Origin of the sequence: Pediococcus pentosaceus (assembly GCF_001437285.1) — a bacterium.
In the GTDB taxonomy this organism is placed as follows: domain Bacteria; phylum Bacillota; class Bacilli; order Lactobacillales; family Lactobacillaceae; genus Pediococcus; species Pediococcus pentosaceus.
This window is the reverse complement of sequence record NZ_JQBF01000002.1, coordinates 1-57671: the sequence shown is the minus strand read 5'-3', so window position 1 is coordinate 57671 and position 57671 is coordinate 1. Positions and strand designations below refer to the sequence as shown.

Genomic DNA, 57671 nt, shown 5'->3' with positions numbered 1-57671 from the left:
GCACTAATAATGGCGCGTTCTTCTGTAGTAAGTTTAGCTAGCGCATTATTCGGAATTGACTCGTTTTTAGGCTGAGAATTCCCATCATCTTTAACCGGCGTCTGCCCATTATAAGCGTTCAAAACTCGTGACTTTAATTCTTTAGGATCAATTTTGTTATCTTCATAACTCGTAGAGGCTTTGATTAACTGAGCCATTTCGCTTTCATTAATCCCATAAATAGTCTGTTCAACCATAATTAAATGTTCATTTTCTAGCAAGCTCTGATGATCTACAAAACTAGAACTTAGCATTTGCGCAAGTAATTTAAAATCAAAATCTTGGTTAATAACTTCTGTATCAACTTCATGCTCGGTTTCCGATAAACTTTTCTGAACCTGATTAATTGCATCTGGTTTATTTATTACGCTACTTCCCAATTGAAAATAGTCGCCCAGCTTTTTGGAAACATCATAAAATTCGTCCTGACGCACGTGCTGCTTAATCAGTCGATGACTCAGCCGATCGAATTCACTTTCGCCAATCACGCCCAGCAATAAAGCACTCAAAGTGTCATCTTTAAAGAATTTAACGGGATCGGCTGGAGCTTGGAGTGCATACAAAAATAAACTTCGACGATCAATTTTTCTCTGATACGTTTTTAGTAGACCTAGTGCTTCTAAACGTCCTCGTGCCTCAACTATCGCTGGTAGATCGATTCCAAGCCAGTTTAAAAGGATTGTATGTGTGTACTGTTCTGAGATCGATTTGGTTTCCTGACTCATTTCCCACAAAACCATCATCAAACTATATGCATCTGAGGTCAACAATGGACGATATAGTGTCGTCAATGAACGTTGCTCAAAATCAGTAATTTGACGTTGGCTATCAATTATAAATGAATCATGGGGTGCTAATTCACTCATCTCAGTTGCCATCTACTCTTTTTCCTTTTCTTCGTCTTTTTTCATCATATCTTGCAGCTCATCTAAAAAGACATGCATATCTTTAAATTGACGGTAAACACTAGCAAAACGAATATAAGCAATCTCATCTAAATCTACTAAAATATTCATCACATATTCGCCAATAATTTGACTTGAAATTTCGCTCTCACCTAAAGAACGAACCTTATTTTCAACCTTATCGACCATATCCGTCATCTGTTCCATGTTTAAGGGCCGTTTTTCAGCTGCTCGTACAATCCCTTTTAAAATTTTATCTCGATCAAACTCTTCTCTTGATCCATTTTTCTTAATAACTAGTAATGGTGTTGCTTCAACACGTTCAAACGTGGTAAATCTAAAGCCACATTTTTCACATTCTCTTCTTCGTCGAATAACCCGACCTTCATCGGTTGGTCGACTATCAACAACTCTTGATCCATTATTTCCACAGTGTGGACATTTCATTTCGTTTCACCTCGCCGAATGCTTCGGAAGCTTAGAATAAATTCTTGTCAACAAGCCATTTTACCACTTGACTTCGTGTCTCTTCAATTGTTCCACTGGTATCAATCACAATATCAGCTTTTTTTACCTTTTCTTCGATAGGCATCTGAGCTTGAATTCTTTTTTGAGCGTCAATTTCATTTAAACTATCACGTTGCATTAAACGTTCTACTTGAATTTGAGCACTAGTTTTAATGACCATTAAATAATCAACCATTTTTTCATATCCTTGCTCAAAGAGCACCGGAGCATCTAAAACTACTACCTTACTTGCGCTAAAAGTGTCCAATTGTCTTACTATTTCGGTTCGAATATAAGGTTGCACAATTATATTTAGCTTTTCCAATTGTCTTTGATCATTGAATACAATTGGTCCTAGTTTTCGACGATCAATATTTTGATTTTTATCTAGAATACTTTCACCAAAAGTATCCATCAATTTCACTTTAACTTCATCAACTGTTAAGATTTCGTGTGCAATTTGATCAGCATCAACTACCGGAATTGCTTTAGATTTCAAAAATTGGCTAATCGTCGTTTTACCCATTGCAATCCCGCCAGTTAGACCAACTATCACTGTCATATCACTACCTCAAAACTTGGCAATGGGGGCAAAAATGGGTCCCACGTTGTGCCACTTTAATCCGTTCAATGGGTGTCCCGCATCGCTGACACGGCAAACCTTGGCGATGGTATACATGCAACTGGTTTTGAAAACTTCCCGCATGACCATCCGCATTCAAATAAGAAAAAACCGTCGTTCCTTTAGCTTCAATCGCCAATTGCAACTCTTCAAAAATTGATTCACGCAAAATTGCAATTTCTTCATCAGTTAAAGTATTAGAAATCTGCTGAGGATGAATTTTGCTTAGCCACAATACTTCATCAGCGTAGATATTGCCTAAACCAGCAATCATGGACTGATCCAATAGAAAACTTTTCATTCCACGTTTTCGATTCCGTAGCTGATGGGTTAAATATTCTAAGGTAAGGGTCTCAGGCGTTGGTTCTGGTCCAATCGTTTTTAAACCGCCCACTTGTAATTCCTCACCCGTGGGTACCAAATTCATCCTACCGAATTTTCTAGTGTCGTTGTACCGAAGATCTTTTCCATCATCAAGCTCGAAAATAACGTGATCATGCTTGCCATACTCTTCACGACGATCAACTACAGAGTATTTACCCTCCATGCGAAGATGAGAAACCATCGTGTAATCTCCACTAAAATCAATTAATAGATATTTACCGCGTCGTCGAACATTAAGAATTTTTTTACCCTCTAGTTCTTCTGCAAAAATTTCCGCTTTTGGTGAGACCATTTTTGAATAACGTACTACAACATTAGTAACTATTTTTCCTTCAACTAAGGCTGCTAGGCCTCTACGAACTGTTTCAACTTCTGGTAATTCAGGCATACTTCTCCCCCGTTATTTAGCGTCGTACCACGTATTTCCCCAAGCTGCTCCAACTTTAAGTGGAACATCCAATTTAACTGCTGAGTCCATAACCTTCGGTACTAATTCTTTCATTAACGTCATTTCTCCATCCGGAACTTCAAAAATCAATTCATCGTGCACTTGGAGTAACATTCTACTCTTCAAGTTACGCTTTTCTAATTCATTTTCCATATCGATCATCGCAATCTTAATAATATCAGCAGCACTACCTTGAATAGGCGTATTCATAGCGGTTCTTTCCGCAAATGAACGTAAATTAAAGCTAGACGAATTAATGTCTGGTAAGTAACGTCGACGGTGCGCAATTGTTTCTACGTAGCCTTGTTCTTTAGCTAACTGAACTGATTCATCAATATATTTTTTTACACCAGGAAATTCCTTAAAGTATGTTTCGATAAATTTCTTGGCATCTTTCCTAGAAATTCCAATGTTTTGGGACAAACCATAGTCACTGATACCATACACAATTCCAAAATTAACTGCTTTAGCTTGACGTCGGATATTAGGAGTTACCTCGCTAGCATCCTTTAATCCAAATATTTTAACTGCAGTTGTAGCATGAATATCTTCGCCATTTTTAAATGCTTCCTGTAAATTCTGATCACCTGTAATATGTGCTAATACGCGTAATTCAATTTGTGAGTAATCCGATGATAAAATATGCCACCCTTCACGAGCTGGAACAAAGGCTTGGCGAATCTTCCTACCCTCTTCAATGCGCACCGGAATATTTTGTAAATTAGGGTCAATGGAAGATAGTCGGCCCGTTTGGGTCAAAGTTTGTACATAGGTTGTATGCACTTTTTCATCAGTCGTATGAATTACTTTTAAAAGCCCATCAACATAAGTTGATTTAATTTTTGAAAGCGTACGGTAGTTCAAAATATTATCAATAATTGGTGACTCGCCTTGTAATTTCTCTAAGACGTCTACCGCAGTTGAATACCCTGTTTTAGTTTTCTTAATGATTGGTAATTTTAACTTTTCAAACAGCACTACTCCGAGTTGCTTGGGCGAATTAAGATTAAATTCCTCTCCCGCTTCGTTGTAGATATTGGTTTCAATTTCACTTAAGCGTTCAGTAAACTCGCTTTGCATTTGATTTAAGCGGTTGCGGTCAACTTTAATACCGCTAATTTCCATCTTGGCTAATACAATTGCGAGTGGTAATTCAATATCCCAATATAAATTATTTTGTTCATTTTTTACTAATTCTTGGTCCAATTGTTTACCTAAAAAGTTAATAGCTGCTAATTTACGTGCAAGGTGGTTAAACAATTCTGTTTGCTCTGGAACCGCACGCTTAGCGCCTTTGCCATAAACATCATCGTCTGTATCAATCGCATCGTAATCATGCTCATGAGCAAGTTGACCTAGGTCATTAGAATTATCATTAGTATCTAACAAATACGATTGAAGCAATATATCAAAGTTAACCGCCGTTAGCTTAATCCCTAGTCGATGTAAGCCAACATACGTCCGCTTACTATCAAATACATTTATCTTAATTTTGGGATCTTCCAAAATAGCTTTGATTTTTGAATTGTTCAACAGTTCTACATCATCACTAACCCAAATGTTATCGGCATTTCCGATCACAAATCCCGTAAAATCAGACAAATGATAGTTTTTGTCCAACATTTCCAAATAAAAATCAATTTCACCTTTTAATGATTGGAGTTGTTCCACGTTGTCCTTATTTAAAACGTTAAAAACAACCTCTTTTTTCACGGCCTCAACTCCATCTTGAGTTGCCGTTTGATCTAATTTACTTAAAAAGGACTTAAAGTTCATTTGGTGGTAAAATTCTCTCAAATATTCTTCGTTAATACCGGCATACTGCACATCATCGAGACTAATTTCTATCGGTGCATCCCGTCTAATAGTTGCTAGATCTTTTGATATGAAAGCATTGTCTCGATCTTCAATCAAATGCTCCTTCATCTTGCTAGGTTTTAATTCATCAAGATGCTCATACAAATTCTCCAATGAATCAAATTGTTTTAACAACTTAATGGCCGTCTTTTCACCAACTTTAGTTACTCCAGGATAATTATCCGATGTGTCTCCAGCTAAGCCTTTAATGTCAATAATTTGTTTAGGTGTTACGCCTAATTTTTCTTCGACATACGCTGGTGTGTACTCTTCTACTTCGCTTACCCCTTTTTTCGTAACGGCGACGATTGTTTTTTCGCTACTCAATTGGGTTAAGTCACGATCTCCCGTAACCACAACTACCGCATAATCTTGGGCTTCAGCTTCTTTAGCAAGTGTTCCAATAATGTCATCAGCTTCATAATTAGGAAGCTCGTAAGATTTTATTCCATATCCTGTAAGTAATTCACGTAAATAAGGCATTTGCTCTGATAGTTCAGGTGGTGTTTTAGACCGACCACCTTTATAATTATCAAATTTTCCATTTCTAAAAGTGGTTTTACCAGCATCGAAGGCCACCAAGGCCGCTGTCGGCTGGTATTGTTCTAAAATACTATCTAACATTTTGTTGAAACCAAAGATTGCATTAGTATGTAATCCATTTTTATTTACAAATTTACTTAAAGAATTATGTAACGCAAAAAAAGACCGAAAAGCAATACTATTTCCATCAATCAATAAAAGTTTATCTTTTGCCATAATTTCCTCCGTTTTCTATCCTCTTTAATGATACCAAAAACCGAAGGTCAACGTGAAAAAGATTGACCTTCGGTTTATTTGTATTTATAAAATTTTTATTTAGTCTCGATTCCATCCAAAAATAGTTAAGAAGTATTGGAAGAGGTTAATAAAGTCTAGATATAGGCTAAATGCCCCTTGGATTGCAAGTCCAGTCTCAGAAACTTGGTCACCATAGTTCAGGTAAAGACGTTTCATAGTTGCAGTATCATACATTGACAAACCCGCAAAAATCACAATTCCAATAATTGAGAAGAAGAAAGTTACGGCTGAACTGTGAAGGAAGAATAAATTAATCACTAAAACTACCACCATCGCAATCAATGCCGCAATTAAATGGTTACCCATCCTTGATAGATCACGCTTTGTGGTTACTCCCATCACACTCATTACAATGAAAACCGATGCTGCTGAGAAAAATGCCCCCGCAATAGTAGCGGTACTATAAAGCATAAAGACACTCGACAACGTAATTCCAAAGAATGCCGAAAAGGCAAATAGCATTAAGAAACTAACCGTTGGATTCTGCAAGGCCGCCTTTTGTCCAAAAATCATAAACAAGAACAAAGCAATAAAAATTACCCAGATACTCATTCTTCCTTGAGAAAGGAAAGTCATTACGGCTGGTCGCCAGATTGTGGTTCCTAGGTAAGCAATCACTCCAGAGAAGGCTACAGCAGCTGCCATCCATCCGTACATCTTTGTTAGAAATCGATTTAATCCTATTTCTGTATTAATAACATTTGGTCTTTGATCCAATCTAATTCCCCCATTCGATTATTTACCACATTGTAACAAGAAGCTACCCAAATGGCTAATGTTATAGGTCAAAATTAGTCAAACAAATCAAAACTTAATAATTATTTAAATAATGCCTTATAAGCATTTTCGTACTTAGTAATATCTCCGGCCCCCATAAAAACCAATACCGCATCGTGTAAATCACTAATAGCCGATAAATCATCTTGATGAATCAATTTGGTATTATTACCAATCTTATCTGCTAAGTCTTGTGATGAAACAGCCCCGGCATCTTCACGTGCAGAACCAAAAATTTCAGTTAAAACAACTTGATCAGCTAAACTTAAACTCTTGGCAAAGCCATCCATCAAAGCGGCAGTTCTTGAGTAAGTATGTGGTTGGAAAACAGCAACAATTTTTTTATCAGGAAATTCTTGGCGAGCTGCATCTAATGTCGCCTTAATTTCAGATGGATGATGTGCATAATCATCAATTAAAATATTATCAGCAACTGCTTCCTTAGAGAAACGACGTTTAACACCTTGATAAGTTAAAAGTTCTTTTTGAACTAGGTCCAAATCAACTTTTTCAAAGTATGCTACTGCGATTACAGCCAAGGAATTTAGCACATTGTGTTCACCAAAAAGGTTAATTGTAAATCGACCTAACTTTTCACCCTTATGGATTACATCAAATTCAGAACCCGTGGTTGTTCGACTAATATTGGTAGCTTGGAAGTCATCATTTTCCTTAGTTCCATAATAGTAAACTGGAACAGATGTATTGATTTTACGAAGGCTTTCATCTTCACCCCAAGCAAAGATTCCCTTATGAACTTGATCGGCAACCTGCTGGAAGGCACTTTCAACATCGGCGAGATCCTTATAATAATCTGGATGATCAAAATCGACGTTAGTCATAATCATATAGTCTGGATGGTATGCAATAAAATGACGACGATATTCGTCAGCTTCAAAAACAAAGAATCGTGCATCTGGAATACCCTTACCGGTTCCATCACCAATTAAATAACTAGTCTTGTCTAAACCACTTAAAACGTGAGCAAGCAATCCTGTTGTACTAGTCTTACCATGCGTTCCTGCAACACCAATACTAGTATATTTGTCTAGCATTTGTCCCAGAAGTTCATGGTAACGAATTACTTTTAGACCCATTGCTCTAGCTTTTTTAATTTCAGGATGTTCATCAGTAAATGCATTTCCAGCAATCACCGTCAAGCCTTCACGTAGGTTGGCTGGATCAAAAGGTAATATCTTAATCCCAGCAGCTTCTAAGCCCTTTTGTGTAAAGGTATATTGCTCAATATCTGATCCTTCTACTTTGTATCCCTCGTCATGCAAAATAAGTGCTAGGGAACTCATCCCTGACCCCTTAATACCGATAAAATAATAAGTTGAATCTTTATCCACCTTTACCACTCCTATAATTAAATTGTTTTTAGTTTACCACACTACACTTCGTTATTGTTTCCATCATAAAAAACTTCCCGTGGTTTTGAACCACGAGCTTCCGAAATATATCCTGAAGCCTCAAGTTGATCCATAATGGTTGCTGCTCGGTTGTATCCAATTGAAAACATTCTCTGTAATTTAGATGTTGAGATAGTTTCCTCATCCGCTAAGAATTCAAGTACATTATCCATTAATTCGTCTTCGCTATCCAACTCTTCACTTTGGACTTTCAACTCATTAGGATTGAAAGTATATTGTGGCGCAGCCTGTGCTCGGACAAAATCAGTAATGTCATCGATTTCTTCATCAATAAAGGCCCCTTGTAGACGAACCGGATTACTCTTTCCATTTCCAAGGAACAGCATATCTCCTCTTCCTAAGAGTCGCTCTGCCCCTGAATGATCCAAGATTGTTCTTGAATCGACTTGACTGGATACCATAAACGCTACCCTTGTTGGAATATTATTTTTAATCAATCCGGTTACTACGTCCACGCTAGGTCGCTGGGTTGCAATCAATAGATGAATCCCAGCTGCCCGTGCTTTTTGCGTAATTCGTACAATGTAATCCTGTACTTCTGAAGAAGAAACCATCATTAAATCAGCTAATTCATCGATAATAACTACAATGTACGGCATTTTATTGGCGTAATCTTGGGCTTTTTCGGCCTTTTTATTATATTGCTCAATGTTGCGAGCACCTGCAGCCGCCAGTCTTTCATAACGCTCATCCATCTCTTTGGTAACCCATTTTAAAGAAGCCGCTGCGGCCTTAGGATCTGAAATAACTGGAGCAAGCAAATGTGGCAGTCCATTGTATGGCGCTAACTCAACCGTCTTGGGATCAATTAATAGTAGTTTCAACTCTTGAGGAGTCGCTTTGTATAACAACGACACCAAAACACTGTTAATAAAAACACTTTTACCAGAACCAGTGGCACCAGCAATCAGACCATGCGGCATCTTGCGAAGATCATAAGTTTGAGGTTGACCAAACAAATCAACTCCCAAAGCCACGGTTAATGGTGACTCACTTGCTTTAAACTTATCTGAACTAATAATTTCACTTAAAGGCACTGGTCGAGGATGCAAGTTAGGTACTTCAATCCCCACGGTATTTTTACCAGGAATTGGAGCCTCAATTCGAATATCCTTAGCTGCTAACTGCAGCTTTAAATCATCCGTTAAATTCGTGATTTTATTGACTTTAACTCCTCGACCGAGTTCAATTTCAAATTGAGTTACCGTTGGACCCACAGTCCAATTTACAACCTCAGCATCAACATCAAACGCTAATAAGGCATCATTCAATCTTTGAATTTGATCATTAACCCACTCGTCCGTATTATCAGTGTCAATTACTGGATTAGGTAATAAATTCAAACTTGGAAATTGATACCCGAATTCATTAGTTTCACTTCGTTCAAATGACTGCCTTGGATTTTCTTCCAGCGGTTGCTCTTCAAAGTGATTATTATTTTCAATTGGGACAGCTTTTTCAACCATCGTTTTCGGTACGTTTTTTTCTATCACCGGTGTAATATTTTCATCAAGTTCATGATGACTTTTCTCAAGCTGGTGTCGATGCTTAATTTCATGCATAACCTTTGCTGGACGTTTCGGTGCCTCATATTTTGTACGGGGCATTCTAAAACGAGGCTGTCGATGCTCAGTTTTCTCTACCACTTGTTTAGTTGGTTCAGGTGTATCTTTAGCCAACGTTGGTTGGATGGGATCTATCGCCTGCGATAATTTTGCTTGGGAAATGGTCTCTGGAACCTGTTTACGCCGTTTAATAGCAGGGGTAAAATCCTCATTTTTTAACTTCGAAGTTTGGTCTTCTTGAATATTTAAACTTGGATTATTAAAATCTACGCCTTTTTTTCGAAAAAAAGCAGGCCCATCATATTTAACCATCTAAATCCCTTCTTTAATCAAAGATATGATTACCTTTTTCAAAATCAAATGCTTCACCTACAACGAAATCATCAGGTAAAATTAATGCTCCCTTCTTCTGAGGTGCATTATTTAAATGCAATTCTCTTCCAGAGGAAATCATTCCATTACTTTCAACGCCACGAAGTTCGCCTGGCCAAATAATCATTCCATCTGGCATGATTGCTCCCACCTTAGCTACTACTACCTTGATATTGTCGGTCATATTAGGTGAACCACTAACAATTTGCAAAGTTTCACCATTATCCACCTCAGTTTCAGTAATTAACAAATGATCTGAATCTGGATGTGGTTTAGTTGATTTCACGTAACCCACGACAAATTTTGGACGTTCATCTGCTACTAATTCAGCTTCAAAACCATTAGCAGATAATGTGGCATTAAGTTGCTTTACTTGTTCTTGAGTCAAAGTAATGGGACCCTTACCATTGATTTCAAAAATTTCGCTAACATTTAAGAAATTAAAACCGGTGGTTTCATTTGTTTTAGCATCGGCAATTCGAACTACGGAGCCTTTTTGTTCAATTTTTGCTTCCTCAGCATCTGGACGAATCATCGTAATTAGGATATCTCCCATGGTTTCTTTATTATAACTAGCAATTAACATTATTTTCTCCTTAAAATATATACTTTTTAATTCTCAAAACCTTCTTACTAATGTTAGAATTAGTAGAAAAGGAAGTGGTTTCATGTCATCTAAATCATCTGCATTACTCGGTTTAACGCTTACCGCAATCGGAACTTTTGCGCTGGGTTCATTAGTTACATATCAAATCAAGGAACACCGCAAAATAAGACCACAATCTGCCTTAGCTCGGGTACGACGTTCTTTTGAAGACGATGGCCCCATTGAGGGCGCTTGGATTGAATCAAAGCCGTCTCCTCTTAATCGCTATGGCCTTAAAGCTTCAGTTTATTATGGTGGAATCACCAAGTACGAAAACAATGAACTTATTCAGTACGAATTTATCGCAGATGCCTATACTGGTACCATTATCGATATTTATCGTCGATAATAGCAAACTAATAGAGAGTCTGAGGAAAAATCCTCAGACTCTTTTTATTTTTCACTTTAGAAATGTGCTTTTAATTTGTAAATTGGCTGGCCTTTAGCACTGAATTTATGTTCATATTCAGTTTCAACGTTATCTTCATTTTCTTCACTATTGTGTAAGTCTAACCAAACGCCTTCAAAAGTCATTCCATAGTTATTAAGGCTGTAAAGTGAATATTCGAATAATCCTTGATTATCCGTTTTAAATTCAACTTCCCCATTTTTAACTAAAATTTGTTCATAAACTTTCAAGAAAGTCTTAAAGGTTAACCGGCGTTTTTCATGACGTGTTTTAGGCCATGGGTCTGAAAAGTTAAGGAAAACTTTGGAAACCTCACCATCTTCAAAATAATCCGTAAGTTCAGCGCCATCAGCATATAAGAATTGCAAATTGGGAATTTCTTCCTCCAAAGCATTTTTTAAAGCAATGGCAATTACAGTCTTTTGAATTTCAATTCCAATAAAATTGTATTGAGGATATTTTTTGGCCATATTAATAATGAATTGACCCTTACCCGTTCCTACTTCAATAAAAATTGGTTGTTCTTTTTCAAACCGCTGGTTCCATTGACCCTTGAACGCTTGGCCCTTTTCAACAATCTTTTCTGGATGAGCCTCGATTAACTCCGGTGCCCATGGTTTATTTCTAACTCGCATAATTACCTCTTAAATTTAATTTAATTTTTTTATATAACGTGGTATGAACCACTTGAGTAAAATCACTGCAACAATCCCCTGTGTTACCACCGATGCAACTAAAAAGTTCCATGATAAGTTACTTATCAGTCCAATTAATGTTAAAAATATCGCGCTTATAAGTATGATTCTTTTCATAACAGATAACAAGTCTTTTTCTGCTGCATCTGGGCTAACAGGATAGATCTTAATAAATACATTTTCGTGAACGGGACGATAAATGTCTACCATTTGGATAACCATTAAATAGATTGTTAGTCCACCAACAATTACCTTTAACGGAATCTGCTGACTATAACCTTCAATAACCATCCCTAATAGTAATAGACGTAACATCAAACTCCCTTGATTACCGCTCCGAATCATTATTCTAGGATATAAATAAGTAAACAAGGTTGGTTTCCCAGATAAAATATGAACCAAGCCATCCGCATATTTTCGACGTTTAACTTCTGCACCAACCTGCTTGACGTTGGTAAACAAGCTGAAGAAATGATACAAGCGCTGCATTCGACTATTCTCTAAGTCAATTGCATAATTCCAGTTAAACCGCTTAGTTTTGAAAACCTGATTCAAAAGTACAACTCTAAAAATCAAATTAATCGCCATTAATATTAATCCACCCATCGGACTAAACCAAACACCTAGTCCTACAGCAATCAACATCACTACCAAATGAAACCACATTTGTGAAAGGCTGGTATCAAAGTATAGAGCTTGATATTTTCTCAAGACATTTGCCATACTTCCCAAGAAAATAGTAACCGTAATGGCTACCGCCGCTTCAACATGGTGATATTCCAATGCTAACAATGGAAATAAAATAATATTACCAATCAAAGTTGGCAATACCACTGAGATTAATGATCTTTTGACCGATTTCCCTAAATATTGATGAATATCTTTTTCTTTAGGAACCAAGAAAACTTTATCCGGCAGCTTTAGTAGGAGGACAGGGTTACCTAGTAAAGTTAGCAAAACGCCTCCAATTAAAACTAAAGGTTTGATATACCAGGTTCCTGGATGGATTTCTTTTAACCAATTCGAATATGCTAAACCAATTCCACCACCGAAAAATAGCAACGCTAAAATCAGATGATCATTCAATACATATTTTAAATATCGCATGACCATTTTTTGATATTGCTTAGTTCGACTGTTCCATAACTCATTCATCGCGCTCACCCTTAGCAATTGTTAAATAAATATCATTTAAACTAGAGTTCGGTAAATTAAATTGTTTCTGAAAGTCAGCTAACGTTCCAACCGCTTTTAATTCACCTTCATTTAAGAGAGCAAAGCGATCACAATACTTTTCAGCGGTGTCTAAGACATGCGTAGACATTAGAATGGAAGCTCCTTGTTGCTTTTTTTCATTAATCACCTTTAAAAGGTCATCAATTGCTAGCGGATCCAATCCTAGAAAAGGTTCATCGACTACAAATAATTCTGCGTCAGTAATAAAGGCACAAACAATCATCACCTTTTGACGCATCCCCTTTGAAAAATTAGCTGGGAACCAGTCTAGCTTATTCTCTAATCGAAAGGTTTTTAAAAGTTTATGAGCTTGCTGCCATGCCTTTTCTGAATTCATTTCGTAAGCCTTAATCGTTAGTTCAATATGTTCCTTCAACGTCAATTCATCATATAAAATAGGTAATTCCGGAATATACGCAAGCTTGGTTTTATATTGAGTAGGATTCTGTTCCAAATCAATTTCATCTAAAATAATTTTACCCTTCATAGGACGCATTAATCCAATGACATGATTGATTGTAGTTGATTTTCCTGCTCCATTTAGACCAATCAATCCTAGTAATTCACCATTTTTAACTTCAAAATTAATATCTTTTATGACTGGCGTTTGTGTGTAACCGCCCGTTAAGTGCTCAATTGATAGTGTCAAATTTAAATCCCCAATCGTCTAAAAAAGATTTTGAAAATCTCCATAAATTATAACATATCGGTCTTTAACCATATTGCTATGATGATACATTCCCTCCTTTTTCATGTATAATTAATTATAAATTGGAGGTAGAAATAATGGATGAAAATTGTGTATTTTGTAAAATAATTACTGGCGATATTCCTAGTTATACTGTATATGAAGATGACGTAGTTAAAGCATTTCTTGATATTTCTCAAGTAACACCTGGACATACTTTGGTGGTACCTAAAAAACATGTTCCCGATCTTTTTGCCTATGATTCCCAGCTGGCAGCAGACGTCTTCTCCAGAATTCCTAAGATTGCGACGGCCATCAAGGCTAGCAATCCTGACATTAAAGCCATGAATGTGATTAATAATAACGGCGAATTAGCCTATCAGAGTGTCTTCCACTCTCACTTCCATTTGATTCCACGTTATACCAAGGATGATGGTTTCAGCATGACCTTTACTGATAACACCGATAAATACAGTTCTGAGGAACTTCAAAAAATCCAAAAAAAGATTACTGATCGTTTAGGTGATTAATTATGGCAAAAAAAACTAAGAAGCATTCATGGTTAAAGTGGTCCATCGGAACTTGGGCTGGTTTTAAAGGTGTCGAATATCTTCTTAACCATCCCCATTTCATCCGTGATTTTAAAATATCGATGAAGGAATACTTTACCAATTTAAGTGAATTTGTTGACTCACTTCAAAGTTTAAAGGCTAACTCGGCTCAACTCCAAGTTGAATTAAAAAAAGCTGAGCGAACGGTCAACCAAATTACTAAATCGGTGGATCGCTTTGAATATAAACTCGACCCTCGCATTGAAAAAATTAATGAACTAAAAAAACACATAAATAGCGAAATTGATCATTTACAAGACCAAATCTTGGATAAAAAAAGAAAATGATTAAAACTTTTTCTAAAGATTAAAGTTGTTTTATTATCATCCATTTAGGTATGGTATGATAGGTTTTGTATTTAACAAATTAAATTGTTAGGATGTGTAGATTGTAATGAAAAAAGTTTTAATTGGTTTTGCCAGTATTGCAATGGCATTTACCTTAGCAGCATGTGGAAATAAGACGGTTGCTACAACATCGGGTGGTAAAATCACTCAAGACGAATACTACAGCAGCTTGAAGAACACTACTAGTGGTAAGCAAGTTCTTCAAGAAATGATCGTCAACAAAGTTTTAGAAAAACAATATGGTGATAAAGTTTCTAAAAAGACGGTTACTAAGCAATACAACTCATACAAGGATCAATATGGATCATCATTTAAGAGCATCCTTTCATCTAATGGTATGACAACTTCTTCTTTGAAGACTCAGATTCGTTCTAACCTGCTATTGAAAGAAGCCGTTAAAGCTAACGATAAGATTTCAAATGCAGACCTTAAGAAAGAATGGAAATCTTATGAACCAAAGGTTACAGTGGCTCAGATTTTAGTTTCTAAAAAATCAACTGCTGAAGATGTTATCAAGAAGCTTAACGATGGTGGAGATTTCACTAAACTTGCTAAGCAATATTCAACTGATTCTTCAACTAAGAATAAGGGTGGTAAAATTGCTGCCTTTGATGACACAAACTCAACACTGGACTCTTCTTTCAAAAAAGCTGCATTCAAGCTTGATGAAGGTAAATATACAACTACACCAGTTAAAACTGAATATGGTTACCAAGTGATTAAGATGATTAACAAACCATCTAAGGGTAAGATGTCTGACCATACTAAAGAACTTAAAGAACGTATCTGGAATGCAGATATGAGCGATAGCACAACCTTACGTAGTGTAATCACTAAAGTTCTTAAGAAGGGTAACGTAACTATTAAGGACAAAGACCTTAAGAATGTTCTTGACGATTACCTTGGTAGCTCTGCTAGCTCAAGTACTAAATAATGCTAAATAAAAAAGATGAACGATTTCTCGTTCATCTTTTTTATTTGCTTTCTGGTTTATAAAAATTACGTCCATCCATACCAAAAATTCGTTCACTGAAAGCTCCAGGTTGTGTATTTTTCAAAGCTCCAGATACCATTTGAATTTCAGCATCAAGTTCGTCCAATGCGTGTAAAATAACTGCTTCCAGCATGTGCGGTTCAACTGGTGAACCATATTCTTTCAAACCATGATGAGCAACAATCATATGTCTTAATACCACCATTGATTCAGAGCTCGGATCAATTTTTAAATCCTTAGCTGCTTCCACAATCTCCTCGTCGACAATGACAATGTGCCCTAACAAATTGCCTTCAACCGTATACTGAGTTGCAATGGGCCCTGATAATTCAATCGTTTTACCTAGATCATGTAGGATGGCTCCCGCAATTAATAAAGATTGATCTACTTGTTCATATTGAACAGCAACCGACTTAGCTAAATTAACAATTGAAAGTGTGTGGAAAGCCAAACCACCCTCAAAAGCATGATGGTTAGTTTTAGCTGCTGGAAAACTGAAAAATTCGCGGTCATACTTCTTCAATAAATATCTAACCACTCGATTCCAATCTGGATTGTTGATTTCAAACATCAATTGTGTAAATTCTTCTCGCAATTTTTCAGCTGAAACCGGTCCTTTTTCAGTATAAGCAGTAGGATTGTTTGGTTCCTCATCGGTAGCTAAACGCATCGCCATAATCTTTACTTGTGGAGCATTCTTATAAGTTTCTCTTTTTCCTCTTAGAAGAACTACTCGCCCAGGTTGGAAATTTTTAAAATCTTCTTCCTTAGCATCCCAGTAGTTTCCGTGAATGTCTCCAGATCGATCTTGAAACTTCATCGAAATAAAATCTTTTCCAGCTTTGGTCACCCGCTTTTCCGCAGATTTGATTAAGACAAATAATTCCATTTCTTCATCATTTTGAAATTCGGTTATTTTTTTCGTCAAAATATCTCCCCCTTTTATTTTTCATTTAAATTAATAATTTTTTGGTCATCAATTAAGTCGTAAACTTCTTTCTTGGCAGAAAAATAAATAACTTGAGTTTGTTCTGCAATTTTTTTTAATAAACTAAAGGCTTGTCGTAAACGAACATCATCGAACGCTACAAAAGCATCGTCAATGATAATTGGTAATCTTACCGTATCCGCAAAAGCTTGCATAAAGGCAAACCGAATTGAAATATAAAGTTGTTCCATTGTACCTTTCGACAGCTCACCAATTTCAAATACGTTTCCAGCTTCATCCGTTACATTAATCATATCATCTTTATCAAATTCGATTTTTTGGTAGCGTTGATTAGTTATCTGTCTAAAGTACTCATTTGCCTTATCAAGGATCACCGGTAAACGTCCCTTAGTTGCCACCCCTAGTGTTTGATCGACCCATTCAGCACCTAGCTGTAAAGTTAACCATTCTGAAACCAAATCTTTAATTTCAGTTTCTTGTTCTGATAGTAACTGTTGTTCAGCTAGGATGTCTACCCTACTCTTAAGGCCCGTAAGTTCACCTAGTTGATTAGCACGTTGGTCTAAAATATCTTGCTCAGCTTGTTTAAACTCGGCTAGCTTTTGTTCCTGTTCGTTTTGAAGTTGCTGCAATTTTGTTAAATCTGCATATTGTTGTAGTTGGTCAAAAAACTTAACTTGGTTAGATTCTAATAAAGTATTTAATCTTAAATTTAAATGTTGGGCTGATCTAACTTGCTTAAGCCAATCATCAAAATCAGCATTAATTTCCGGTCCATTAAGCTGTTTAAATTGAATTTGCAATTTATCTAGCTCAGCGCGCCGTTCTGCCACACTCTTATTAAGTAATTGACGCTGTTGGCTGATACTTTGTTGCTTTCGATCTTGCTCAACCATTCCATTTACTTGCTCGAACAAAGTTTGTAGAGTTTCTTTTCGATGTTCATCCACTGGGAGAATTCCATCACTGAATTTCCAAAAGGTGTCAAGCTGTTCTTCGACTTGCGTTAAGTGTCCCTTTAATTCGCTCATTTCATTAACCAAATGCTGGTAATTCAACAAGTTAGATTGTAATGCTACCCAATCTTCCACTGGAAATGCGTTGAAGCTTGTTTTATCACCAATTTGCTTGATTGCGGTTTTAATTTGTTCAGCTTCGGTTTCATCCCGCTTCAAAACATCTTCTAAACTCTCTTCATCAGGCTTAACATTGTCAGCTGATTTAGCATGGGTTAAACCATATCCACCACCAATAATTATTGCTAGCAAAATTAACTTAAATAACCAGTTTAATGGGATTAAAAAATCAATTACGACCAGTACCGCGGCTGCGCCAATTACTACATTGGAATTAGAATTCGTATGCGTTGAACGACTTCCCGTAGTTTCTAACATTTGTGTTTTAAGTTGATTAATATCCGCATTCTTACGTTTCTGCTTTAACAATAAGTCCTTTAATTTAACAAATTGACCTTCTGGCATGGGTTTAAGATTACCAAGGTCAACTTGATACTGCGCTTGAATTTCTTCAAGTTGTTGGTTCAATCGATTGAATCTATGTTTCAAGTCCTCTAACTGACCATAATTCAATTTTACTTCTGGTAGCTTACTTTGTAGTTCGTCTAATTTAGTTATATCAATTACATTGTTTTTCTCATTTGGTAAATCCTCTAGCTGACTTTGTAAATTACGAAGTTCATTCTGATTTTCACGTATCTGGTTGGCTAAAACTTCCAACTGATTCAAATCTAAATTCAAGTATGCTTCGGGGATATCTTGCAGCTTTTGCTTTAAATCCAATGTTTCTGAATATGTAGGCCACGTATTAATCAAATTATTGGTTTCAGTAATTTTAGTATTTAATTTTGCAATCTCCGACCGAACTTGCTGCAACTTTTGTTGACTGGCTTCTTCTAAGTCTTTCGTTACCTGATAATCTGGTAGTTTGGCCTTATCAGCTTGAAGCTGATCAACAGCTTCTTTATATTGCTTGATTTTAAGATCTAGGTCTCGTTTTCGAGAACTGGCAGTATGAAGCTTATCCGCTTCCTTTTTTAAGTCGTTTTCGAGCTTAATCCACTCATCACTTCCGACTGCGCCCATTCGCAGAATATGTCTTCGTAAATCATCCCGGTTGCCTAAATCATTGAAGTCGTCCAAATCACTCTGGTTAAATCCCAGCAACCGTTCGTAAGCATTTTGGTCAATGGGGCCAAGCATCTCTGTTAAAAATTCTGGATTCATTTCGAGTCCATCATCCATATTTTTAACATTTACTTTCCCACCATTTTTACCTTTAATTCGCTCAATTTGGTAAGTTTTTCCTTGATATTCTACTACCAAATTGCCTCCGTACCCTGCTGCACCTTGTGCTTTTTTAGGTACATATTGTAAATACTTATGATTACCACGTCCACCAGCAAAACCAAATAGAATACTATAGATAAATTGTCTTAGCGTTGATTTACCAGCTTCATTCAAACCATAAAAAACTTGCAAATCTTGTTTCAAATCGAAAATAACGTTATTCCATTTTCCAAATCCATAAATCTCAATCTTATTAATTTTCATCGCGTTCGTCTCCAAGAGCATTCCGTTGTTTCAACATTAGTTCAACTTGGTCTTTCAACGGGTTAAGTTCTAAATCATTTCCATAGGTTTCTGCTATAAAATCAAGTTCCATTAACCTGCCGAGCTTTTCTTGAACTTTTTTTTCGTTAAAAACATTGGCGGTCGCTTTTTCCCAGTATGCTTGGTCTAATTCTGAAAAAATCCGAATATTATTATTAACCTTCAAAGAAATTCGATAAACCCAAAATACCTCTTGGTCTAACTGTTTTTGAATTTGAGTTAAAACAATTCCGCTGGTAAGTTCATCTAAAATTTCTGGTGTTAAAACATTACTATTCTGTAGGTTAATATTAACTAATTTAAGTTGTTGCGCTGCTAAAGGTTCGACCGCTTGAATGATCGCTGAAATAATTTGTTGTAAATCCATCCCTTTTTGCGCTTGAACTGCTACATTAGTCCATTCTACAACATCGGTTCTTAAGAATTGGACGTCAGTTTGCTTTTGTTGGTTAATGGTAACTAGACTTATCCCACGGGGTCCAGGTTCATTAATATGACGTCCCTGAGTATTTCCCGCATAGGCAATGACCGGCATATCATTTAAAGTTTGTCGCTTATGAATATGCCCTAATGCCCAATAGTCATAGTTTTTAGCTAACAATTGTGAAATTGTAAAAGGTGCGTAGTGGGCTTCGCTCGATTTTAGACCGTCCATACTTCCATGCAACATTCCAATTTGGAAATCAGCTTGGTTATTTTTGCTAGGATATTCCTCAATCCGAGCATTAATTTCTGCGCGTTTATTATAACTAAAGCCTGTTATATCCACCGTTGATCCATCTACCAACGTTATTTGTTTGGTTTCAACTTTTTCTCCAAAAATACTTACGTTATCCGGAAAAATTACTCCAGGTATTTTAGCATTAAGATAATCATGATTCCCATAACTTAGAAATACTGGGATATTTGCAGCATTTAAAATTTCTAGTTGATCGATGGCAAGGTTTAAAGTTTCCAAATCCGGTTCCGGATTATCAAATAAATCCCCCGCAATGCAGACAAAGTCCACTGTATTTTCAATGGCTGCCTGAACCAAGTTTTTCATGGCCACTCCGGTCGAACTAACCACGCGTTTACGGATGTTAGCCGGAATATTTTTTAATCCTTGAAACGGACTCCCTAAATGGATATCAGCCGCATGAATAAATTTCATATTTTTCCTCTACTTTCCCAGAAACTAAAAAATGGGACTGCGACATTTTTTGTCTTACAGTCCCAATTTTTTATAGCACAGCGTCATAACAAAAAGATTGTCACGTGCAATTAATTAGTTTTTGTATAATTCTTGGATTGGTTTAACGATGATTTGACTAACATCGCTAAATAATTGGTTCATATTACGTTCTTTATCCATTAAATCCTTAATCAAATCTACTTTTTCAATTTGATCTGCAATTTCATGAACATTTTTGATTTCTTCTTCGGTTAGTTCTTCACCGTTCATTTGTTTTTGTTGAAGATTACTCTGAACATCCTGAAATTTGCTATACAACGCACTAGCATGTTCATCTTTTCGTACTTCAGCAAAAGCTTCTTGCAAGCTCTTATACTCACTTGTTTGGCGAATTTCTTGTTCCATTTGGTTTGCAGTATCATAAATGTTTACAGCCATAGTACGCCTCCTCTGAAATTAACATCTTAATTATATCATTTAGGCCTTGTTTTTAATATAAAAATCAATTCCCGGTAATGAACTTTTTAGCTTCGTTGAAGAATTCTCCCGCTTTCTCTTTGACCCCACTAGCTCCTCGAGAAATACTATCTGTGATGGAAGAAGTTCCGTCTTCAATATTGTCCCAAACGTTTGATGTAACATTGTTTCCACTATTAGCTAGAGTAGAAGCTGATTTAACGTCAAATGAAGTACCTTTCGTATTTGGTAAAATGGCACTCATTTCACTCTTGAACATACTATTCATGCCGACTCCCGTAATATTTTCCAGATGATGGGTCTTGTTTGTGTCATCAAACCCTTCCCAAGTAGCAACTACAACATCCTTTGTATATCCTACCATCCATTTGTCACGGGTTGCATCTGATGAACTAGTTCCTGTATCTGCTTCAGTACTACCTGTTTTACCAGCAATTGTATAACCAGAAGGTTCTGCCCCATAACCTGTGCCAGAACTGTCACCATAAACACCTAACATCATACTGGTCATTTCTTTAGCGACCTTTTTTGAAATAACTCGTTTGGATTCCGTGGTGTTATTTACGATCGTATTTCCAGAAGCATCTACAATTTTGCGAATAAATCCAGTCTTCGACAACGTTCCATTATTAGCAAATGCAGTATAAGCAGAAGCTAGTTGAATTGGCGATACACCATTCGTCAATCCACCAAGAGCCATCGCTAGGTTCTTATCATCTTTGCTTGGGTTTAAGCCGAATTTCTTGGTGTAATCGTAACCCTTATCTACACCAATTTTATTTAATAACCATACCGCAGGCGCATTTTTACTTTGTTCAAGTGCTTGGTACATCGCAATCTTTCCTGCATATTCGTTATTGTAATTTTCAGGTTTATATTTATTAGTTCCATATGTTTGAAGTTTATCTTCTAACATAGAACTATAACTATATCCACTCGCTAAAGCTGGGGCGTAAACTGCAATAGGTTTTAAGGTTGAGCCAGGTTGGCGTTTAATCTGGGTAGCTCGGTTATAGCCTCTAAAGACATGATTACCACGACCACCAACTACCGCTTCTACACCACCATTTTTGGCATTTACTGCAACAGATGCAGCCTGTACTTTAGTACCATCTGTAGCATCAACCGGAAAATTAGCGGAGTTGTCAAAAGTATCTTGCATACCTTGCTGACTATCCTGATCCAGATACGTATAAATTTTATACCCGCGATTCATAATATCCGACTCCGTCAATCCATACTTGCTAATGGCTTCATCGATTACTGCATCAAAGTAGTATGGATACTTATAACCGTCCTCACTATTGTAATTATCACTGGTTGAGATAGCTGTTTGAGCATAGGATTTGGCGTCGGCCTTGGATATCTTACCGGTTTCCGCCATCAAACTTAAAACTACATTACGGCGTGAAAAGGCATTTTTTGGATGATCGATCGGATTATAGCCACTCGGATTAGTCAGCATCCCTGCCAAGGTTGCCGCTTGGGGAACCGATAGTTCCGAAGCACTGACCCCGAAATACCTCTCAGCAGCATCCTGTACTCCCCAAACCCCATTTCCAAAATAGGCGTTATTCAAGTACATTGCTAAGATATCTTTTTTTGAATAAACATTTTCAACTTCAATTGATAAAAATAACTCTTTAGCCTTTCTAGTAAAGGTCTGTTGCTGTGATAGAAAGGCATTTTTTACTAATTGTTGGGTTAAAGTACTTCCCCCACCAGATATATAATCTCGACCAAGTAATTTATTGACCCCGTACATCACAAACGCTCTACCGATTCCCTTAATTGAAAAACCATATTCCTTATAAAAGTTTCGGTCTTCCGTCGCAATTACGGCATTTTGAACGTTAGGTGAGATATTATCTAGATTTGTCCAGGTTCCTTTTTGAGAATATAAACTTCCAGCTTTAGCATTATTTTTATCATAAACTAAAGTAGGCTGGGATAAAGCTGCTTTTAAATTTTTTACATTAGCAGTCTTCGCTTGATAAGTTAAAATCGCACTTGAGAAAAATACAACTGCTAAAACTACTACAATAATCCATCGCGTAAGCTGATATCTGTGCCAGTACTTATGGATGAACGGGTGAATTTTATCCCACACGGGTTTTAAAAATGCACCAATCTTTTGTAAGAATGCTTTAATCGCACTCCCTATTTTTTTCATATTCATACATTTACCTCGTTGCTGATTACGATACTTTAATAGTTTATCATATCAATGTTATTCTACCGAGGTTGATTGCCCTTTTTAACTTCGTCTTAATAACCTATTTTATTCTAAAAATGATTTTAACTTCTGATGCAAAGCTTCGGCCGCTTCAGCATCTGCGCTAAATATCACCAGTGTATCATACCCGGCTAATGTTCCCTTAACTCCATCAATTTCTGCGTCATCGATTACCGCTGCTACCCGACTACCGTCATTTGGATCAGTTTGGATAATATTAATAAATTGTACTTGTGTAATACCATTTACACTTTCCTTAAAAATATCGCGAACGGGTCCACTATTATATTCAACTTGTTCTTCTGCATTTAAAACTCGATAAGCGACCTCACCTGTAATATCTGTTTTTTTAACTAGATGTAACTCTTTAATATCTCTAGATAACGTTGCTTGCGTGGTTTTAATACCAATTTCTGCTAGTGCATCAATTAATTCTAGTTGAGTTGCAATATTTTTTTTAGAAATTAAATTTAATATTTTTTTCTGACGTAATTCTTTTTTCATATCTTCACGCTCCGCTCAATATTTATATAAACGAAATTATTTTATTATTATACAGCACTTTCTTTTCTTCTTTCATTGCTTTAATTACCGATCCGGCAGTTTCACTCGTAGTGGCACTCAAAACCGCCAAATCTTTCAAAAATATTTTAAAAGGTACCTTCTTAACAGTACCATGCGTCTGCGCATAGTCTTCATTTAAATAATCTAATACCTGACGCACCCGTTGAGCTGCGCTAGAACACGTTGTTTTTTCTAATAGTTTTTCTGAACGGTGAAGGCGGTGCTCCATCCGTCTCATAAATGCCATCGTAAAAGCGTAATGATGAACAATAATTTTACGCATCTCTTTGATGGGTAAAATGTAAACTTCTGAGGTACACATTGCAACTGCATTATAGCAATATTTTCGGCCTTGCAAGATCCCTCGCAGTGGAAAAACCATCTGCGGAACGATATATGAGACAGAAGTCATGTCCCCTTCTAGATTCATCGAAAACAATTTAACGTGTCCCTCCTTCATCAAAAATACATATTCAAATTCATCCTCCTGATCAAAAATCCACTGTCCTTGGCGAATTTTTTTCTTTCTGATCACCTGACTCAATCGTGTAATTTCCGAACTAGGTAAGTTAGCAAAATCTGATTGTCCTTCTAAGAAACTCTTAACCTCTAACTCCAACTGATTATTTACCATGTTTAAATTCCTCCAAATAAGTTTGATTTTGATGATGTAAACAGTCTAACGGAATCAAAAACAGAATTTAATATGTAATTTTTAGTCCAAATCGTGTAGTTTAGGTCCAAAAAGGTGTAGTTCATTTGTAAAGCGCTATCTTGATTAAAATTATGAGTATTTTATGAGAAAATAAAAAACCGGTCCAAAAAACATCATTTTGAACGCGGTCCTCATTTATAAATTACGAAATATTCACTTTTTTATTTTAAAATTAGTTCAGTTATTACATTTCGTCAGGAGCTTTTACTCCTAATAGGCGTAAGGATTCTTCTAGTACAATACTTACACTCTTAACCAATGCTAAACGAGCTGTTTTTTCTTCATCGTCAGCCAAAATTTTAGAGTTAGCATAATATTTGTTGAAGGCCTTTGCTAAACCTAGGGCATACTTAGCGATTACCGAAGGTTCATATTGAGCAGCTGCTCGCTTCACAATATTAGGGAAATCTTGAAGAGCTTTCAAAGTATCCCAAGCTTTAGGATCCGTAATATTTAATTGAGCGAATTCTTCGACATCGCCAGCTTTTCTCAAAATACTTTCAGCACGAGCTCGACTATATTGAACGTAAGGTCCTGTTTCCCCTTCAAAACGAACAACATCTTCTAGATTGAAATCAAATGAATTAGTTCTTTCATTCTTAAGATCATGGAAGATTACCGCACCGACCCCGACTTCTTTAGCTACAGTATCTGCATTGGCTAAATCCGGGTTCTTATCGTTAATTTGTTTTTTAGCCAAACTAACCGCATCATTTAAAACTTCATCCAGCAATACAACTCGACCTGAACGAGTTGAAAGTTTTTTACCATTCAAGGTAATTAAACCAAATGGAATATGATGTACATCATCCGACCAATCGAAGCCCATTTCCTTTAAAACAGCCTTTAGTTGCTTGAAATGGTTAGTTTGTTCAGCACCAACAACATACAATGATTGGTTAAAATCATAAGTCCGGTAACGATACAAAGCAGCAGCTAAATCACGAGTAATGTAAAGGGTTGCTCCATCCGTCTTCTTAATTAATGCTGGATTTAAATTGTACTTCTCTAAGTCAACTACTTGAGCTCCTTGGCTTTCTTTAAGCAGACCCTTGTCTTCAAGAATTTGGACAATTTCATCCATCTTATCGTTGTAGAAAGCTTCACCCTTATATGAATCAAATGTAATTCCTAGTTTGTCATAAATTTGCTTAAACGATTTTAGCGATTCTTCACGGAACCATTGCCAAAGGTTCATGGCTTCTTCATCACCATCTTCAAGCTTCTTAAACCAGTCTCGAGCAATGTCGTCTAGTTCTGGTTTTTCTTGGTCTTCTTTATGGAAACGAACATAGTATTCAAGTAACTTGTTAATTGGATCTGCTTTAACTTCCTCTTCGCTACCCCAAAGCTTGTAAGCTGTGATCAACTTACCAAATTGAGTTCCCCAGTCTCCAAGATGGTTAATCTTAATTGGATTGTACCCATTTTTACTCATAATTAATGACAATGAGTTACCAATTACTGTTGACCGTAAATGTCCCATTGAGATTGGTTTAGCAATGTTAGGAGATGACATATCAATTGGAACATTTCCTTGATTACCATCGTCATTTTGACCATATTCAGCTTTTTGACTTAAAACTGTACCTAAAACTTCTGCTCCAAAAGCAGTCTTGTCAAGGAAGAAATTAATATATGGTCCAGCAACTTCAACCTTTTCAAATTGATCTTGGTCAATCTTTTCAACCAATTCACTCGCAATCATTTGTGGTGCTTTGCGCAATACCTTAGCTAAGGTAAAGGTTGGAAAGGCGTAATCACCCATCTTACTTTCCTTAGGAATTTCAATTTTTTCGTAAATTTCTGTATCAGTAAGATACTCGTTTAGTGCAGGTGCTAAAGCAGCAGCAACTTTCTTCTTATAATCCATTTTTTCCTCCATTCTGCGAAATAAAAAACGCCCCTTACATTCGTAAAAATGTAAGAGACGAGATTTCCCGCGGTACCACTCTAATTGATTAAATAATCCACTTATTTATTAAATTAGCATCCATAAGGTCACGCCTTCAACTTTACCTTATATCTGACTCACACCAACTCAGACTCGCTTAGATAAGATTAAAGCCTACTACTACCCTACTAATTACCGATTCATTATATCAGACTCTTCTATGAAGTTCCACTACTTAATTATAATTGTTCTAGTGCATTAAATTCAGCATCTGAAAGTGTAATGTAAGCTGCTTGGATATTACTTTCAAAATGTTGAATGTTAGATGTTCCTGGAATTGGCAAAATCACATCTGATTTTTGCAACAGCCACGCTAATGCAATTTGGCTTGGCGTAGCAAGATGATTATTGGCAATTTGAGATAAAATCCCATGTTCTTCTTGAGCTAATCTACCAGTCGCCAGTGGGAACCAAGGAATAAATGCCATGTGGTTTTCTTCTGCATATTGAAGAACATCTTCATCATCACGCTCAATTAAATTGTAGCGATTTTGGACGGATGCAATTTTAGCAACAGCTTGAGCCCGTTTGATTTGTTCTACGGTTACTTGACTTAAGCCGATATGACGAATTTTACCTTCTTTTTGCATATCTGCTAAAACACCAACTTGTTCTTCAATTGGAAAACGAGGATCAACTCGATGCAACTGCATTAAGTCGATACTATCAAGCCCAAGTGTACGTAAATTTAACTCTACTTGTTGTCTTAAATAATCTGGATCACCCACTACAGACCATTGATTAGGGCCTGGACGCGTGAAACCAACTTTACTAGCAATTAGCTTATGCGGTCCTTGATAATCCTTTAGAGCCGCTTTTATATATAAATTAGCGTAAAAAGGCCCGTATGAGTCTGCTGTATCAATAAAATTGACATCGCTATTTAAAACTGCTTTTGCCACCGCGACTGCATTTTCTTCATCCGTACTTGGTCCCCAAACTCCTGTACCAGGTAATTGCATCGCTCCAAAACCTAAACGATTTACTTCTAGTTCGCTATCAAATTCAAATGTTTGCTTAGTCATTTTAGTCCTCCGAAATGTTTACTATCCTCTATTATAACTGGTTTTTTGAAAAAAATTTTGAAAATTTCATTTGTATATAAAAAATTTATTTTCTTTTCGTCAAATCCGAATCTTATTTTTGGAAAATGTTCCTAACATAAAAAACGCCACTATCAACTTTATATCTCTATACTTATACATAGATAAAACTTAGAAAGTAGGACTACTTATGACTCCCAAATTAATTGCTATTGATGTAGATGATACCCTGTTAAATTCAAATATCGTACTATTACCATCCACCAAAGATATCATTGCTAAGTGTCTTCAAAACCACCTTAAAGTCGTGCTCTGTTCAGGGCGTCCCCTCGCTGGTGTAAAGCCTTTCTTAAATGAATTGGGTATTACCGCAGACGACCAATACGTCATCACTTATAACGGTTCTGTAATCGAATCTGTGACTGGTGAAGTAATTGCAAGTCATGAACTTTCCAACTCAGTTTATCGAGCAATGGATGAATTTTCTCGAAAATATCACGTTGCTTATAACGTACTGGATCGTGACAGCAATATCTACACCAGTAACCTTGAAGTCAATCGTTTTACGGTTGTCCAGGCTTGGGAAAATAAAGCTGGCTTATTAATTAAAACTCCTGATCAACTTCCTGCTGATTTTACCATTACTAAGGGCATTTTTGTTGGTGAAACAGCAGAGTTAAATCAAGTAGAAGAAGCTGTTCATGCTGCCTTTGATGATCAATGTTATGTGGTTCGAGCAGCCGATAATTTTCTTGAAGTTATGCATAAAAATGTAAATAAAGGGGCGGCTCTCAAAACTCTCTCCGAAAAATTAGGTATTCACCCTGAAGAAATCATTGCATTTGGTGATGAGCAAAACGATATCCCGATGTTTGATTTTGTTGGTACGGCCGTTGCCATGGAGAATGGTTCCGATTTAGCCAAATCTCATGCTGATATGATTACCAGTTCTAATGACGCTGATGGCATTAAAAACGCCCTCGAAAAATTAATTTTTAAATAAAATTAACACGGTTTATTTTTTCGATAGTGTTATAATGCAGGCGAGCAATTATATTTAACTAGAAAGGATTGATCGCTATGATTACAAGTACTGGTGATTTAAAAAAAAGGATTAACGCAAAGACTCCTAAAATTATTGTCTCAAAAGCCCTACTCTCCAAAAATAAATCTAACGACGCGAATGCGCCTTGGGTTGACGTTGGGTTTGCTGGATTAGCGGGCATCATCAGTACTGCATCCCTTTTCTTGATGTCCTTTCTATCTCAAAAATGGAAAGCAGCTTACGTTCAAAAGAAACTGTATTACCGATATTCTGCTATTTTAGAAGATGAGGATACAGTTACTTTCAACCTTAAAAAATAACTTATAATAAAAACCCTGCTATCTTTAGTTGATAGTAGGGTTTCTTGTTTAAATAAATCTATTTTGTTTTTCAGTGAAGCGAATGACGGGAATCGAACCCGCGACACAAGCTTGGGAAGCTTGAATTTTACCACTAAACTACATTCGCATATGAGTTAATTTTAGTTCAAAAAAATTGAATTGTAAAGTTGAATCATAAAAAAAGAGAAACCCAACTCCGCCACGAGTTGGATTTCCCTTTCTCATTCTCTAATATAAAATTAAAAATTTCAGTCCTAATCTAACTTATTCTGATTTCGCCGTGCAATAACCGGTAAAATCAATCCTAAAATAATTAATGCAAATGGTGTGATAATATTAAGCGCTAATTGGAACCACCAGCTAGTTGGATTAGCTGCAAAATCAGCCTTTGGAATAACTCCTAAAATACATGCAAAAGCTGTGAAAATAAAGCACCATAGTCCAAAGCCAAAACCAATCTTAGTATTTTTAACAAATACGTAATCAGATTTATAATTATTAATTTGTTTCATCAATAACATGTAGGCCACAAATACCCAAAGGTACCGCATTGGCATAACAATTGAGTTTAAATTCATTAACCAATTATACAAATCATTCATTCCGCCAATTCCTAAGGCTGGCACAATAATAATAATTGAAACTAAAATTGCAGTTAATTTGTAACCATTATAAGCAATTCCTTTAGCATTTTTTCTAGTAAGAAATGCTGGCACATAATTACTATCCGCATCATTTAACAAAATTCGTAGTGGTGCATCGATCGAAATCGCTAAAGCTGCCGAATTAGCCAAGATATTAGCAAAGGCGTAAATCCAAGTTAATGTATTACCAACGTGGAATTGATTACCCAAAATTTGGAAAGCCGTATAAGAACCATTGGCCATCAAGTCATTAGGAATATGTTGTGCATCAAAAATCATTCCCATCGCAAAAGAACCTAAAATTGCTGATATAGCCACCATGATTGCCAACAAAATCATTCCCAACGGAAATTCTTTAGCTGGATTTCTGGTTTTGTTAACGTATGGTGAAATTTTTTCTGCACCACCAACCGCAAAAACTAGCATTGAAATCGTTGTAAAGTAATTAAAATTAAATTTTGGCATATATGTACTAAATTGATCCATGTGAGCTGTGGCAATAGCTGAATGCGTGATAAATGGCGCTGAAATTCCTAAAATAATGAATAAAATTGACATGATAAACATCGCAATTCCAGCAATACTCCCAATTCGGTTCAGAGTTGTCACTCCTTTGGAAGCCATCCAAACAAATGCTAAAAAGATTATCAAACTTAATCCTTGAACAACATAAGATGGAGTTTGATTAACGAAACTACCGTTGTTTTTGAACATCCAGCTAAAACCAATCAAAATAGTTTGTGGCTTTTGGGCTAAGTATGGTACATGGACCACCCAGTATGTCCAAGCCGCAAAATAAGCCAGACGGCTATTGGAAAGTTCCTTCATCCATGACGATACACCACCCTCAGCTTCTCTAAAGGTAGAACCTAGTTGACCTACCATCAAGGTATACGGAATAAAATATAATAGCATTATTAATATCCATGAAACAATAACAACTAAACCTTGATTAGCAAAATTATTTACAACGTTGTTAAGACCCCAAACTGCTGTAAATGAAATCAGTGCGATATTAAACCATCTAAAGCTTCGATTATCTTTCGAATTTTCCATTAACGTCTCCCCCTAACGTAAAGTAAGCGATATCATATAGATTTATGTTTTTAGTATATATCTTCCACTCCAATTTAAAAAGTTTAACGTAATAAAAAAACGATTAATCATATCGATTAATCGTTTAATCTTTAATTTGCTCTTACTGTCATACTACGATCCACTCGTGATCGTCCGGTTGCATAATCAAATTGAACCCCTGGTTGTACATTCCAAACAAAAACGTTAAAATTTAACGATCCATCTGTTGCAATAGCTTCCGCATGGTAGCCAGTTGGCATTAATCCATTTCCTTTAAAAACAGTCGAAACGCGGTAAATAACCTTTTTATTCTTAGCTAATGCATCCCGTACCCGTTCCTCAAAAATTTGCATAGTCTGCTGATTACTGTATGCTGTTTGAGTAGCTAGATTTTTGGGATTATCTAATGATCCTAATTCATGAGCATTGAAATTCCCATTTTGATCAAATTTACCAGTAATTGAATATGCTAGTAAATGGCCTCGGTTCTGAATTTCAGTTGTTTTACCGTTAATGGTTAAACGTTTTTGATGCCAACCAGTTGGATTCCAAGTCTGACTGGTTCTGGTATTCGACTTAACTAAGTTTACACGACTTAGATATCCCGTTGCTTGTGTCGTCCGATTCAAACGATCTAAATTACCGTAAATAATTTGGTTTTTCTTCCAATCTGCGGGATTAAGGGTACTTTTATTATTGTTAACGTAAATATAAGCTGTTCCACCGGATTTAAAAGTTTGTTGAGATAATTGAGTATCCTCGACACTTTTAACCGATTTAGTCGTTTGTGGGATCCCCTGACTAGTCAGATTAGAAACAAACTGATGAATATCATTTCCTTTGAAAAAAGTTCCTAAAATGGCAATTACTAAAACAAGCCAAATACTAGTAGACTGCTTATTTTTTCTTCTTCGTTTACTCATCTCTTCCTCCAAGTTAATCATAGTAAAAAGTTGGGACAAACTGGTTTAGTTTAATCCCAACTTTTATTTTTACTTTCTTAGTTTCAAAGCCATTTCGATCGATTTATCTACTAATACCGATTGTGAATCTGCAACCGGAAAACTGTGATCATGAGCCATTTCCTGAGCATACGATAATTCAGTACAACCTAAAATTACCACATCGGCTCCTTGTTCTTCTACCATCATTTTTAGAATATGATAGAAAAGCTCAGCATCGACTAGATTTTGTTCTTTGATATCATCAAAAATTAACTTGCTAGTTAAATCCTGAATTGCTTTAGTTGGTTTAACAACTTCAAAACCTTCAGCTAACAATTCACGGTCATAAATTCCATCACTAGTCGTTCCAGGTGTCCCAATAATCCCGATTTTTTTAGCATTTGGATACTGCTCTTTGATATGTTTTACAGTTTCGCGGGGCATATGCACAATGGGCACATCCGTTGCTTTTTGCAAATCATCATAGAAAAAGTGTGCAGTATTACAGGCAATTACAAAAAAGGCTGGATTCAGCTTGCTTTGTTCTTGAATGTCCTCTAATAAATCTGGGTAAGGGTTTGGTTGCGAATGGTCCATTAAATAGGTTGAACGATCCGGAACTGTAGCATGGTTTACTAAAATGTAATTTAAATAATCTTGATCGCGATGGGTAGGAGTTCTAGCATTTAATAACCTAATGTAACTTTCAGTTGCTGGAGTCCCCATTCCACCAATAATCGTAAAGAATTTTTTCACAGGTCTTACCCCTTATTTTCCTTAAAATACTTCCTAAAGTTCTTAACATAATTATGGTTCATCCACCACATTAATAAGCTACGCTTAAAGTTCATATCCTCATCGTAGATAGCGGTAAATCCATATTGATCATTGTTAATTAGTTCAAGCGCCTTTTGCTTATCATCATTATTTTTAACATACTTTTTGAAGACCTTAACTGGAACGCCCAACCATAACTTCCAGTTGCCTGGAACATCATTAGCGTATACAGTTTCACGATCAGCCAACGCATTGTTAACTCGGTCTTCAACCACCCAACGAGCTAGGTTGTATCCATTTAATGTAACAAAGAAGCTACTACGGCCTTGACGAATATTGATTTCAAATAATTTAAACTTACCATCCCGACTGTCATATTTCATATCAAAGTTGGCATATCCAACGTAATTGATACTTTCAAGAAAGTTTTTAACCGTGTCATAAATTTCTTGGTTAAATTCAGGAATAATTGCTACGTAGTTTCCAATTGCTGATGGAGCTGGATCCTCCAATAATGGATGACCTAAACACATCATTTTTACTTGATGATTTTGATCAACATAAGCATTCAAAACTCGCATGTTGCTATCATCACCTGGAATAAAATCTTGTAAAATCAAATCAGAAGTATAGCCATTGTCATAGATTTTACCAATGACTTCATCAAGTTCTGCTTGAGTTTTAATTCTGAAAGCTTTTTTACGACCTTCAAAATGAATATCGAGCCATTCTACACTGTCAGCTGGCTTCAAAGCAACTGGAAATTCAAAAGGTGAGATGAATTTCTCACCACTTTCATATTGTGCCTTCGTAATAAAATGGGTTGCTGGATATGGTAAATTATATTCATCACAAATTGAATAAAAACGTTCTTTATTATTCAATTGTTTCAATAAATCATAATCGATGTAGGGACAGATGAAAGTTTTTGACAACTCTTCTTTATGCTTTGAAATCAATTCAGCATAGCCATCGCCCATCCCTAGTAAAACAACCTTCTCGTCAGAATTTTCGTATTTTTTAGCAATTTTACGCATTGATTCAATAAAAACAGGGTCTTCTGAAAAACCAGGAATAATATCAACATTCACGATTTTAGTAAAACGTGTGGGTGCTAGCACGGTCCCGGCATACGCTTGAACACGTCTTCCTGTAATTTCGTAAAATGAACGAGCCATCCCATAAGCATTAAAATCACTACCTAATAGAATTGGCGTAAAATTGTTAGTTGGTCTTTCCATTAACTTAATCCCCTCTTCACTTCTTCTGCTACTCCCATATCAGTTGGCCAAGGAGTATCTACCCCTCCAACTTTTTGGTATGGATCTTCACCTTTTCCGGCAAGCACGACCACATCTTTCTCACTACTATTCATAATCGCTTGCTCGATTGCATCGTGTCGGTCAAGTACCTGACGAACTTCAACTGTACCAGGTTTAATATTATCCATAATTTGCTGGATAATTTGTTCTGGATCTTCAAAAGCTGGATCATCCGTTGTCAAATAAGCAATATCTGCTTGTTCACTCAACGCTTGACCGAACCCAGCTCTTCTCGAAATCCCTTTATCACCAGGACTTCCAACCACCACGATAACCTTACCATCGTGATATTGATGCTTTAAGAATTTTAATAGTGCGTGCAAACTAGCATAATTGTGTGCATAATCTACAAAAACCACTCCATGTCCTGGAACATTTAGATGTTCCATACGACCTGGAATCACGATTGATTTTAGTGGTAACACTGCATCCTGATAAGTAACGTCTGCAAGGGCAGCAGCAATAATGGCAGCCGTTGCATTACTTTGATTGTAATCGCCCGCCACATTTAAATCGTAATCACCTGCCACGTGGAATGCTTCTGCTTTTGAACTGCTTTCAACCAAAGTGAATCGATTGGAAGTAAGATCATCTTCTTCATCTTGAATTAAGAAATCTACTCCACCATTTTCAACATCTGCACTAAACAAATAAATTTGTTCCGGATCAGTTGTTGCTTTTGCAGCGCCAAAAACATCATCAAAACGATCTGTATCTGCATCAATAATACAACGTTTAGAGTTAACCATTAATTGTAATTTGCAATGCAAGTAATCTTCAAAATCTTTGTGCTCATTGCGCCCAATGTGATCCGGCGTAATGTTTAAAAAGATTCCACAATCAAATTTTAATCCATAAACCCGGTCTCTTAAATAAGCTTGCGAAGACACTTCCATTACCAGATATTTCATCCCATTATCCACAGCGACTCGCATATCATGGAATAAATTCATTGATTCTGGTGTGGTTAAATCTGATTTAAATTGGTCCTCAGGCTTGGGTCCCACAATTCGATCAATTGTTGAAAATAGAGCCACTTGGTTTGGATACTTTTGATTCAAAATTGAGTGTGCAAAGTAAGCTGAACTGGTCTTACCCTTCGTTCCCGTAATCCCGATAATAAACAAGTCATTTTGCGGAAAATTGTAATAAGTAGCCGAAAGAACCGCCATGGCTCTTGTAACATTCGTTACAATAATCGCAGTCATGCCGGTTCCTTCTGGATATTCATTCTCAGACACATAAGTGGTAGCACCATTTTGGCGGGCTACTGATAAATACTCTGGTTTGAAATTTCCTTTGCAAAAGAACATATAACCTGGCTTTACGGTTCTAGAATCATAAGATATTCCAGTATTTGCAACTGTTTTAGTTGATTTGATTTCTTTTAATAAATCATGTTCTGTAAGGATTGCCTTAACAGTGGCAATTTCAAGGTCCATCTATTTCATCTCCACCTATACTTGAGTTCTCTTAACTAAATCTATTGTATTAGTATTGGTATCTTCTGGGAAGAAAACTCCATACCATAAAATAAATGTGTAAATTGTGAAAATCTTTTGCATACTTGATTTTCCGTTAACATGTTCATCAAGAATATGCATTAAAGCTTCTGGCTTAAAGAATTTCTTAGCAATGTCTGAATTGAAAGCTGCTTCAATTCGTTTACGATACTTATCTTCTTTAATCCAGTTGGCGATTGGAGATGGGAAACCAAGTTTTTCCTTCTTAGCTACTCGTTCTGGTAATTCAGCTTCTGCAGCATGACGAAGAGATACCTTAGTTTCTTCTTTATGAATTCGAGTCTTAATTGGCATGGTTGCAGCAAATTTGGCTACTTCCCGGTCAACCAACGGTGTCCGAACTTCTAGTGAGTTAGCCATACTCATTCGATCAGCTTTGTGCAAGATATCAAATGGAAGCCAAGTATTGATGTCAAAGTATTGCATTTGAGTCATCTCATCTTTGCCCTTCACTTCGTCAAAGATATGTTGTGTATAAGCTCCTGAATCAACATTCAAAGCTGGATTACGTAAAATTTGATCACGTTCTTGTTGATTAAATACGTAATTTACGCGGTAATAGCGTTCACTAAGTGGCTGAGCCCCACGCATCAAGAAACGACGTCCATGGAAACGAGGAAGACCTGAAACTGCCTTAGCCAACCCTTTTCGAATAAAGCTAGGAACCATCTTTTGGTAACGTTCAAATGTGAAAGCTTCTAGATAAGTATTGTATCCACCAAAGAATTCATCGGCACCTTCTCCTGAAAGAGCCACTTTGACATTCTTACGAGTACCTTTGGAAAGATAGAATAATTGCATTGCTGATGGATTTGATAGTGGTTCATCCATGTAGTACATGATGGTTGGCAAAATATCAAAGTAATCATCACCATCCATGTAGAGTGGTGTATTCTTTTGATTGATTTCCTTAGCAAATTCAGTTGAGTAACTTAATTCACTATACTTAGAATTTCTAAATCCAAGTGAGAAAGATTGGATAGGTTTAAGTTTAGCAGCTTCTGCCAAAACATAACTTGAATCAATTCCACTAGATAAGAAACTACCAACTTCAACATCTGCAATCATATGTGCATCTACAGAGTCACTAACAATCTTTCGAATTTTCTTTGAATCTTCTTCGATAGTTTGTGATTCGTCGATATGGTCGTAGTTAAATTTAAAGTAAGTATGGGTTTCTGTTTTACCATTTTTATGAATGAAGTAAGTTCCTGGAAGAAGCTTGTAAACATTCTTAAACATCGTTTCTTTAGAAGGAATAAATTCAAAACTTAAGTGGATTGGTAATAGTTCTTCATTGAATTCCTTCACAAAGTTTGGATGTTCTAGGAATGATTTGATTTCTGAACCCCAAAGGAACGTTTTATCATCATCGTAGTAGTAAAGAGGCTTGATTCCAAAATGATCACGAGCACCAAATACTTCTTGTTTTTCTTTATCATAAATTACAAAGGCAAACATCCCACGAAGTTTTTTAAGTAATTCTGGTCCCCATGCGTCATAACCATGGATTAGGACTTCTGAATCAACATCCGTTCTAAATTCATATCCTAATTCTTTTAGTTCTTCACGAACTTGTTTGTAGTTATAAATTTCACCATTGAAAGTTAATACTTTAGTTTCAGCACTATTCATCATGGGTTGACGTCCGTGTGCCAAATCAATAATTGATAGGCGACGGAATCCCATTGACGCATTTTCATCTTGGAAAAATGCTTCATCGTCTGGTCCTCGGTGTTTAATTCGATCGGCCATTGACTTGATTGTGTCTTTATTTACATTAGCTTGATTAATGTAACCAGCAAATCCGCACATTTTGTAATCCCCTTTTATTTTTCAAATATATACATATCGTTCTATAATTCCAGTAACAGATAACATTTTAGCAAAAATTAGAAACCAATACTACTACCGTTAATTATTCTTAAATATGTTAACTGGAAAATAAAACGTTGCATCAACAATTAATCGTGATTTCGAATTCTTATTGTTTGAACAATTCAACCAATCTCTCTAAAATGAAGCTAACTAGATTAGTGTCGGATAGTAGTACTTTAGCCTTTAAGATACTACTTTTAAAATTCGATGTACAATTTAGCTCTTTCCAACCTTTTTTGGCTGAATAAAAACTTCAAGAAAGTAGTGATTTAGATGGAAAATCGTATTAATAAGTTTGATCCGTTTGCTCTAATTTTAGGTGTTTTGTTTATTGTGATTGCTATTTTTTCAATCAAAAACCCTTTATCAACTTTTAGGATGGTGATTATCATCGCCGCCATTGCGTCCTTATCTACGGGATTTTATAAATTATTTTGGATCCGACCTTTTCTTGGTAAAACTACTTGGTTGACCCTAAATGCCGTACTTGACATCATCGTCGGATTTCTAATGTTATTCAATGATTCGTTTGGTATGGTCTATGTTTCAGTCTTGATTGCTTTAATGTTTTTAGGTGATTCCTTCACCACCCTTTGGCTGGCTAATTATATTAGAAATTTTAGCCACAAATATTTTGTTTTAGATGTATTTATCTCAATCTTAGGTATTATCCTAGGAATTGTTTTACTATTCTCACCCCTTATTACTGCAATCTCCATTTCTATGATGATTGCTCTATTATTTTTGATTTTTGGAATTTCTTTAATTATCCATGCAATATAAAAGCTGGTGTCATCGAAAGTATTCTCAATGATTGTTTAGTCATTGTCTCTGTTACTTTCGTTGACACCAGCTTTTTAGCTTAAATTTCATATTTTTCAATTTTTCGGTGGTTTAATTTTTGCAGTTCTCGATTATTTTGTTCCTTAAATGTCGCCATATAGAGATTAAGTTGATCAATATCAATCATTTGGGCTTGCTCAAATACCACCCACTCTACGCCCTCCGTTAATGGAGGAGTAGTCAATGAACCTATGTAGCGATAAAAATAACCCCTTTTTGGAATCAAATCATCTAAAAGTATGAATTGTTCCACTTTATTATCATCCATAGCCGTTAATATTTTTTCAAAAGTAGCATTTTTAGCCCCCAACTTAAAGGTCACACTGACCACTAAAGGCTGTCTGAGGCAACCATAATGGACGAAGTGGGCCTCTAGTACTCGCGGTGTAGCCTCACCCTTAAAGCAATGTTCTGCTGGATGATGGAAATGAACCTCCTCCAGCTGGAAGCTTCGTTGATCTGCTTCCATTTTCCCATTAGCAGTTAACGATAAACTATTATAATTTTTATGTAATTCTGTTGCAGTATAATTTTTCAACCCATCCACAATCTGATTTTTCTTAGCTTTTAACTTTGCCGTTTCAATTAGAATTGGTGATTGGGTTTCTCGAGCCTCTGATTCCCACTGATCTTGTTGAGTATACTTTAGTTTTCGCATCATCTATTCCTTTCAAAAAAATCAATTACAGCATCAGTATACTTTTTATCTAATTTTACGCCAGTTTTTTGCTCAGGGTAAATCTTCAACGATGTGAATCATTTCACCAACACAAAAAAACTAGAAGTTAAATTTCTCAATTAATTTCTAGTTTCCTTTAATTTATATACGTTAAAATTATATGCCACAGACAAGATTCGAACTTGCACATAGTTGCCTATACAGCGACCTGAACGCTGCGCGTCTGCCAATTCCGCCACTGTGGCTTAACAAACACATTTTACACCTCCCCTTATTAAAAGTGAACAAATATTTTTTCTTTGTCGCAAAATGAGCATATTTTTACTCTTTATCAGTATTATTAGCACTGGAAATGACCACAAATAAGATATAATATCAATAAATAAGATATAATAGACACAAGGAGTTGAGATGACGTGGTAAACACATTCCAAGCTAATCGGATCGTTAAATGTTATAAATCCAACGACCTCTCGAAACCTTTCGTTGGAAAAATTAGCGATGTGATTGATAATGATGCAATTGTAGACATTCTAGACTATGATCCTAGCGACCGTTATGCCGCTTATAAAGTTAATTATACCGTGCGGGTTAAAATTTGTGATATCGTTCCCCTCGAAGTTAAACGCCATACCCAATAAGCGATTATTGTGGCTAATAAGTCCTTTAATATGTTACAGAAAAATCAATTAAGTATCGAAAAAAGAAACAGGATTTACAATCCTGTTTCTTAGTCGTTTCTATTTATCAATTAAGATTACTGTACCATAACCATGGACTACCAAAAACTTGGGTGCTCCATTGACTTCTACTACTTCTGTATTGTACTTTAAGCCGATAATTCCGTCGCCTTCAAGCAAATCAGCTTTCTTTTTCAACTTTTGTTTTGCTTCATCAAATAGTTGATCAAACATATTGTACTTATCGATGTCTTCGGAAGCTAACATCAAGCTACTGGTTGCTTCAACCACGTCCTTAATTGTATAACCGGCATTGATACCTTCGGTTGTGATAAACATTTATTTTTCCCCCTGCTGCTTTTCTTCCTCTTTTTGTTGCTTAGCAAATTCTTGCATTCGTGTTCGAATTTCAATCACCGCAGTTACAATCATTGAAAATAAAAATCCAATGACCCACATAATTACCAATGGTGCCCCGCTCATGTGCGTAAATTCCGTCACGAGTACCAAAATTACCGCCACAATCAAGGGAATCCCAATTTTCAATGTCTTCATTGCTTTCTCCCATTTTTCTTAACATCTGTCAGTCGAGTTGAGAAATATTGAATATACCAAGTCAGAATTATCCCAACAATTATTATAATAATAAATTTATTCGTTTTACTCAACGATGACACCCAAGTCATTATCATAATAATCGTTGATAGGATCAGTAAAATTAGCGAACTTCGGTAATAAGTCTTTTTTTGCATGCTACTATTCCCCTAATACAAATTTATTAATTGCCTCAGCCACACCCGTTTCATAATTTCCTTTAGCAATATATTTAGCATTTGCTTTAGCAGATGCACTAGCATTGGAAACTACCACAGGAAGTCCCACACTCTTGAGCATTGCTACATCATTGTTATTATCGCCCAATGCCATTATTTCATCCGCTTTTATACCTAAATGCCGTCCAAGTTCTAGACTAGCTTGACCCTTATCGACACCTTTTAAATTAAATTCAGTATATCGGTCTGAAGAAAAAGTAGCATTCACATCGAAATTAACTTTATCTAGTACTTCTGCTTTAATCTGTTTTCTCTTATTAAAATCAGGATTCATCGTAATTATTTTAAAAATTGGTTCATCTTTTAATGTATCCAGATTATCATGCTCAAATCTAATGGTACGGACCCCACGACTACGAATATATTCATTATCTTCTTCAACTTCATTAAATACATAAACATCATTTAACGTATAAATATGCGTCGAATTCTCCAAATGCTGCTTGGTTATATCAAAAATCTGAGTGGCTTGCTCAAATGAAAATGCATTAGCTTGGATTACATCAAAATTTTGATTTTCGACGATTACTCCACCATTATATGAAATCACAAATTCATTTGCTTTCCCTTTCAACCCCAAAGTTTCTAATAAAGGTTGTACCGATTCAAATCCACGTCCGGTATTAGGGACAAACTTAACTCCTTTTTGAGTTGCTTTTTTAATAGCTTCAATGTTTTCTTCCGAAACATTTCCATCTGGTCCTACTAAAGTTTCATCTAAATCACTAACGATTAGTTTTATCATAAAATTCTTCCTCACAATCTAACATATCTCTAGCCTATCGAATTTGGTAGCGCTTTTCAAATAATAATTAACTTTTTAAGTAAACCATTTCATTTTTGGGTATTCAAATACTAAGCAGTTTTTTAAATAAAATTCAAGCTTGTTTTGCGCTCCAATTCTTTATACAATATGTTGTGGCTGTTTAAAGATTTAGGATTTATTAATACTAGATTTCGGCAAAAAAAAAATGGAAAAGGGAGCATTTTATGGTGATAATTACAGCAGGAATGATCGGCGTCGGTAAAACTACATTAACAGGGAAAATTGCTGACTATTATGGAACAAAGGCGTTCTACGAACCAGTTGGAGACAATCCCGTTTTACCACTCTATTATTCTGACCAAAAAAGTTATGGATTCTTACTTCAAATTTATTTTTTGAATAAACGATTCCAAATGATCAAAAAGGCTTTGACTGATGATAATAATGTATTAGACCGTTCAATCTACGAAGATGCTCTATTCACACGTGAAAACAACAAAGAAGGTAACATTACGGATACTGAATTTGAAGTTTACATGAACCTTCTTGATAACATGATGAGTGAGCTTCAAAATCTACCTAAGAAAGCACCAGATTTGATGGTCTATGCTGAAACAGATTTTGATACCATCCTCTATCGTATTCGTAAACGTGGGCGTGACTATGAACAATTCGATAACAATCCTGAATTGGAATCTTACTACTATAAGATGTGGTCAGCTTACAAGACATGGTACGAAGAATATGATGTTGGTCCTAAAATGAAAATTGATTTACAAAAGTACGATTTAAGTAACGAAGAAAACGTTAAAATCATCCTTAAACAAATCAATGCTAAACTTAAAGAAGTTCGGGTTGAAGAACCTATGCATAAAGCAATCTAATTTAAAATGACCTCAATTGTCGTTCCACTCTAGTTTAAAACTAAAGTGCCGACAATTGAGGTCATTTTGTTTATCATTTAATTTTTAACAATCATAACGTCTGTAGGTGAATTTTCGACTACATAACTAGCTGTTGAACCGATAAATACTTGAGCGACCTTGCCTAATCCAGTCGCACCTAAAACGATTAGATCGATATCGTATTCTTTAGGCAATTCACGGCTTAACATTGATTTAGGACTACCAATTTTAAGGGCAATTTCCACATCTTCAACGCCTTTTTCGTTAGCTTTTTGTTTCAAAACTTCAAGTTTTTCTTCCCTAGAACGAAGAATGTCCTCAATGTCATCATCTGTTGAAACAACACCAAAGCCAAGGGAAACACTCTCAGTGTTAGCGTGTTGCCTTTTTACTACATGAGCAATAATAAGTTTTGCATCGTTCCTCTTTGCAACCTCAATTACTCGATCAAAAGCTGCCATTGATTCTGGTGAACCATCATAGCCAAATAAAATTTTTTTATAATCCATATTACACACCAACCTTTCATCTTCTATTATAACAATTTAGCGCTTACATAATAGAGTTTTATGCATTTTCTTCGATTTTTATTTTGCATGTTTTATGCTGGTTTGCGGTATACTACCTTTACGAGGTGATTACAATGTTAAAGATTAATCAGGACGGATTGAACAACTTATGGCCCGTCCGTTCCAATGATAGTCACAAAGGAAGTTATGGTCGGATTTTAATCGTAGCTGGTAATGATCAATACGGAGGCGCTGGAATTTTATCAAGTTCAGCGGCAGTTTATGCTGGAGGTGGATTAGTAACCTTAGCAACGGATAAAACTAACTTTACGGCTGTCCGCTCCACTCTAGCCGAAGTTATGTTGCTCGATTTCTTAGATTTTGATGCTTTAAAAGCAGCCCTAAAAAAATCAACGGGAGTGGTAATCGGTCCGGGATTGGGAACTAATGCTACTAGCTTAAAAATTTTAAAATTTGTCTTAGACCACGTTCAACCCCAAACACCTTTAGTTATTGATGGTTCAGCGATTGATTTGATTGCTACCCATCAAATTCAGGTAGATCATCCCCAAACTATTTTTACTCCTCACCAAATGGAATGGCAACGACTTTCCGGAATAAAGATAGTAGATCAAAACCCCTCGCTAAATCAACGTGCAGTTGACCGTTTAAAAGCAATGGTAGTTCTAAAGCATTATGAAACTGAAATTTACGCTCCTCACACCGACTTTCGCCAAATTATGGCTGGTAACCCTGGGATGGCAACAGGTGGTTCAGGAGACGCCTTAACTGGAGTAATTATTGCGTTAGTAAACCAAGTCGACTCTTTGGCCTTAGGTGTTACCTTAGGAACCTTCTTACACAGTTATACCGCCGATCAAATTTATCAAAAAGAAGCGGTTGTTTTGCCCCATCGCTTAATTCGTCGTCTCCCCTTCACACTAAAACAACTTCAAAAAAATAAGCTACTATGATTTTTGTCATAGTAGCTTATTTTTAACCTTCAACTAACCGATTAATTTCATCATCCGTTAATTCTCGATAAGTTCCGGGAAGTAATCCCACATCTAATTCTAAAGGACCAAAGGAAGTCCTTCGAAGAGTGACCACTTTCTCACCTAGGCTACCAAACATTCGGCGAACCTGATGATACTTTCCTTCTTTTAGGACTACCTTAACCACTGTTTGATCATCTAATTCTGAATAGTGTTCAATGATCAGTTGCGCTGGTTTTAACGTAGTACCATCCCTTAAGGTGATTCCTTTTTGAAATTCTTCGACAGCTTGATCGGTGATTTTTCCAGTCACCACCGCCTCGTAAGTTTTATCAACGTGCCGCTCTGGTGCTAATAAATCATGCGCTAACTGCCCGTTATTAGTGATTAGCAGTAAGCCTTGGGTATCTTTATCCAATCTTCCGACTGGAAATAAATCATTTCGGAGATCGACCTTGTTGAATAAATCCATAACGGTTTTTTGTTTACGATCTTCCGTAGCAGTTAAGACTCCCAATGGTTTGTTCATCATGAAATAGAAATATTGTTGATACTCAATCACTTGGTCTTTTAATCTAACCTCATCAACCACTGGATCCACTTTAACTCGCCCAGTTTTAACGACCGTATCGTTAACAAAGATTAGCTTGTCTTTAATCATTTTTCGAATTTGGGTTCGCGTTCCCATATTCATGTCATGTAAAAATTTATCTACTCGCATGTCTCCTCCTAACTAATCTTTAGCATTCGACGTAAGCCAGCTGCCCGTGCCCCCACAATTTCATCCGCTAGGCGGCTCTTTAATACAAAGTAGAGATAAAATGCTCCACCTAAAACTACGGCCGCAGCTATAACTAGTAACGATTGTACTTTACTGGCTGGATCCATCACTATGTATAATCCATTAGTTACGACCATTGCAATCAAGAATGTTCCAAAAGCATAAGTGATGATTTTTCCAATAAATGTATTAATTCGACGATAATCTAAGCCATATTCCAAGTTGATATGCCGTAAAATCAACCAATTCACTACCATAAATCCAATAGCCGTTGAAATTAATGAACCCACTGCTGAAAATAATGCCACCATGGGAAATTGGAAAATAAATTTAACAATCATTCCGACACAGAAATACTTCACGGCTAAGACATTTTCACCAATTCCTTGCATAATAGCCGAAATCACTGTAAATAATCCTAAAACAATTGCTACATAAGAATTAAATTGTAAAATGGCAGTTCCTACATCACTTAGATGATAGAACAGCGTGTATGCTGGTTGAGCTACCGCAGCCATCCCTAAAGCAGCTGGAATCATCAAAAATGCAAAGAGCAAAATTGAATCCGTTACTTGTCGACTAATTTCTGCTCGATCGCCCCTAGTTTTGGCTTCCGATAAAATCGGTACGGAAGTGACGGCCATCGCTGACGCTAATGAAATAACAATCATTACCAGTTTGTTAGCATTAAAAGCAAAGATTGCGTACATATTATTTAAGACGGCAGTCGAATAGTCACTCACCGCATTCATAATCCGGAAAAAGGTGTATTGGTCGATTAATTGGAAAATTGTAATAGCTGATCCAATAATAATAAAAGGTACAGCTTGAGCAATAATTTCTTTATATAGCGTTGACGTTGAAACTACCAGTTCATTGGCACTATGCTGTGACAAATAGGAAAGTCGCTTACGGTATTTAATGAAATAAATCCCAAGCACTAATAATCCACCTAATGCACCAATAAAAGCCGCAAAGGTTGATTGTGAAACGCCATAAACCCAATCGCCTTGACCGCTTTTTCCCATAATAAAGTAGGCGGTTGTTAGCATATAAATCACTCGGGCTAATTGCTCAATAAATTGAGAAACGGCTGATGGTCCCATTTCTTGGTAACCTTGGAAAAAGCCCCGAGTCAAACTCATCGTAGGAATTACTAACACTGCCCAAGCCAACGCATGGAGAACCGTAATTACGTTCGGGTCACCATCTTTTAAAAATGGAGCGCCAAAATACAGAATTGCGGCACAGATAATTCCCGTTCCGACGGATAACAAAAGTCCCCGCTTATACAAACGTTGCCCCAACGCAAACTCATTAATTGCGTTGTAATGGGATACCTGCTTGGAAATCGCAGATGGAATTCCTGCAATCGCAGCAATTAGAAAGAAACTATAAATATTATATCCTTTAGTAAAAAGAGCGTTCGCTTGGTCACTATAAACACCAAACCAAATTACCCATGGGATAATATAAATGGCGCCTAATATTCTAGAAAAGATACTTCCGGCGGTCATCCACGCCGAACCTTCGAGCATCTTTGCTTTGGATGAAGATTTTCCTGAATTATCTCTTAAGGGTTGTGAACCCATATAGAGAGACTCTGAATTATCCATTTCAGATTGCTTATCCATTTATAAAAACCTACTTTCTCTAGTCAATCTACACTATTTTAATACAATTCATACCTCCGATACAATTAAATTTACGCTGATAGCTCAGCTAACACTTAAAAAATCCACCAAACTCCCAAAATTAGTTCATTTTCCAAACTATTTTTCTACAAAAAAAGGGTCCACGATGCTGTTAAAACATCTGGACCCTACTTTTGATTTAGTTATCCTACTACGATATTAACAATCTTGTTAGGAATAACAATTACCTTACGAACAGTCTTATCTGCCGTCCATTGTTGAATCTTAGCATCAGCTAACGCTAATTTTTCAAGTTCTTCTTTGGCGATATCCTTGTCAACGGTAATCTTACTCCGAACTTTACCATTAACTTGTAGAATGACTTGAACTGTAGCTTCTACTAACTTACTTTCATCATATGTTGGCCATTCAGCGTATGAAATACCACCTTCGTGACCTAGCAAACTCCAAAGTTCTTCAGCAACGTGCGGAATAATTGGAGCTAACATCTTAACTAATCCTTCCATATATACTGCTGGAAGTTTATCAGCCTTGTATGCTTCATTAACAAAGACCATCATTTGTGAAATAGCCGTGTTAAAGCGCATGTTTTCATAATCATCAGTTACCTTCTTAACAGTTTGGTTATAAATCATATCCAAACTGCCATCATTTTCAGTAACAATATGATCACGCAATTGGTTTTCGTCGTCAATCATCAAGCGCCAGACGCGGTCAATCCACTTACGACTTCCGTTAAGCCCATCTTCACTCCAGGCGACTGATTCTGTCAGAGGTCCCATGAACATTTCGTATAATCGTAAAGTATCCGCTCCAAAGCGCTCAACAATATCATCTGGATTAACCACGTTCCCTTTTGACTTAGACATCTTCTCATGATTGCTACCGAGAATCATCCCTTGGTTAACCAATTTTTGGAATGGTTCCTTAGTTGGTACAACTCCTAGATCATATAAAACTTTGTGCCAGAAACGTGCATAAAGTAAATGAAGTACCGCATGTTCAGCTCCACCAACATATAAGTCGACTGGTAACCATTCTTTAAGTAAATCTTCGTCAGCAATCTTTTGATCATTCTTAGGATCAACGTAACGGAGGAAGTACCATGAACTACCCGCCCATTGTGGCATTGTATTAGTTTCCCGGCGACCCTTACGTCCATTTTCATCAACTACGTTTACCCAATCATCTAAATTAGCTAATGGGCTTTCTCCGGTACCGGAAGGACGAATGTCAGTTGCAGCTGGGAGTCTCAATGGCAATTCATCTTCAGGAATCAAAGTTGTTTCTCCATCTTCCCAATGAATTACAGGGATTGGTTCACCCCAGTAGCGTTGGCGAGAGAAGACCCAGTCACGAAGACGATAGTTAACCTTCTTATGACCAACTCCATGTTCTTCCAACCAGCTAATCATGGTATCAATAGCCGTCTGCTTATCCATCCCATCTAGGAATCCAGAGTTAATTAGCCCGCCTTCGCTGTCCAATACTCCATCTTCAAGATTGCCACCTTCATAAACTGGCACCATATCTATCTTGAATTTCTTAGCAAATTCGTAGTCACGGCCATCATGAGCAGGAACAGCCATCACTGCTCCAGTTCCGTATGAAGCCAATACGTAATCACTAATCCAAACTGGAATTTTCTTACCATTAACAGGGTTAACCGCGTATGCTCCCGTGAAGACTCCCGTCTTGTCTTTATTCAAATCCGTCCGTTCAAGATCTGATTTAGTTGCAACAGCTTTCTTGTATTCTTCAACGGCAGCTTTACTTTCTGGAGTTGTAATTTGGTCAACGAGGTCATGTTCTGGTGAAATTACCAAGTATGTTGCGCCAAATAATGTATCTGGACGCGTTGTAAATACTTCAATTTGTTTTTCGCTATCTTCAACATTAAAGAAGACGCTAGCCCCCACTGAACGACCAATCCAGTTTTTTTGCATTTCTTTAATACTATCGGGCCAATCTACCAGGTCCAAATCGTCAATCAAACGGTCGGCGTAAGCTGTAATTTTAAGAATCCATTGTTTCATTGGTTTACGATAAACGGGGAACCCACCACGTTCTGTCTTACCATCCACAACTTCTTCGTTAGCAACTACCGTTCCACCCATTAAATCAGGAGCCCAGTTTACCAGCGTTTCTTTTTCATAAGCTAAGCCCTTCTTGTAGAGTTGCTCAAAAATCCATTGAGTCCACTTGTAGTAAGCTGGATCAGTTGTATTAACTTCTCGCGACCAGTCATAAGAAAAACCAAGTGATTGGATTTGACGCTTAAAGTTTTGAATATTCTTAGCTGTAAAATCACGCGGATTGTTACCCGTCTTCATCGCATATTGTTCTGCTGGAAGACCAAAAGCATCCCATCCCATTGGATGAAGTACTTTGTAACCTTGCATCCGTTTCATTCGTGACATAATATCTGTTGCTGTATATCCTTCAGGATGGCCCACATGGAGTCCTTGACCTGATGGATAAGGGAACATGTCTAATGCATAATATTTGGGTTTGTCTGCATCTTCGACCGTCTTAAAAGTCTCATTGTCGCTCCAGAATTGCTGCCACTTCTGTTCGATATCTTTATGATTATAAGCCATAGTTTCCTCCATTATTATATTTGTCGATAAAAAAAAACCTAAGGATTCTAAAAAAGAATCCTTAGGACGAAAAGTTCCGCGGTACCACCTATGTTTTGCAAAATGCACACTTGAATACCTTAACGCGGAAAACGACAATCTCTACTTAGGTTCAAGATTGTTAATTTTAAAGACGAGTTCGTTGAAAGTCATTCCGAATTTCCACTAGCCATTCGGTCTCTTAAAATATCCATCCCAACTACTACTTCTTTTATCGACAATATTTAGTTAGGTTTATCATACCAATCTCCACGCTTCATTACAACTCAATATGCTAAAATTAATTATGAAGTTAAAGGAGAAACGTATGCACAGCAGAAAATATACTCATTTATTAATCAATATTCTACCTACGCTTTTATTTATCTTAATCGTAAGTTTAGTTATTTTTAAGCCCAGCTGGGTACACGCCTATGACAACAGCATCAGTAGTCTGGTGCAATCTGTCCGAACGCCTGGATTCAATCAAGTGGTCAGCATCTATACCCAGCTAGGTAATTCTATTCCTTACATAATTATCAGCTTGATAGTCTGCTTAATTTTAATTCTAAAGCACCTAAAGAAAGCCGCTTTATTCTTGGCTTGTAATATTGTCCTCGGAAATGGACTTAATCATTTAATTAAACAAATCATTCAACGCCAACGCCCCGAATTCCGTTTAATCAGTATTGGTGGTTATAGTTTTCCTAGTGGTCATTCAGTGGCGGCTATGGTTTTATTTGGAAGCCTAATTTTTATCACTTTCCAAGTTGTCCATCATCAATTAAAACGAAACTTACTAGCATTAATCTACTTAATTCTAATGCTAGGCATTGGCCTATCCCGAATTTATTTAAACGTTCATTTTCCAACGGATGTTACGGCGGGATTCTTACTTGGTTTAATCGTTCTTCAATTTACAACCTATCTCTTTTATGGAAGGAAAATTAAAAATGCTTGATAATGCCATGCAATACAGTCATCAATTACTAACTGAAATTGTTCAACCCGGCGATGTGGTAATCGATGCCACTATGGGAAATGGTCATGACACTTTATTTTTAAGTGAATTGGTTCAAAGCACTGGCCGAGTTTTTAGTTTTGATGTTCAAAAAGCAGCTTTAGAGCAAACTCGAGCTCTGTTTGAGCACCAGCATCAAACCTTAATTAATGTTGAACTAATCCATGCTAGTCATGATCAAATTGACCATTATGTCACCGAACCCATTACTGGGGCCATCTTTAATCTAGGATATTTACCGGGCGGAGATAAATCAATTATTACTCATCCCACTTCCACTATCTCGGCAGTCCAACAAAGTTTAAATCAGTTAAAAATTGGTGGTCGTATTATCCTAGTTTGTTACTACGGTCATCCTGGAGGTCAAGAAGAATTACAACAATTACTTTCATTTGTAGCTGAACTCGACCAACATCACTATTCGTGTTTACGCTATGAATTCATCAACCAGATTAATAATCCGCCCATTTTATTGTGTATTGAGCGTAAAAAATAATGGATTTAGAAGGCTAGCCTCTCAGCTAGGTTCTAAATCCATTTTTTTAAATATTATCTTTTGAGCGACGGTCAAACGCATTAATGATTAAAGCAACCACAATCAAAATAAAGCAACCAATGTAGATATTATGCAAAGCTTGATATAAAACATTTCTCAACGTTGGCAATAAAGTTTCTGGTAAAGTTTTAGCCGTTTGAGGATTGATAACTTTGTTCATCATATCCATATTAATTTTAGGGTTCGCCTTAACTCCGGCATTCATCGTCCCATTCATAATGATTCCGAAAACGGACATCATAATGGTTTGGCCCAGTGTCTTAGCCAAAGTATTAAAGGAAGTTGCTACCCCAATCCGATCTTTAGTTACTAATTGCTGTGAAATTACTAATGTGGAAGTAATTGTAATTCCAAAACCAACTCCTAAAATAGCTGCAATAAAGAAGAAAGCCAAGAACGGTGTTGAAGCCGGTACTAAAGCTAATAATAAGCTACCAACAGCTAGGATTGATAAACTAATGGTCAAGATCTGATTGGCCTTTAATTTAACAATCATCCGTCCTGCTAAGAATGAACCGAAAATCCATAAAATTGAACTTGGAGTTACTGCAAATCCAGCTAATGAAGCTGGCACTCCTAAAATTCCTTGTGTCCAGCTTGGTAAGTAAACTTCGAAACCAATCAACAAACCAGAGACCAACATCGTCGCCACATTTTGAATTACAAATGTGCGGTTGTTAAACAAATCTAGGAAAATAATGGGATCTTCCGCCCGTTTTTCTTGACGAATAAATAAGCCAGCTCCCACGATGAAAATCACAAACGAAATCACCAATGTAATCCATGAGAATGAACTTTCACCCATCAATTGGAAACCGTACATTAGTCCCAGTAAAGCTACCATTAACCAAAAACTACCTAGGTAGTCAATTTTCTTGCTATGGACACTAACCTCTTCTTTAAGGAAGAACTGAATTAAAAAGATGGTGATAATTCCAATCGGTAAATTGATAAAGAAAATCCAATGCCAACTTAGATTATCAACAATAAAGCCTCCTAATAGCGGAGCAATAATAGAAGCAATTCCCCATGCTGAACCATTTAGTCCCATTACCTTGGCCCGTTTTTCAATCGGATAAATATCAGCAATAATGGTATTAGAAACCGGCATAATCGATCCAGCCCCGATTCCTTGCAATGCGCGCCATAAAATCAAGAAACCCATTGAGTGGGCCATCCCACTTAACATCGAGCCAATCAAAAATATAATAATTCCAAAAATAAACACTCGTTTACGACCGAAAATATCAGACAACTTCCCGTAAATTGGGGTAAATATTGCATTAGTTAGTAGGAAAATTGAAATAACCCAATTCATCAAACTAACGCCATGTAAATCTCCTACAATGGTCGGCATCGCTGTTGAAACAATTGTTCCTTCAATCGCCGACATAAAAGTTGCAACAAAAATAGCGACTGTTACAACGACCACATTTGTTTGTTTTTTCTCCATTTATTACCTCTCAACCAATATAATAGCCGTGTTAATATCCGTTTAGACATCAACACAGCCATTAATCAAATTTTTTAGTTTTTAAAAAAGTCGTTTAAAGCTTCAACCTTATCCGTCTTTTCCCATGGTAGTTCAACGTCAGTCCGTCCGAAATGACCATAAGCAGCCGTCTGCTTGTAAATTGGACGTTTCAAATCTAACATTTCAATAATTCCAGCAGGTCGTAAATCAAAAATCTTACGAACGGCTTGTGTTAATTTTTCTTCCGAAACCGTACCGGTACCAAAAGTATCCACCATGACCGAAACAGGTTCTGCGACCCCAATTGCATAAGCAATCTGAACTTCAACCCTTTCAGCTAACTTAGCTGCTACAATGTTTTTGGCAATGTAACGAGCGGCATAACTTGCTGAACGGTCCACCTTAGTCGCATCTTTTCCAGAGAAAGCTCCACCACCATGACGAGCGGCCCCACCGTAGGTATCTACGATGATCTTACGCCCTGTCAAACCGGCATCCCCTTGTGGTCCACCAATAACAAAGCGACCTGTAGGGTTGATGTAGAAATTAGTGTTTTCATCTAAAAGAGTAGCTGGGATTACAGCTTTGATAACTTGTTCAATAACATCTTGGCGAATTTGTTCTAAAGTTACGTCAGGATCATGTTGAGTACTTAAAACAACCGTATCTACGCGAACTGGATGATCATTATCATCATATTCAACCGTCACTTCAGCCTTAGCATCTGGACGAAGATAGCTGATAACTTGTTCCTTACGTAGTTTAGCAATTCTTTGCATCAAATGATGACTTAACATAATTGGTAATGGCATTAATTCTTCTGTTTCATTAGTTGCGTATCCGAACATTAAACCTTGATCTCCGGCACCGATTTGGTTTAGTCGATCTTCATGGCCTTCACGCGTTTCCAAGGAATCATCAACTCCTTGGGCAATATCTGGAGATTGTTCATCAATAGCAACAATTACAGCACAATTTTCGCCATCAAATCCATATTCTCCACCTACATAGCCAATATCCTTAATGGTCTTTCTAACCACCTTTTGGATATCGATGTAAGCTGTTGTTGAGATTTCTCCCACAACGACTACTAATCCAGTCGTAACGGTTGTTTCACAAGCAACTCGTGCATCTGGATCGTTCTTTAATAGTTCATCTAAGATAGAGTCACTGATTTGATCGGCTATCTTGTCTGGATGTCCTTCAGATACTGATTCTGAAGTAAATAAATGTCTTTCTGACATGTAAATTCCCCCTAAATTTAATTTCGGTTACAAGGATCTTTTGGATAACTAATCCTATCGGGAACACTAGTAACTTACTAAGTCTATCACACCCACTCTTTCTTTTAAAGTTAGGTTGACGTTCCTGCGGCTTTTGTATACGATTAATGTCAGGAAACATAAGGAGTTTTATATGAATAAAATCAATCTACCAAAATTTAATTATCCTATTGAAAAAAAGAGTTATCTTCCCGCCATTAATGCTTTGTTACTCTCGGTGGTACCTTGGTATCTTAGTAGCCATTTTAGCTCAGAAATCTTCAGTAAGCATCTTTCTATTCAAATATTATTTTTCCTAGCAACTTTCATGGTAAATTTTCTTACTATCGATCGTCTAACTAACAAAACTAATTTACGTTTAATGGCGCCCTTGGCGATTATTCCAATTTTGACCTTTATAATTCTACTGTTCAGCGAAAACACTTACGTTGCACTTTTAGGGTTACTTAGTTTTGTGCCATTTCTGACTACTTTCCTACCATTTGAACAAAAAAATGGTGTAGGATTACTTACTTTTTCGCTTAGTGTCGGAACGTTAGCCCCACTTGCCTTTTTCTACATTCGAAATGGGTTTGTAACTTCGATTCTCTTGAAAATGGGCTTATTGTTATCCTTGATGATCATCGTAATTCTCTTTGCTATTTTTATTAAAACTAGTTTTAAGTTTGCAATATTTGCCTTAGCATTAACTTTAATCATTACGATTTTTGCTTTTATTCTTTTAAAGAGTTGGACAGCTTTAATTTATCCCATTTTAGCAGTTTTTAGTTGGTTTGTTCCTAAATTACACCTACCTCGGAACTTCACTTTGCTAGTCCTAATTGCTCTAATTGGTTTGGCTTCATTTTTTATAACCATCAATTAATTTCTTAAACAAATAAAAACGGACGAAAAATCAATCTTTGACTTTTTCGCCCGTTTTTTAGCATTTAAATTATGCTTCTTCTAATAATTTTCTGAAAGGAATCAATGATTCAGCATGATACTTCTTAACAAATTGTTCGACTGCTTCAGGATCTTGAGTTTCTTTATCCAAAAGTAGCTGTTCAACAGGAAGTGGTCTTAAGTTTGTAATCTTAATATCAATTACCACGGGGCCTTTACGATCTTTCGCTTTTTCAAAGGCTTGTTCCAGTTCGTCGTAGGTCCGAACTTCAAATCCTTCTGCCCCCAGTGCTTGGGCTGAAGTACCGTAATCTGCATCAATCAAATCTACACCAGAATGTGGTTGCTTGCTATCATCTTGTTCAGCTTCGATAAAGCCTAAGCTTTCATTTGTTAATATAACATTGATGATAGGCATATGATACTTAACTTGAGTTAGGACATCTTGCATTACCATGGCATATCCACCATCGCCTGAAATTGACCAAACTTGGCGATCTGGATATTCAGCTTGTGCTCCAATGGCTGCTGGTAAGGCATAACCCATTGTGGCATACCAACCTGAGGTCGTAAATCGTTGAGCTTGATCAGCTTTAAGGAAACGCATGCCATCGATCGTTACATTACCAACATCAACTTGGAAAATAGCATCATCGGTTGCTAAAGCATTAATCTTCGCAAAAACATTTTCAACATTTAAAGGTGTATCTTGCTGGCCCACAAACGAATTCTTCCATTCTTCCCAATTCTTTTTGTTTTCTAATGCTGCCTTATACCATTTGCTTTCAGCAGTAGTTTCAGCTTTTTCTAGCATCACCTTGAGGAATTTATGGGAGTCAGCTAAAATAGCCAAATCTACAACATGTCTTCTACCAAATTTACTTGCATCAATATCTACTTGGATATATTTAGCATCTGGGGCAACAAAGTAAGGCTGGAATGGAAAATCAGAGCCCACGAACATTACAGCATCTGCCGCTTGTAAAACTTCTACCCCTGGTTTAGTTGCTACTCGACCAGCCGATCCCATGTTAGCCTTATAACTGTCGGGGACAATTCCCTTAGCCAAGGCTGATGTAACAATCGGAATATGCAGTTTTTCAGACAATGCAATAATATCTGATCCAGCTCCTCTTGTACCTTGCCCGATGTACATCACTGGATGCTTGGCATTACTCAAAATTTCAAGCGCTTCGTCAACCTGCTTTACATCTGGTTCAGGTAAGATTGGTGCTTGATAAAGATTAGCTGATGAGACATAGTTATCTTCAATGGGTTGCCAACCTAAATCCTTAGGAATTGTAACTACCGCTACCCCACTATATTTGTAAGCTTGGCGAATAGCTTCGTCGACGACGTGTGGCATTTGTTCAGCAGTCATTACGGTTCGATTATAAACTGCAACATCGGTGAAAATTGGATTTTCATTTAATTCTTGGAAATAGTCCGTGTTCATTAATGTTGTAGGAACTTGTCCGACCAAAGCTAATACAGGCATATGATCATGCTTAGCATCATATAAACCATTAAGTAAATGAACTGCACCAGGTCCAGCTGATCCAAATGTAACTCCAAGTTTACCAGTTACCTTAGCTTCTCCGACCGCTGCCAGAGCCCCAACTTCTTCATGTCGAACTTGAACATAATTAATGGTGCTTTTCCGATTGTACAAAGCATTCATTGTCGAATCAAAAGATCCCCCTGGTAGACCATAAACGTTATGAACTCCCCATGATTCCAAAACTTTAATCATTGCATCAGATGCATTAATTTTTTCAGTCATATAATCCCCTCATTCCACTTCTTTTTAGTAAGTTTTCTACAAGGTTGATTGTAGTTCTATTCAATACATTTGTAAACTAAAACGTTATTATTTGTTAAATAAATGGTACTTATTTAACTTTACTTAATTTATCGGGATATTAAACTGAAATTAATTAAAAGTTCTCTAAGTGAAGCTCAAACTTACTTTAGGAGCTTAATTATTTTTATATACAAAAAAACACCTTATTCTAAAATAAGATGTTTTAATTGTTTTTTTCTACTTGTGCGAACGGTCCTAACGAGACTCGAACTCGTGATCTCCTGCGTGACAGGCAGGCGTCCTAACCAGCTAGACCATAGGACCATAATTGCGGGAGCAGGATTTGAACCTACGACCTTCGGGTTATGAGCCCGACGAGCTACCAGACTGCTCCATCCCGCGATAATATAAAGTTAATTAATAATCAAATGTTGATGACCCGTACGGGATTCGAACCCATGTTACTGCCGTGAAAGGGCAGTGTCTTAACCACTTGACCAACGGGTCATAAATATAAAATATACAAGCTACGGAGAAGGAGGGATTCGAACCCTCGCGCCGCTTGCGCGACCTACACCCTTAGCAGGGGCGCCTCTTCAGCCACTTGAGTACTTCTCCAAATGGGCCTAAATGGACTCGAACCATCGACCTCACGCTTATCAGGCGTGCGCTCTAAACCAGCTGAGCTATAGGCCCATATAAAAATATAACAAAAGCGGGTGACGAGAATCGAACTCGCGACAACAGCTTGGAAGGCTGTGGTTTTACCACTAAACTACACCCGCATAATAAAGGTATTAAATTGTGAATGGCGCGGGACAGAATCGAACTGCCGACACATGGAGCTTCAATCCATTGCTCTACCGACTGAGCTACCGAGCCATTTACGGTCCTAACGAGACTCGAACTCGTGATCTCCTGCGTGACAGGCAGGCGTCCTAACCAGCTAGACCATAGGACCATAATTGCGGGAGCAGGATTTGAACCTACGACCTTCGGGTTATGAGCCCGACGAGCTACCAGACTGCTCCATCCCGCGATAATATAAAGTTAATTAATAATCAAATGTTGATGACCCGTACGGGATTCGAACCCATGTTACTGCCGTGAAAGGGCAGTGTCTTAACCACTTGACCAACGGGTCATAAATATAAAATATACAAGCTACGGAGAAGGAGGGATTCGAACCCTCGCGCCGCTTGCGCGACCTACACCCTTAGCAGGGGCGCCTCTTCAGCCACTTGAGTACTTCTCCAAATGGGCCTAAATGGACTCGAACCATCGACCTCACGCTTATCAGGCGTGCGCTCTAAACCAGCTGAGCTATAGGCCCATATAAAAATATAACAAAAGCGGGTGACGAGAATCGAACTCGCGACAACAGCTTGGAAGGCTGTGGTTTTACCACTAAACTACACCCGCATAATAAAGGTATTAAATTGTGAATGGCGCGGGACAGAATCGAACTGCCGACACATGGAGCTTCAATCCATTGCTCTACCGACTGAGCTACCGAGCCATTTACGGTCCTAACGAGACTCGAACTCGTGATCTCCTGCGTGACAGGCAGGCGTCCTAACCAGCTAGACCATAGGACCATAATTGCGGGAGCAGGATTTGAACCTACGACCTTCGGGTTATGAGCCCGACGAGCTACCAGACTGCTCCATCCCGCGATAATTGAAAGGAGGATGAGAGATTCGAACTCTCGCGTGGTTTGACCCACCTGACGGTTTTCAAGACCGTTCCCTTCAGCCAGACTTGGGTAATCCTCCATAATAAAAATATACGTTTTACTGCCCTATACTAACAAAAGCTAGATGGACCTTGTAGGACTCGAACCTACGACCGAACGGTTATGAGCCGTTTGCTCTAACCAACTGAGCTAAAGGTCCAAGTTCGTATATTAACCCTATCGCGGCGGAGGGGATCGAACCCCCGACCTCCCGGGTATGAACCGGACGCTCTAGCCAGCTGAGCTACACCGCGATCTATATATTGAAACAATAAATGTATTTAAACATTTAATCGGGAAGACAGGATTCGAACCTGCGACCCCCTGGTCCCAAACCAGGTGCTCTACCAAGCTGAGCTACTTCCCGTTAAAACAATGCACCCAGTAGGAGTCGAACCTACAACCTTCTGATTCGTAGTCAGACACTCTATCCAGTTGCGCTATGGGTGCATAATAAGTGCCGAGGACCGGGATCGAACCGGTACGGTTATCACTAACCGCAGGATTTTAAGTCCTGTGCGTCTGCCAATTCCGCCACCCCGGCATCTTTGCTATAGTAGTAAGGGATTACTACTAAGCGGAAGACGGGATTCGAACCCGCGACCCCCACCATGGCAAGGTGATGTTCTACCACTGAACTACTTCCGCAAAATTGATATGCCGACTAGAGGATTCGAACCTCCGACCCCCTGTTTACAAGACAGATGCTCTGCCAACTGAGCTAAGTCGGCATTATCACTTATTAATGCCATATATTTACTTTTATGAAACATAGCACTAATTTGTGCTATGAGCCGTGACAGGCTCGAACTGTCGACCCTCTGATTAAAAGTCAGATGCTCTACCAACTGAGCTAACGGCTCAAAATATAATGGGGGATACAGGGCTCGAACCTGTGACCTCCTGCTTGTAAGGCAGATGCTCTCCCAACTGAGCTAATCCCCCATTTAGCATGGCAACGTCCTACCCTCGCAGGGGGCG

Annotated in this window: 51 protein-coding genes, 28 tRNA genes, 1 riboswitch and 1 other annotated feature (1 of these 81 running past the window's edge); of the genes, 13 read left to right on the top strand and 66 right to left on the bottom strand. The window is 37.1% G+C overall.

Annotated elements, in window-relative coordinates:
- From IV86_RS02050 to ytpR, 9 genes are all read right to left on the bottom strand, one after another.
- Positions 1-917 carry the 5' portion of a replication initiation and membrane attachment family protein gene (locus IV86_RS02050; protein WP_056979324.1) on the bottom strand. It extends 454 nt beyond the left edge of the window, so only the first 917 of its 1371 coding nucleotides appear in the window; the start codon lies at positions 915-917; its stop codon lies beyond the left edge, outside the window.
- Positions 918-1391, bottom strand: coding sequence for a transcriptional regulator NrdR (gene nrdR / locus IV86_RS02045; protein WP_002833791.1), 474 nt, complete (start codon positions 1389-1391; stop codon positions 918-920).
- Positions 1392-1422: 31 nt separating this feature from the next.
- Positions 1423-2013: a dephospho-CoA kinase gene (gene coaE / locus IV86_RS02040; RefSeq protein WP_002833790.1), complete on the bottom strand. Its 591-nt coding sequence runs from the start codon at positions 2011-2013 to the stop codon at positions 1423-1425.
- 4 nt (positions 2014-2017) lie between these two features.
- On the bottom strand, positions 2018-2845 hold the full coding sequence (mutM, locus tag IV86_RS02035) for a bifunctional DNA-formamidopyrimidine glycosylase/DNA-(apurinic or apyrimidinic site) lyase (RefSeq protein WP_002833789.1): 828 nt from the start codon (positions 2843-2845) through the stop codon (positions 2018-2020).
- 12 nt (positions 2846-2857) lie between these two features.
- The gene (gene polA, locus IV86_RS02030; RefSeq protein ID WP_002833788.1) at positions 2858-5521 is read right to left on the bottom strand and encodes a DNA polymerase I; all 2664 of its coding nucleotides are present in this window, start codon (positions 5519-5521) and stop codon (positions 2858-2860) included.
- A gap of 99 nt (positions 5522-5620) precedes the next feature.
- Positions 5621-6319 carry a Bax inhibitor-1/YccA family protein gene (locus tag IV86_RS02025; protein ID WP_056979323.1) on the bottom strand — a complete coding sequence of 233 codons (699 nt, stop codon included), beginning with the start codon at positions 6317-6319 and terminating at the stop codon, positions 5621-5623.
- Positions 6320-6420: 101 nt separating this feature from the next.
- Positions 6421-7731: a UDP-N-acetylmuramate--L-alanine ligase gene (gene murC / locus IV86_RS02020; protein ID WP_002833786.1), complete on the bottom strand. Its 1311-nt coding sequence runs from the start codon at positions 7729-7731 to the stop codon at positions 6421-6423.
- Between the two features lie 41 nt (positions 7732-7772).
- A complete protein-coding gene (locus tag IV86_RS02015; RefSeq protein ID WP_056979322.1) occupies positions 7773-9689 on the bottom strand; it encodes a DNA translocase FtsK in 1917 nt (638 codons plus the stop codon).
- Positions 9690-9702: 13 nt separating this feature from the next.
- Complete coding sequence (gene ytpR, locus IV86_RS02010) at positions 9703-10335, bottom strand: YtpR family tRNA-binding protein (RefSeq protein WP_002833784.1); 633 nt, start codon at positions 10333-10335, stop codon at positions 9703-9705.
- Between the two features lie 82 nt (positions 10336-10417).
- On the opposite strand from ytpR, the gene IV86_RS02005 reads away from it, so the two are divergent.
- Entirely contained in the window at positions 10418-10744 is a 327-nt protein-coding gene (locus IV86_RS02005; protein WP_002833783.1) for a PepSY domain-containing protein, read from the top strand.
- Positions 10745-10800: 56 nt separating this feature from the next.
- On the opposite strand, the gene trmB is transcribed toward IV86_RS02005, so the two are convergent.
- The 3 genes from trmB to IV86_RS01990 are packed head-to-tail and all read right to left on the bottom strand — an operon-like array spanning position 10801 to position 13384.
- The gene (gene trmB, locus IV86_RS02000) at positions 10801-11439 is read right to left on the bottom strand and encodes a tRNA (guanosine(46)-N7)-methyltransferase TrmB (protein WP_011673202.1); all 639 of its coding nucleotides are present in this window, start codon (positions 11437-11439) and stop codon (positions 10801-10803) included.
- A gap of 15 nt (positions 11440-11454) precedes the next feature.
- Positions 11455-12654, bottom strand: a complete 1200-nt coding sequence (locus tag IV86_RS01995; protein WP_056979321.1) for an ABC transporter permease — start codon at positions 12652-12654, stop codon at positions 11455-11457.
- Positions 12647-13384: an ABC transporter ATP-binding protein gene (locus IV86_RS01990; RefSeq protein WP_002833779.1), complete on the bottom strand. Its 738-nt coding sequence runs from the start codon at positions 13382-13384 to the stop codon at positions 12647-12649. Before IV86_RS01990 ends, IV86_RS01995 begins: the two co-directional genes overlap by 8 nt.
- A gap of 137 nt (positions 13385-13521) precedes the next feature.
- Between IV86_RS01990 and IV86_RS01985 the strand changes: the two genes are divergently transcribed.
- From IV86_RS01985 to IV86_RS01975, 3 genes are all read left to right on the top strand, one after another.
- The gene (locus tag IV86_RS01985; protein WP_002833778.1) at positions 13522-13953 is read left to right on the top strand and encodes an HIT family protein; all 432 of its coding nucleotides are present in this window, start codon (positions 13522-13524) and stop codon (positions 13951-13953) included.
- Positions 13954-13955: 2 nt separating this feature from the next.
- A complete protein-coding gene (locus IV86_RS01980) occupies positions 13956-14321 on the top strand; it encodes a hypothetical protein (protein ID WP_002833777.1) in 366 nt (121 codons plus the stop codon).
- Between the two features lie 106 nt (positions 14322-14427).
- Positions 14428-15315 (top strand): peptidylprolyl isomerase PrsA, encoded by an 888-nt coding sequence (locus IV86_RS01975; protein WP_002833776.1) that lies wholly within the window; start codon positions 14428-14430, stop codon positions 15313-15315.
- Between the two features lie 40 nt (positions 15316-15355).
- Here the strand turns inward: IV86_RS01975 and IV86_RS01970 are convergent, their stop codons facing one another.
- The 9 genes from IV86_RS01970 to IV86_RS01930 all read right to left on the bottom strand — a co-directional run bounded on the left by IV86_RS01970 (position 15356) and on the right by IV86_RS01930 (position 27099).
- Complete coding sequence (locus IV86_RS01970; RefSeq protein ID WP_002833775.1) at positions 15356-16303, bottom strand: 3'-5' exoribonuclease YhaM family protein; 948 nt, start codon at positions 16301-16303, stop codon at positions 15356-15358.
- Positions 16304-16317: 14 nt separating this feature from the next.
- Positions 16318-18894: an ATP-binding protein gene (locus tag IV86_RS01965; protein ID WP_055126179.1), complete on the bottom strand. Its 2577-nt coding sequence runs from the start codon at positions 18892-18894 to the stop codon at positions 16318-16320.
- The gene (locus IV86_RS01960; protein WP_002833773.1) at positions 18884-20107 is read right to left on the bottom strand and encodes a metallophosphoesterase family protein; all 1224 of its coding nucleotides are present in this window, start codon (positions 20105-20107) and stop codon (positions 18884-18886) included. The genes IV86_RS01965 and IV86_RS01960 overlap by 11 nt, the downstream gene beginning before the upstream one ends.
- A 114-nt stretch (positions 20108-20221) precedes the next feature.
- The gene (locus tag IV86_RS01955) at positions 20222-20566 is read right to left on the bottom strand and encodes a YlbF/YmcA family competence regulator (protein WP_002833772.1); all 345 of its coding nucleotides are present in this window, start codon (positions 20564-20566) and stop codon (positions 20222-20224) included.
- 64 nt (positions 20567-20630) lie between these two features.
- On the bottom strand, positions 20631-22778 hold the full coding sequence (locus tag IV86_RS01950; RefSeq protein ID WP_002833771.1) for a PBP1A family penicillin-binding protein: 2148 nt from the start codon (positions 22776-22778) through the stop codon (positions 20631-20633).
- Between the two features lie 108 nt (positions 22779-22886).
- On the bottom strand, positions 22887-23345 hold the full coding sequence (locus IV86_RS01945) for an arginine repressor (RefSeq protein WP_002833770.1): 459 nt from the start codon (positions 23343-23345) through the stop codon (positions 22887-22889).
- A gap of 22 nt (positions 23346-23367) precedes the next feature.
- Positions 23368-24039 carry a Crp/Fnr family transcriptional regulator gene (locus IV86_RS01940; protein ID WP_011673195.1) on the bottom strand — a complete coding sequence of 224 codons (672 nt, stop codon included), beginning with the start codon at positions 24037-24039 and terminating at the stop codon, positions 23368-23370.
- Between the two features lie 265 nt (positions 24040-24304).
- The gene (gene argS / locus IV86_RS01935) at positions 24305-25993 is read right to left on the bottom strand and encodes an arginine--tRNA ligase (protein WP_011673194.1); all 1689 of its coding nucleotides are present in this window, start codon (positions 25991-25993) and stop codon (positions 24305-24307) included.
- Positions 25994-26253: 260 nt separating this feature from the next.
- Entirely contained in the window at positions 26254-27099 is an 846-nt protein-coding gene (locus tag IV86_RS01930; protein ID WP_002833767.1) for an aldo/keto reductase, read from the bottom strand.
- Between the two features lie 208 nt (positions 27100-27307).
- Here IV86_RS01930 and IV86_RS01925 point away from each other — a divergent pair, with 208 nt between their 5' ends.
- Entirely contained in the window at positions 27308-28120 is an 813-nt protein-coding gene (locus IV86_RS01925) for a Cof-type HAD-IIB family hydrolase (RefSeq protein WP_002833766.1), read from the top strand.
- 77 nt (positions 28121-28197) lie between these two features.
- Positions 28198-28482, top strand: coding sequence for a hypothetical protein (locus IV86_RS01920; RefSeq protein WP_002833765.1), 285 nt, complete (start codon positions 28198-28200; stop codon positions 28480-28482).
- 77 nt (positions 28483-28559) lie between these two features.
- Here the strand turns inward: IV86_RS01920 and IV86_RS01915 are convergent.
- The 7 genes from IV86_RS01915 to asnB form a co-directional block, all read right to left on the bottom strand.
- A tRNA-Gly gene (locus tag IV86_RS01915) sits at positions 28560-28630 on the bottom strand.
- 127 nt (positions 28631-28757) lie between these two features.
- Positions 28758-30203, bottom strand: coding sequence for an amino acid permease (locus IV86_RS01910; protein ID WP_002833764.1), 1446 nt, complete (start codon positions 30201-30203; stop codon positions 28758-28760).
- Positions 30204-30334: 131 nt separating this feature from the next.
- Positions 30335-31147 carry a DNA/RNA non-specific endonuclease gene (locus IV86_RS01905; protein ID WP_011673192.1) on the bottom strand — a complete coding sequence of 271 codons (813 nt, stop codon included), beginning with the start codon at positions 31145-31147 and terminating at the stop codon, positions 30335-30337.
- Positions 31148-31216: 69 nt separating this feature from the next.
- Entirely contained in the window at positions 31217-31924 is a 708-nt protein-coding gene (locus IV86_RS01900) for an aspartate/glutamate racemase family protein (protein WP_002833762.1), read from the bottom strand.
- A gap of 5 nt (positions 31925-31929) precedes the next feature.
- Complete coding sequence (locus tag IV86_RS01895) at positions 31930-33186, bottom strand: carboxylate--amine ligase (protein ID WP_002833761.1); 1257 nt, start codon at positions 33184-33186, stop codon at positions 31930-31932.
- A complete protein-coding gene (locus tag IV86_RS01890) occupies positions 33186-34709 on the bottom strand; it encodes a UDP-N-acetylmuramoyl-L-alanyl-D-glutamate--2,6-diaminopimelate ligase (RefSeq protein WP_002833760.1) in 1524 nt (507 codons plus the stop codon). The genes IV86_RS01895 and IV86_RS01890 overlap by 1 nt, the downstream gene beginning before the upstream one ends.
- 15 nt (positions 34710-34724) lie before the next feature.
- On the bottom strand, positions 34725-36605 hold the full coding sequence (gene asnB / locus IV86_RS01885) for an asparagine synthase (glutamine-hydrolyzing) (protein WP_056979320.1): 1881 nt from the start codon (positions 36603-36605) through the stop codon (positions 34725-34727).
- Between the two features lie 336 nt (positions 36606-36941).
- On the opposite strand from asnB, the gene IV86_RS01880 reads away from it, so the two are divergent.
- Positions 36942-37451, top strand: a complete 510-nt coding sequence (locus IV86_RS01880) for a DUF308 domain-containing protein (RefSeq protein WP_011673190.1) — start codon at positions 36942-36944, stop codon at positions 37449-37451.
- A gap of 79 nt (positions 37452-37530) precedes the next feature.
- Here the strand turns inward: IV86_RS01880 and IV86_RS01875 are convergent, their stop codons facing one another.
- The gene (locus IV86_RS01875) at positions 37531-38172 is read right to left on the bottom strand and encodes a carbonic anhydrase family protein (RefSeq protein ID WP_232625436.1); all 642 of its coding nucleotides are present in this window, start codon (positions 38170-38172) and stop codon (positions 37531-37533) included.
- 179 nt (positions 38173-38351) lie between these two features.
- Positions 38352-38435, bottom strand: a tRNA-Leu gene (locus IV86_RS01870).
- A gap of 171 nt (positions 38436-38606) precedes the next feature.
- Here IV86_RS01870 and IV86_RS01865 point away from each other — a divergent pair.
- Positions 38607-38831 (top strand): hypothetical protein, encoded by a 225-nt coding sequence (locus tag IV86_RS01865; RefSeq protein ID WP_002833755.1) that lies wholly within the window; start codon positions 38607-38609, stop codon positions 38829-38831.
- A 99-nt stretch (positions 38832-38930) separates the two neighbouring features.
- Here IV86_RS01865 and IV86_RS01860 read toward each other — a convergent pair whose 3' ends face one another.
- From IV86_RS01860 to IV86_RS01845, 3 genes are all read right to left on the bottom strand, one after another.
- Positions 38931-39209 (bottom strand): hypothetical protein, encoded by a 279-nt coding sequence (locus tag IV86_RS01860; RefSeq protein WP_011673189.1) that lies wholly within the window; start codon positions 39207-39209, stop codon positions 38931-38933.
- Positions 39210-39425 carry a hypothetical protein gene (locus IV86_RS01855; RefSeq protein ID WP_002833753.1) on the bottom strand — a complete coding sequence of 72 codons (216 nt, stop codon included), beginning with the start codon at positions 39423-39425 and terminating at the stop codon, positions 39210-39212.
- A gap of 201 nt (positions 39426-39626) precedes the next feature.
- Positions 39627-40448 carry a Cof-type HAD-IIB family hydrolase gene (locus IV86_RS01845; RefSeq protein ID WP_002833752.1) on the bottom strand — a complete coding sequence of 274 codons (822 nt, stop codon included), beginning with the start codon at positions 40446-40448 and terminating at the stop codon, positions 39627-39629.
- A 245-nt stretch (positions 40449-40693) separates the two neighbouring features.
- Between IV86_RS01845 and IV86_RS01840 the strand changes: the two genes are divergently transcribed.
- Positions 40694-41353, top strand: coding sequence for a deoxynucleoside kinase (locus tag IV86_RS01840; protein ID WP_002833751.1), 660 nt, complete (start codon positions 40694-40696; stop codon positions 41351-41353).
- A gap of 77 nt (positions 41354-41430) precedes the next feature.
- Here the strand turns inward: IV86_RS01840 and IV86_RS01835 are convergent, their stop codons facing one another.
- Positions 41431-41883, bottom strand: coding sequence for a universal stress protein (locus IV86_RS01835; protein ID WP_002833750.1), 453 nt, complete (start codon positions 41881-41883; stop codon positions 41431-41433).
- 134 nt (positions 41884-42017) lie between these two features.
- Here IV86_RS01835 and IV86_RS01830 point away from each other — a divergent pair, with 134 nt between their 5' ends.
- A complete protein-coding gene (locus IV86_RS01830) occupies positions 42018-42857 on the top strand; it encodes an NAD(P)H-hydrate dehydratase (RefSeq protein WP_002833749.1) in 840 nt (279 codons plus the stop codon).
- Between the two features lie 22 nt (positions 42858-42879).
- Here the strand turns inward: IV86_RS01830 and IV86_RS01825 are convergent, their stop codons facing one another.
- The 3 genes from IV86_RS01825 to leuS all read right to left on the bottom strand — a co-directional run bounded on the left by IV86_RS01825 (position 42880) and on the right by leuS (position 47914).
- The gene (locus IV86_RS01825) at positions 42880-43599 is read right to left on the bottom strand and encodes a 16S rRNA pseudouridine(516) synthase (RefSeq protein ID WP_002833748.1); all 720 of its coding nucleotides are present in this window, start codon (positions 43597-43599) and stop codon (positions 42880-42882) included.
- 8 nt (positions 43600-43607) lie between these two features.
- Positions 43608-45293, bottom strand: coding sequence for a putative polysaccharide biosynthesis protein (locus tag IV86_RS01820; protein WP_002833747.1), 1686 nt, complete (start codon positions 45291-45293; stop codon positions 43608-43610).
- A 203-nt stretch (positions 45294-45496) separates the two neighbouring features.
- Complete coding sequence (leuS, locus tag IV86_RS01815; RefSeq protein ID WP_002833746.1) at positions 45497-47914, bottom strand: leucine--tRNA ligase; 2418 nt, start codon at positions 47912-47914, stop codon at positions 45497-45499.
- A 59-nt stretch (positions 47915-47973) separates the two neighbouring features.
- Positions 47974-48180, bottom strand: a binding site (T-box leader).
- 80 nt (positions 48181-48260) lie between these two features.
- Between leuS and IV86_RS01810 the strand changes: the two genes are divergently transcribed.
- Together IV86_RS01810 and mnmM are read left to right on the top strand one after the other, a co-directional pair.
- On the top strand, positions 48261-48893 hold the full coding sequence (locus IV86_RS01810; protein WP_011673186.1) for a phosphatase PAP2 family protein: 633 nt from the start codon (positions 48261-48263) through the stop codon (positions 48891-48893).
- On the top strand, positions 48886-49449 hold the full coding sequence (gene mnmM, locus IV86_RS01805) for a tRNA 5-(aminomethyl)-2-thiouridylate-methyltransferase MnmM (RefSeq protein ID WP_002833744.1): 564 nt from the start codon (positions 48886-48888) through the stop codon (positions 49447-49449). The genes IV86_RS01810 and mnmM overlap by 8 nt, the downstream gene beginning before the upstream one ends.
- 46 nt (positions 49450-49495) lie before the next feature.
- Here mnmM and IV86_RS01800 read toward each other — a convergent pair whose 3' ends face one another.
- Both IV86_RS01800 and metK read right to left on the bottom strand, forming a co-directional pair.
- A complete protein-coding gene (locus tag IV86_RS01800; protein WP_011673185.1) occupies positions 49496-50962 on the bottom strand; it encodes an MDR family MFS transporter in 1467 nt (488 codons plus the stop codon).
- A 74-nt stretch (positions 50963-51036) separates the two neighbouring features.
- Entirely contained in the window at positions 51037-52227 is a 1191-nt protein-coding gene (gene metK / locus IV86_RS01795; protein WP_002833742.1) for a methionine adenosyltransferase, read from the bottom strand.
- Positions 52225-52305: riboswitch (SMK box riboswitch) on the bottom strand. Its footprint overlaps the gene before it by 3 nt.
- A gap of 94 nt (positions 52306-52399) precedes the next feature.
- On the opposite strand from metK, the gene IV86_RS01790 reads away from it, so the two are divergent.
- Positions 52400-53131 (top strand): hypothetical protein, encoded by a 732-nt coding sequence (locus tag IV86_RS01790; protein ID WP_011673184.1) that lies wholly within the window; start codon positions 52400-52402, stop codon positions 53129-53131.
- 69 nt (positions 53132-53200) lie between these two features.
- Here IV86_RS01790 and spxB read toward each other — a convergent pair whose 3' ends face one another.
- The 27 genes from spxB to IV86_RS01655 form a co-directional block, all read right to left on the bottom strand.
- Positions 53201-54934, bottom strand: coding sequence for a pyruvate oxidase (gene spxB / locus IV86_RS01785; protein ID WP_011673183.1), 1734 nt, complete (start codon positions 54932-54934; stop codon positions 53201-53203).
- Positions 54935-55205: 271 nt separating this feature from the next.
- Positions 55206-55279: transfer RNA gene (locus tag IV86_RS01780), tRNA-Asp, on the bottom strand.
- Positions 55280-55283: 4 nt separating this feature from the next.
- Positions 55284-55357 (bottom strand) — tRNA-Met (locus IV86_RS01775).
- Positions 55358-55390: 33 nt separating this feature from the next.
- Positions 55391-55462 (bottom strand) — tRNA-Glu (locus IV86_RS01770).
- A gap of 23 nt (positions 55463-55485) precedes the next feature.
- A tRNA-Ser gene (locus tag IV86_RS01765) sits at positions 55486-55573 on the bottom strand.
- Between the two features lie 3 nt (positions 55574-55576).
- Positions 55577-55651: transfer RNA gene (locus tag IV86_RS01760), tRNA-Ile, on the bottom strand.
- A gap of 18 nt (positions 55652-55669) precedes the next feature.
- Positions 55670-55740, bottom strand: a tRNA-Gly gene (locus IV86_RS01755).
- Positions 55741-55764: 24 nt separating this feature from the next.
- Positions 55765-55837 (bottom strand) — tRNA-Phe (locus IV86_RS01750).
- Positions 55838-55842: 5 nt separating this feature from the next.
- Positions 55843-55916 (bottom strand) — tRNA-Asp (locus tag IV86_RS01745).
- A gap of 4 nt (positions 55917-55920) precedes the next feature.
- A tRNA-Met gene (locus IV86_RS01740) sits at positions 55921-55994 on the bottom strand.
- A 33-nt stretch (positions 55995-56027) separates the two neighbouring features.
- Positions 56028-56099: transfer RNA gene (locus tag IV86_RS01735), tRNA-Glu, on the bottom strand.
- 23 nt (positions 56100-56122) lie between these two features.
- Positions 56123-56210 (bottom strand) — tRNA-Ser (locus IV86_RS01730).
- Positions 56211-56213: 3 nt separating this feature from the next.
- Positions 56214-56288: transfer RNA gene (locus IV86_RS01725), tRNA-Ile, on the bottom strand.
- An 18-nt stretch (positions 56289-56306) separates the two neighbouring features.
- Positions 56307-56377: transfer RNA gene (locus tag IV86_RS01720), tRNA-Gly, on the bottom strand.
- A 24-nt stretch (positions 56378-56401) separates the two neighbouring features.
- Positions 56402-56474 (bottom strand) — tRNA-Phe (locus tag IV86_RS01715).
- 5 nt (positions 56475-56479) lie between these two features.
- Positions 56480-56553: transfer RNA gene (locus IV86_RS01710), tRNA-Asp, on the bottom strand.
- A gap of 4 nt (positions 56554-56557) precedes the next feature.
- Positions 56558-56631: transfer RNA gene (locus IV86_RS01705), tRNA-Met, on the bottom strand.
- A 9-nt stretch (positions 56632-56640) separates the two neighbouring features.
- Positions 56641-56730 (bottom strand) — tRNA-Ser (locus tag IV86_RS01700).
- 46 nt (positions 56731-56776) lie between these two features.
- A tRNA-Ile gene (locus IV86_RS01695) sits at positions 56777-56850 on the bottom strand.
- A 20-nt stretch (positions 56851-56870) separates the two neighbouring features.
- Positions 56871-56944, bottom strand: a tRNA-Met gene (locus tag IV86_RS01690).
- Between the two features lie 39 nt (positions 56945-56983).
- Positions 56984-57057, bottom strand: a tRNA-Pro gene (locus IV86_RS01685).
- A 9-nt stretch (positions 57058-57066) separates the two neighbouring features.
- A tRNA-Arg gene (locus IV86_RS01680) sits at positions 57067-57140 on the bottom strand.
- A gap of 8 nt (positions 57141-57148) precedes the next feature.
- A tRNA-Leu gene (locus IV86_RS01675) sits at positions 57149-57234 on the bottom strand.
- A 32-nt stretch (positions 57235-57266) separates the two neighbouring features.
- Positions 57267-57338 (bottom strand) — tRNA-Gly (locus tag IV86_RS01670).
- Between the two features lie 10 nt (positions 57339-57348).
- Positions 57349-57421 (bottom strand) — tRNA-Thr (locus IV86_RS01665).
- A gap of 59 nt (positions 57422-57480) precedes the next feature.
- A tRNA-Lys gene (locus IV86_RS01660) sits at positions 57481-57553 on the bottom strand.
- 9 nt (positions 57554-57562) lie between these two features.
- Positions 57563-57635, bottom strand: a tRNA-Val gene (locus tag IV86_RS01655).
- Positions 57636-57671: the final 36 nt, after the last annotated feature.

Excerpts from the sequence above, each read along its gene's own strand:
- IV86_RS01860 (WP_011673189.1), bottom strand. The coding sequence starts at position 39,209 with ATGTTTATCACAACCGAAGGTATCAATGCCGGTTATACAATTAAGGAC.
- IV86_RS01825 (WP_002833748.1), bottom strand. The coding sequence starts at position 43,599 with ATGCGAGTAGATAAATTTTTACATGACATGAATATGGGAACGCGAACC.
- IV86_RS01800 (WP_011673185.1), bottom strand. The coding sequence starts at position 50,962 with ATGGAGAAAAAACAAACAAATGTGGTCGTTGTAACAGTCGCTATTTTT.
- ytpR (WP_002833784.1), bottom strand. The coding sequence starts at position 10,335 with ATGTTAATTGCTAGTTATAATAAAGAAACCATGGGAGATATCCTAATT.
- IV86_RS01985 (WP_002833778.1), top strand. The coding sequence starts at position 13,522 with ATGGATGAAAATTGTGTATTTTGTAAAATAATTACTGGCGATATTCCT.
- IV86_RS01875 (WP_232625436.1), bottom strand. The coding sequence starts at position 38,172 with ATGATGCGAAAACTAAAGTATACTCAACAAGATCAGTGGGAATCAGAG.
- IV86_RS01910 (WP_002833764.1), bottom strand. The coding sequence starts at position 30,203 with ATGGAAAATTCGAAAGATAATCGAAGCTTTAGATGGTTTAATATCGCA.
- IV86_RS01925 (WP_002833766.1), top strand. The coding sequence starts at position 27,308 with ATGACTCCCAAATTAATTGCTATTGATGTAGATGATACCCTGTTAAAT.
- IV86_RS01965 (WP_055126179.1), bottom strand. The coding sequence starts at position 18,894 with ATGAAAATTAATAAGATTGAGATTTATGGATTTGGAAAATGGAATAAC.
- IV86_RS01810 (WP_011673186.1), top strand. The coding sequence starts at position 48,261 with ATGCACAGCAGAAAATATACTCATTTATTAATCAATATTCTACCTACG.
- IV86_RS01955 (WP_002833772.1), bottom strand. The coding sequence starts at position 20,566 with ATGGCTGTAAACATTTATGATACTGCAAACCAAATGGAACAAGAAATT.
- leuS (WP_002833746.1), bottom strand. The coding sequence starts at position 47,914 with ATGGCTTATAATCATAAAGATATCGAACAGAAGTGGCAGCAATTCTGG.
- IV86_RS01880 (WP_011673190.1), top strand. The coding sequence starts at position 36,942 with ATGGAAAATCGTATTAATAAGTTTGATCCGTTTGCTCTAATTTTAGGT.
- IV86_RS01855 (WP_002833753.1), bottom strand. The coding sequence starts at position 39,425 with ATGAAGACATTGAAAATTGGGATTCCCTTGATTGTGGCGGTAATTTTG.
- IV86_RS01820 (WP_002833747.1), bottom strand. The coding sequence starts at position 45,293 with ATGGATAAGCAATCTGAAATGGATAATTCAGAGTCTCTCTATATGGGT.
- IV86_RS01895 (WP_002833761.1), bottom strand. The coding sequence starts at position 33,186 with ATGGAAAGACCAACTAACAATTTTACGCCAATTCTATTAGGTAGTGAT.
- IV86_RS01920 (WP_002833765.1), top strand. The coding sequence starts at position 28,198 with ATGATTACAAGTACTGGTGATTTAAAAAAAAGGATTAACGCAAAGACT.
- IV86_RS01975 (WP_002833776.1), top strand. The coding sequence starts at position 14,428 with ATGAAAAAAGTTTTAATTGGTTTTGCCAGTATTGCAATGGCATTTACC.
- IV86_RS01890 (WP_002833760.1), bottom strand. The coding sequence starts at position 34,709 with ATGGACCTTGAAATTGCCACTGTTAAGGCAATCCTTACAGAACATGAT.
- IV86_RS01905 (WP_011673192.1), bottom strand. The coding sequence starts at position 31,147 with ATGAGTAAACGAAGAAGAAAAAATAAGCAGTCTACTAGTATTTGGCTT.
- IV86_RS01845 (WP_002833752.1), bottom strand. The coding sequence starts at position 40,448 with ATGATAAAACTAATCGTTAGTGATTTAGATGAAACTTTAGTAGGACCA.
- metK (WP_002833742.1), bottom strand. The coding sequence starts at position 52,227 with ATGTCAGAAAGACATTTATTTACTTCAGAATCAGTATCTGAAGGACAT.
- polA (WP_002833788.1), bottom strand. The coding sequence starts at position 5,521 with ATGGCAAAAGATAAACTTTTATTGATTGATGGAAATAGTATTGCTTTT.
- nrdR (WP_002833791.1), bottom strand. The coding sequence starts at position 1,391 with ATGAAATGTCCACACTGTGGAAATAATGGATCAAGAGTTGTTGATAGT.
- IV86_RS01930 (WP_002833767.1), bottom strand. The coding sequence starts at position 27,099 with ATGACTAAGCAAACATTTGAATTTGATAGCGAACTAGAAGTAAATCGT.
- trmB (WP_011673202.1), bottom strand. The coding sequence starts at position 11,439 with ATGCGAGTTAGAAATAAACCATGGGCACCGGAGTTAATCGAGGCTCAT.
- IV86_RS01950 (WP_002833771.1), bottom strand. The coding sequence starts at position 22,778 with ATGAAAAAAATAGGGAGTGCGATTAAAGCATTCTTACAAAAGATTGGT.
- asnB (WP_056979320.1), bottom strand. The coding sequence starts at position 36,605 with ATGTGCGGATTTGCTGGTTACATTAATCAAGCTAATGTAAATAAAGAC.
- IV86_RS02015 (WP_056979322.1), bottom strand. The coding sequence starts at position 9,689 with ATGGTTAAATATGATGGGCCTGCTTTTTTTCGAAAAAAAGGCGTAGAT.
- mutM (WP_002833789.1), bottom strand. The coding sequence starts at position 2,845 with ATGCCTGAATTACCAGAAGTTGAAACAGTTCGTAGAGGCCTAGCAGCC.
- spxB (WP_011673183.1), bottom strand. The coding sequence starts at position 54,934 with ATGACTGAAAAAATTAATGCATCTGATGCAATGATTAAAGTTTTGGAA.
- argS (WP_011673194.1), bottom strand. The coding sequence starts at position 25,993 with ATGGATTATAAGAAGAAAGTTGCTGCTGCTTTAGCACCTGCACTAAAC.
- IV86_RS01830 (WP_002833749.1), top strand. The coding sequence starts at position 42,018 with ATGTTAAAGATTAATCAGGACGGATTGAACAACTTATGGCCCGTCCGT.
- IV86_RS01980 (WP_002833777.1), top strand. The coding sequence starts at position 13,956 with ATGGCAAAAAAAACTAAGAAGCATTCATGGTTAAAGTGGTCCATCGGA.
- mnmM (WP_002833744.1), top strand. The coding sequence starts at position 48,886 with ATGCTTGATAATGCCATGCAATACAGTCATCAATTACTAACTGAAATT.
- IV86_RS01960 (WP_002833773.1), bottom strand. The coding sequence starts at position 20,107 with ATGAAATTTATTCATGCGGCTGATATCCATTTAGGGAGTCCGTTTCAA.
- IV86_RS01835 (WP_002833750.1), bottom strand. The coding sequence starts at position 41,883 with ATGGATTATAAAAAAATTTTATTTGGCTATGATGGTTCACCAGAATCA.
- IV86_RS01840 (WP_002833751.1), top strand. The coding sequence starts at position 40,694 with ATGGTGATAATTACAGCAGGAATGATCGGCGTCGGTAAAACTACATTA.
- IV86_RS01995 (WP_056979321.1), bottom strand. The coding sequence starts at position 12,654 with ATGAATGAGTTATGGAACAGTCGAACTAAGCAATATCAAAAAATGGTC.
- coaE (WP_002833790.1), bottom strand. The coding sequence starts at position 2,013 with ATGACAGTGATAGTTGGTCTAACTGGCGGGATTGCAATGGGTAAAACG.
- IV86_RS01945 (WP_002833770.1), bottom strand. The coding sequence starts at position 23,345 with ATGAAAAAAGAATTACGTCAGAAAAAAATATTAAATTTAATTTCTAAA.
- IV86_RS02005 (WP_002833783.1), top strand. The coding sequence starts at position 10,418 with ATGTCATCTAAATCATCTGCATTACTCGGTTTAACGCTTACCGCAATC.
- IV86_RS01790 (WP_011673184.1), top strand. The coding sequence starts at position 52,400 with ATGAATAAAATCAATCTACCAAAATTTAATTATCCTATTGAAAAAAAG.
- IV86_RS01940 (WP_011673195.1), bottom strand. The coding sequence starts at position 24,039 with ATGGTAAATAATCAGTTGGAGTTAGAGGTTAAGAGTTTCTTAGAAGGA.